Origin of the sequence: Bacillus sp. FJAT-47783, from assembly GCF_022808615.1 — a bacterium.
Lineage (GTDB): Bacteria > Bacillota > Bacilli > Bacillales > Aeribacillaceae > Bacillus_BZ.
The window spans coordinates 1-49,034 of record NZ_JAKZKS010000026.1 but is presented as its reverse complement, the minus strand read 5'-3'; the positions used below and the strand labels follow the sequence as shown (position 1 = coordinate 49,034).

At 36.9% G+C, this 49,034-nt stretch carries 43 protein-coding genes and 4 tRNA genes; 37 read left to right on the top strand and 10 right to left on the bottom strand.

Annotation, left to right across the window (positions count from 1 at the left end; all coding sequences use genetic code 11):
- Window positions 1-396 precede the first annotated feature (396 nt).
- The 8 genes from MLD65_RS15435 to dnaA form a co-directional block, all read right to left on the bottom strand.
- Window positions 397-1,464 (bottom strand): HD-GYP domain-containing protein, encoded by a 1,068-nt coding sequence (locus MLD65_RS15435; RefSeq protein WP_243292749.1) that lies wholly within the window; start codon window positions 1,462-1,464, stop codon window positions 397-399.
- A 506-nt stretch (window positions 1,465-1,970) separates the two neighbouring features.
- Entirely contained in the window at window positions 1,971-4,439 is a 2,469-nt protein-coding gene (gene gyrA, locus MLD65_RS15430; protein ID WP_243292748.1) for a DNA gyrase subunit A, read from the bottom strand.
- A gap of 109 nt (window positions 4,440-4,548) precedes the next feature.
- Complete coding sequence (gene gyrB, locus MLD65_RS15425; protein WP_243292747.1) at window positions 4,549-6,471, bottom strand: DNA topoisomerase (ATP-hydrolyzing) subunit B; 1,923 nt, start codon at window positions 6,469-6,471, stop codon at window positions 4,549-4,551.
- Between the two features lie 74 nt (window positions 6,472-6,545).
- The gene (gene remB / locus MLD65_RS15420; RefSeq protein ID WP_243292746.1) at window positions 6,546-6,782 is read right to left on the bottom strand and encodes an extracellular matrix regulator RemB; all 237 of its coding nucleotides are present in this window, start codon (window positions 6,780-6,782) and stop codon (window positions 6,546-6,548) included.
- A 15-nt stretch (window positions 6,783-6,797) separates the two neighbouring features.
- Window positions 6,798-7,907: a DNA replication/repair protein RecF gene (gene recF, locus MLD65_RS15415; RefSeq protein WP_243292745.1), complete on the bottom strand. Its 1,110-nt coding sequence runs from the start codon at window positions 7,905-7,907 to the stop codon at window positions 6,798-6,800.
- Window positions 7,908-7,921: 14 nt separating this feature from the next.
- Window positions 7,922-8,137 carry a S4 domain-containing protein YaaA gene (yaaA, locus tag MLD65_RS15410; protein WP_243292751.1) on the bottom strand — a complete coding sequence of 72 codons (216 nt, stop codon included), beginning with the start codon at window positions 8,135-8,137 and terminating at the stop codon, window positions 7,922-7,924.
- A 112-nt stretch (window positions 8,138-8,249) separates the two neighbouring features.
- Window positions 8,250-9,386, bottom strand: a complete 1,137-nt coding sequence (dnaN, locus tag MLD65_RS15405) for a DNA polymerase III subunit beta (protein WP_243292744.1) — start codon at window positions 9,384-9,386, stop codon at window positions 8,250-8,252.
- Between the two features lie 198 nt (window positions 9,387-9,584).
- Window positions 9,585-10,934, bottom strand: coding sequence for a chromosomal replication initiator protein DnaA (dnaA, locus tag MLD65_RS15400; RefSeq protein ID WP_243292743.1), 1,350 nt, complete (start codon window positions 10,932-10,934; stop codon window positions 9,585-9,587).
- A gap of 523 nt (window positions 10,935-11,457) precedes the next feature.
- On the opposite strand from dnaA, the gene rpmH reads away from it, so the two are divergent.
- The 10 genes from rpmH (at window position 11,458) to MLD65_RS15350 (ending at window position 21,536) form a co-directional block, all read left to right on the top strand.
- Complete coding sequence (gene rpmH, locus MLD65_RS15395) at window positions 11,458-11,592, top strand: 50S ribosomal protein L34 (protein ID WP_243292742.1); 135 nt, start codon at window positions 11,458-11,460, stop codon at window positions 11,590-11,592.
- Between the two features lie 346 nt (window positions 11,593-11,938).
- A complete protein-coding gene (rnpA, locus tag MLD65_RS15390; RefSeq protein WP_243292741.1) occupies window positions 11,939-12,301 on the top strand; it encodes a ribonuclease P protein component in 363 nt (120 codons plus the stop codon).
- A 116-nt stretch (window positions 12,302-12,417) separates the two neighbouring features.
- Window positions 12,418-13,194, top strand: a complete 777-nt coding sequence (spoIIIJ, locus tag MLD65_RS15385) for a YidC family membrane integrase SpoIIIJ (protein WP_243292740.1) — start codon at window positions 12,418-12,420, stop codon at window positions 13,192-13,194.
- Window positions 13,191-13,916 carry an RNA-binding cell elongation regulator Jag/EloR gene (jag, locus tag MLD65_RS15380; RefSeq protein WP_243292739.1) on the top strand — a complete coding sequence of 242 codons (726 nt, stop codon included), beginning with the start codon at window positions 13,191-13,193 and terminating at the stop codon, window positions 13,914-13,916. The genes spoIIIJ and jag overlap by 4 nt, the downstream gene beginning before the upstream one ends.
- Before the next feature lie 527 nt (window positions 13,917-14,443).
- A complete protein-coding gene (gene mnmE, locus MLD65_RS15375; RefSeq protein WP_347709312.1) occupies window positions 14,444-15,829 on the top strand; it encodes a tRNA uridine-5-carboxymethylaminomethyl(34) synthesis GTPase MnmE in 1,386 nt (461 codons plus the stop codon).
- A gap of 16 nt (window positions 15,830-15,845) precedes the next feature.
- The gene (mnmG, locus tag MLD65_RS15370; protein ID WP_243292738.1) at window positions 15,846-17,735 is read left to right on the top strand and encodes a tRNA uridine-5-carboxymethylaminomethyl(34) synthesis enzyme MnmG; all 1,890 of its coding nucleotides are present in this window, start codon (window positions 15,846-15,848) and stop codon (window positions 17,733-17,735) included.
- Between the two features lie 75 nt (window positions 17,736-17,810).
- Window positions 17,811-18,527 carry a 16S rRNA (guanine(527)-N(7))-methyltransferase RsmG gene (rsmG, locus tag MLD65_RS15365; protein ID WP_243292737.1) on the top strand — a complete coding sequence of 239 codons (717 nt, stop codon included), beginning with the start codon at window positions 17,811-17,813 and terminating at the stop codon, window positions 18,525-18,527.
- A gap of 260 nt (window positions 18,528-18,787) precedes the next feature.
- A complete protein-coding gene (gene noc, locus MLD65_RS15360; protein WP_243292736.1) occupies window positions 18,788-19,639 on the top strand; it encodes a nucleoid occlusion protein in 852 nt (283 codons plus the stop codon).
- A 285-nt stretch (window positions 19,640-19,924) separates the two neighbouring features.
- Window positions 19,925-20,689 carry a ParA family protein gene (locus MLD65_RS15355; RefSeq protein WP_243292735.1) on the top strand — a complete coding sequence of 255 codons (765 nt, stop codon included), beginning with the start codon at window positions 19,925-19,927 and terminating at the stop codon, window positions 20,687-20,689.
- Window positions 20,682-21,536 carry a ParB/RepB/Spo0J family partition protein gene (locus MLD65_RS15350; protein ID WP_243292734.1) on the top strand — a complete coding sequence of 285 codons (855 nt, stop codon included), beginning with the start codon at window positions 20,682-20,684 and terminating at the stop codon, window positions 21,534-21,536. Before MLD65_RS15355 ends, MLD65_RS15350 begins: the two co-directional genes overlap by 8 nt.
- A gap of 96 nt (window positions 21,537-21,632) precedes the next feature.
- Here the strand turns inward: MLD65_RS15350 and yyaC are convergent, their stop codons facing one another.
- The gene (yyaC, locus tag MLD65_RS15345) at window positions 21,633-22,253 is read right to left on the bottom strand and encodes a spore protease YyaC (RefSeq protein ID WP_243292733.1); all 621 of its coding nucleotides are present in this window, start codon (window positions 22,251-22,253) and stop codon (window positions 21,633-21,635) included.
- A gap of 86 nt (window positions 22,254-22,339) precedes the next feature.
- Here yyaC and MLD65_RS15340 point away from each other — a divergent pair, with 86 nt between their 5' ends.
- The 25 genes from MLD65_RS15340 to rlmH all read left to right on the top strand — a co-directional run bounded on the left by MLD65_RS15340 (window position 22,340) and on the right by rlmH (window position 45,460).
- The gene (locus MLD65_RS15340) at window positions 22,340-23,359 is read left to right on the top strand and encodes a YkvI family membrane protein (protein WP_243292732.1); all 1,020 of its coding nucleotides are present in this window, start codon (window positions 22,340-22,342) and stop codon (window positions 23,357-23,359) included.
- A 94-nt stretch (window positions 23,360-23,453) separates the two neighbouring features.
- Window positions 23,454-23,651, top strand: a complete 198-nt coding sequence (locus tag MLD65_RS15335) for a DUF951 domain-containing protein (protein WP_243292731.1) — start codon at window positions 23,454-23,456, stop codon at window positions 23,649-23,651.
- A gap of 230 nt (window positions 23,652-23,881) precedes the next feature.
- The gene (gene ychF / locus MLD65_RS15330; protein WP_243292730.1) at window positions 23,882-24,982 is read left to right on the top strand and encodes a redox-regulated ATPase YchF; all 1,101 of its coding nucleotides are present in this window, start codon (window positions 23,882-23,884) and stop codon (window positions 24,980-24,982) included.
- A gap of 150 nt (window positions 24,983-25,132) precedes the next feature.
- On the top strand, window positions 25,133-25,420 hold the full coding sequence (gene rpsF, locus MLD65_RS15325; RefSeq protein WP_243292729.1) for a 30S ribosomal protein S6: 288 nt from the start codon (window positions 25,133-25,135) through the stop codon (window positions 25,418-25,420).
- A gap of 69 nt (window positions 25,421-25,489) precedes the next feature.
- Entirely contained in the window at window positions 25,490-26,008 is a 519-nt protein-coding gene (ssb, locus tag MLD65_RS15320; RefSeq protein WP_243292728.1) for a single-stranded DNA-binding protein, read from the top strand.
- Between the two features lie 42 nt (window positions 26,009-26,050).
- The gene (rpsR, locus tag MLD65_RS15315) at window positions 26,051-26,290 is read left to right on the top strand and encodes a 30S ribosomal protein S18 (protein ID WP_243292727.1); all 240 of its coding nucleotides are present in this window, start codon (window positions 26,051-26,053) and stop codon (window positions 26,288-26,290) included.
- 258 nt (window positions 26,291-26,548) lie between these two features.
- A complete protein-coding gene (locus tag MLD65_RS15310; protein WP_243292726.1) occupies window positions 26,549-27,478 on the top strand; it encodes a YybS family protein in 930 nt (309 codons plus the stop codon).
- 33 nt (window positions 27,479-27,511) lie between these two features.
- The gene (locus MLD65_RS15305; RefSeq protein ID WP_243292725.1) at window positions 27,512-29,491 is read left to right on the top strand and encodes a DHH family phosphoesterase; all 1,980 of its coding nucleotides are present in this window, start codon (window positions 27,512-27,514) and stop codon (window positions 29,489-29,491) included.
- Window positions 29,488-29,934, top strand: coding sequence for a 50S ribosomal protein L9 (rplI, locus tag MLD65_RS15300; RefSeq protein ID WP_243292724.1), 447 nt, complete (start codon window positions 29,488-29,490; stop codon window positions 29,932-29,934). Before MLD65_RS15305 ends, rplI begins: the two co-directional genes overlap by 4 nt.
- 194 nt (window positions 29,935-30,128) lie before the next feature.
- On the top strand, window positions 30,129-31,493 hold the full coding sequence (dnaB, locus tag MLD65_RS15295; RefSeq protein ID WP_243292723.1) for a replicative DNA helicase: 1,365 nt from the start codon (window positions 30,129-30,131) through the stop codon (window positions 31,491-31,493).
- Window positions 31,494-31,883: 390 nt separating this feature from the next.
- Complete coding sequence (locus MLD65_RS15290) at window positions 31,884-33,176, top strand: adenylosuccinate synthase (protein WP_243292722.1); 1,293 nt, start codon at window positions 31,884-31,886, stop codon at window positions 33,174-33,176.
- Between the two features lie 740 nt (window positions 33,177-33,916).
- Window positions 33,917-33,992: transfer RNA gene (locus MLD65_RS15285), tRNA-Lys, on the top strand.
- Window positions 33,993-33,996: 4 nt separating this feature from the next.
- Window positions 33,997-34,068: transfer RNA gene (locus MLD65_RS15280), tRNA-Glu, on the top strand.
- A 45-nt stretch (window positions 34,069-34,113) separates the two neighbouring features.
- Window positions 34,114-34,189 (top strand) — tRNA-Asp (locus MLD65_RS15275).
- 168 nt (window positions 34,190-34,357) lie between these two features.
- Window positions 34,358-34,430: transfer RNA gene (locus tag MLD65_RS15270), tRNA-Phe, on the top strand.
- Between the two features lie 297 nt (window positions 34,431-34,727).
- Window positions 34,728-36,155: a peptidoglycan DD-metalloendopeptidase family protein gene (locus tag MLD65_RS15265; RefSeq protein ID WP_243292721.1), complete on the top strand. Its 1,428-nt coding sequence runs from the start codon at window positions 34,728-34,730 to the stop codon at window positions 36,153-36,155.
- A 179-nt stretch (window positions 36,156-36,334) separates the two neighbouring features.
- On the top strand, window positions 36,335-37,045 hold the full coding sequence (yycF, locus tag MLD65_RS15260; RefSeq protein ID WP_243292720.1) for a response regulator YycF: 711 nt from the start codon (window positions 36,335-36,337) through the stop codon (window positions 37,043-37,045).
- A 5-nt stretch (window positions 37,046-37,050) separates the two neighbouring features.
- Window positions 37,051-38,883 (top strand): cell wall metabolism sensor histidine kinase WalK, encoded by a 1,833-nt coding sequence (gene walK, locus MLD65_RS15255; protein WP_243292719.1) that lies wholly within the window; start codon window positions 37,051-37,053, stop codon window positions 38,881-38,883.
- The gene (locus MLD65_RS15250) at window positions 38,880-40,226 is read left to right on the top strand and encodes a YycH family regulatory protein (RefSeq protein ID WP_243292718.1); all 1,347 of its coding nucleotides are present in this window, start codon (window positions 38,880-38,882) and stop codon (window positions 40,224-40,226) included. Before walK ends, MLD65_RS15250 begins: the two co-directional genes overlap by 4 nt.
- A complete protein-coding gene (locus MLD65_RS15245; protein WP_243292717.1) occupies window positions 40,213-41,031 on the top strand; it encodes a two-component system regulatory protein YycI in 819 nt (272 codons plus the stop codon). Before MLD65_RS15250 ends, MLD65_RS15245 begins: the two co-directional genes overlap by 14 nt.
- A 5-nt stretch (window positions 41,032-41,036) precedes the next feature.
- Entirely contained in the window at window positions 41,037-41,831 is a 795-nt protein-coding gene (locus tag MLD65_RS15240; RefSeq protein WP_243292716.1) for an MBL fold metallo-hydrolase, read from the top strand.
- A 213-nt stretch (window positions 41,832-42,044) separates the two neighbouring features.
- On the top strand, window positions 42,045-43,274 hold the full coding sequence (locus MLD65_RS15235) for a S1C family serine protease (protein ID WP_243292715.1): 1,230 nt from the start codon (window positions 42,045-42,047) through the stop codon (window positions 43,272-43,274).
- A 374-nt stretch (window positions 43,275-43,648) separates the two neighbouring features.
- Window positions 43,649-43,804 carry a CxxH/CxxC protein gene (locus MLD65_RS15230; RefSeq protein WP_243292714.1) on the top strand — a complete coding sequence of 52 codons (156 nt, stop codon included), beginning with the start codon at window positions 43,649-43,651 and terminating at the stop codon, window positions 43,802-43,804.
- A 135-nt stretch (window positions 43,805-43,939) separates the two neighbouring features.
- Window positions 43,940-44,947 (top strand): TIGR00341 family protein, encoded by a 1,008-nt coding sequence (locus MLD65_RS15225; protein WP_243292713.1) that lies wholly within the window; start codon window positions 43,940-43,942, stop codon window positions 44,945-44,947.
- A gap of 33 nt (window positions 44,948-44,980) precedes the next feature.
- Window positions 44,981-45,460 (top strand): 23S rRNA (pseudouridine(1915)-N(3))-methyltransferase RlmH, encoded by a 480-nt coding sequence (gene rlmH / locus MLD65_RS15220; protein ID WP_243292712.1) that lies wholly within the window; start codon window positions 44,981-44,983, stop codon window positions 45,458-45,460.
- 439 nt (window positions 45,461-45,899) lie between these two features.
- Here rlmH and MLD65_RS15215 read toward each other — a convergent pair whose 3' ends face one another.
- On the bottom strand, window positions 45,900-46,661 hold the full coding sequence (locus MLD65_RS15215; RefSeq protein ID WP_243292711.1) for a DUF3800 domain-containing protein: 762 nt from the start codon (window positions 46,659-46,661) through the stop codon (window positions 45,900-45,902).
- Window positions 46,662-46,888: 227 nt separating this feature from the next.
- On the opposite strand from MLD65_RS15215, the gene MLD65_RS15210 reads away from it, so the two are divergent.
- Entirely contained in the window at window positions 46,889-47,656 is a 768-nt protein-coding gene (locus MLD65_RS15210) for a DUF5986 family protein (protein ID WP_243292710.1), read from the top strand.
- A 27-nt stretch (window positions 47,657-47,683) separates the two neighbouring features.
- Window positions 47,684-48,865 (top strand): helix-turn-helix domain-containing protein, encoded by a 1,182-nt coding sequence (locus MLD65_RS15205; RefSeq protein WP_243292709.1) that lies wholly within the window; start codon window positions 47,684-47,686, stop codon window positions 48,863-48,865.
- Window positions 48,866-49,034: the final 169 nt, after the last annotated feature.

The window sequence follows — 49,034 nt, the reverse complement described above, 5'->3', positions numbered from 1 at the left end:
TGTATTAGGCACGCCGCCAGCGTTCGTCCTGAGCCAGGATCAAACTCTCCAATAAAAGTTTGACTTGCTCATAAAATAAATAGAATTAACAGAAACGCTTGGTTTTGTTTAGTTTTCAAAGATCATTCATCGTTACCGACAAGTACATATTATATCTTACTAACAATATCACGTCAACACTTTTTTAAAATGTTTTTTGCCAGTACTTTTTTATCGCTATTTAACAGCGACTTTTACATTCTAACAAAACTACTTTTAAATGTCAACATATATTAAAATAAAACTACTTTTTGTCGTTGACTTTTAAAAGTATAGCATCGTTCATCTTTTCGTGCAAGAACTTTTTTTATAGACAAATGCATATAATAATTCACCCTTTTCAGTTATGTCAGGAAGCTAAAATACTTCACTAACTTTTACTTTTTCATCTTTTAACAAAAAGATGACTTCATTTGAGTTTAATAGTTTAATTAATGGTTTAGTAGGGTTATGTTCATCGATAAAAACGATTTCCCCTACTCGTCCATCTGATAACCCAACTTTTCGACCTTTGACATAGCTAATGAATAACCGTTTTAAAGCTTTTAATACTGTTAAATCAAATTTTCCAAACTGATCTTTTTCGATATTCTCTAAAGTATAGAAAGGGGATAAGCTAGGACGATAGGGTCTTGCTGACACCATTGCATAGTATGTATCAGCGACTGAAAGGATCTTCCCTATTGAATGAAGCTGATCTCCTTTAATTCCAAGTGGATAACCACTTCCTTCTAATCTTTCATGATGTTGAAGAACACTAACCTTGACACCTTCTTTTAATGAGTGAAGGTCTTTTAGCATCTTATAGCTGTAAATAGGATGTTGTTTTATTTCTAAATATTCTTCTTTAGTTAAAACACTGTTTTTAAAAAGGATCGAGTTATTTATTTTTGACATTCCACAATCACATAATAGTCCAGCTAAAGCAATTTGATTCATTTCACCTTGTAAATAATTTAGTTGTTTTGCTATTAACGCACTTAAAAGGGCTACACCAATTGAATGATGAAAAATATATTCTGTGCTTTGGCACTTTTTATATAAATCCATCACTTCGTTCCAGTTTTCCATTGCTTTATCTACTAATGGGAGAATTAATTCCCGAACATGAGAAATATTTACTGCCGCACCTGCTTGCCATGATGTAAACATTTTTTTATAGTTTTGTACCGATTGGTAATAATGGTCAAGAAAAGAGGAAGACTCCTCATGAATGGTTTCTTCCAAAATGTTATTACAAATTAACTCTTCTACAGAACTAGCGCCTTTCTTAATGTCTACTTCTTTTATAAAAAAAGCTTTGATCACTTCTATATGTCTTTCTTCCAAAATCGTGTTTTTCCGTAAGATTGGCTTATTCGAAACCGCATATATATCTTCTGATAGGACATAACCTTGACGAAGTAAACTGACTTTAATTTTCAAATGTCTCCCTCCCTAATACAAATAGTATAAAAGATCATCTAGGAAAAAAGAATGATAAATGGCATTTTTCTACATAAATAAAAAAGTTCATGAACCTTTTTTGTGACAAAATACCCTTTTGTATTAGAACTCAAATTTTATTAAATACGTAAGGTTAGCTTCTAATTTTCCGAATCTAATCCAATAGACACCGAGTGCATGATGCTGCCCTTCAAGAAATGTCCAAGGCTCCCATTCATTATGACAAGTCGAATAAAAGGTTGTGCTTTCCTTTCTGAGAATCCCCTTTACGTTTAATTCGATTGCACCTAGAACTGGAGATCGAAGACTCCTTTAAACCTTGAAAACTTTATCAAACAAGAGATAGGGAGCAGTCTAAAAAGTCTATAATAGGATAAAATACTGCAAAATTAAGACCCAAAGAATGCTGTAAAATCAACATTCTTTGGGTCTATATTTTTAGATTTCGGGGCGTAAATACTACTTTTCGGACAGCCCCTCCTTAATTAGTCATCTTGTTCTACCTCTTCAATTTCTTCGGAATCTTCTTCTTTATCTACGAGAGCTACAGTTGATACAAATTCTTCTTCACCAAGCTTAATTAATTTAACACCTACAGTGTTACGGCCCATTGTCGATATATCGTTAACATCCATTCGAATAATTACACCTGATGCTGTCACAAGCATTAAATCTTCTTCACCTGTTACTGCTTTCACAGCCACAAGTCCACCGTTTTTGTCAGTTACATTACACGTTTTTAGTCCTTTACCGCCACGACTTTGAATTCGATACTCTTTTTCGTTTGTTCGTTTACCATATCCCTTTTCTGTTACGATAAGGATATCGACATTCTCTTCTATAACTTCCATTCCGACAACTTTGTCTTCACTATCGAGGTTTATTCCCTTCACACCAGTTGCCGTACGCCCCATTGTCCGAACATCAGTTTCTGGAAAACGGATCAGCATCCCTTTCTTCGTTCCAATAATGATATCTTTTTGACCGTCCGTTAATCGAACAGAAATAAGTTCATCTTCATCGCGTAACGTAAGGGCGATTAAGCCACTCGTACGAATGTTGACAAATTGGGATAATGGTGATCTTTTACAAATTCCATCTTTTGTTGCAAAGAATAAGAACCAATCATCGGCAAATTCGGATACCGGAATAATCGCATTCACCCACTCGCCTCGATCGATTTCAAGTAAATTGACAATTGGAATCCCTTTTGCGGTACGGCCGTATTCAGGAATCTCATACCCTTTTGCACGATAAACTTTTCCTTTATTCGTAAAGAATAAAATAGTATCATGTGTACTCGTCGTTAATAAATGCTCGACAAAATCATCTTCATTTGTTCCCATTCCTTGAATACCTCTGCCTCCACGCTTTTGACTTCTATACGTAGAAACAGGTAATCGTTTAATATAACCATTATGCGTTAATGTAATGACGATATTTTCTTGTGGAATTAAGTCTTCATCCTCAATTGACTCCACACCTGTCACGATGATTTCAGTACGCCTCTCATCGTTAAATCGTTCTTTTATATCAATGAGCTCTTCACGAATAATATTTAACACTTTTTCTTCACTTGCTAAAATCTCTTTTAACTCGCGAATTAATTTAACTAAATCTTGATATTCTCCTTCAATTTTTTCGCGTTCTAACCCTGTTAGACGTTGGAGACGCATATCTAAGATGGCTTGTGCTTGTTTTTCCGTTAACGAAAATTTTTCCATCAAACCTTGTCGAGCAATATCTGTCGTTTGTGAGCTTCGAATTAAATTAATGACTTCATCCAAATGATCTAAAGCGATCCGTAATCCTTCTAAAATGTGTGCACGCGCTTCCGCTTTTTTAAGTTCGTATTCTGTCCGGCGACGAATAACTACTTTTTGGTGATCTAAGTAATGGACTAACGTTTGTTTTAAATTTAAAACTTTCGGCTCTCCATTGACAAGCGCAAGCATATTAATACCGAAAGATGTTTGTAAAGCTGTTTGTTTGTATAAATTATTGAGTAATACGTTCGCATTAGCATCTTTTCTCACTTCAATCACAATACGCATTCCATTGCGATCCGATTCGTCACGTAAATCGGTAATACCTTCAATTTTTTTATCACGAACGAGCTCAGCAATTTTTTCGATTAGTTTCGCTTTGTTAACTTGGAATGGGAGTTCCGTAACGATTAAGGCCTGTTTACCGCTTTGTCTTTCTTCAATTTCAACCTTTGCACGAACGGTAATACTCCCGCGCCCAGTCTCATAAGCTTTCCGAATACCACTTCTGCCTATAATTTGGCCAGCTGTTGGGAAATCGGGGCCTGGGATAATTTCCATCAGCTCAGGGATCGTTATGTCAGGATCTTTACTTACAGCTAATACTCCATCAATCACTTCCCCTAATTGATGAGGAGGTATATTCGTGGCCATTCCAACTGCGATACCGGCCGCACCATTAACGAGAAGGTTTGGGAAACGCGACGGAAGTACAACAGGTTCTTTTTCAGAACCATCGTAATTATCTTGGTAGTCAATTGTGTCTTTATTAATATCACGTAAAAGTTCCATCGAAATTTTGGACATACGCGCTTCTGTATAACGCATAGCTGCCGCTGCATCTCCATCAACAGAACCGAAGTTTCCGTGTCCATCAACAAGCATGTAACGATAGTTAAAATCTTGAGCCATACGAACCATTGAGTCATAAACAGCCGAATCACCGTGTGGATGATATTTACCAATTACATCGCCGACAATACGAGCAGATTTTTTATACGGTTTATCACTTGTCATCCCTAAATCATGCATGGCATATAAAATTCTTCTATGAACTGGTTTTAAGCCATCTCGAACATCTGGTAAGGCACGAGACACGATGACACTCATCGCATAATCTAAGAAAGATGAGCGCATCTCCTGGCTAATATTTACTTCACGAATTTGAGGCTTCTTATTTTCAGACATGTCGTAAAACCTCCCAAAACATTTCATTCGATCTCTCTCCATAGGGAGGGCATCGTTTAAATTTATATAGAGGCAGAAGACTCTGCCCCTAAACTTTCACTTTTCTAAATTATATATCTAAGTTTTTAACATAACGGGCATTTTCTTCGATAAAGTGACGGCGCGGTTCAACTTTATCCCCCATTAAGATTTCAAACGTCTCATCTGCCTCAATGGCATCTTCTAACGTTACTTGAAGAAGTGTACGTGTCTCAGGATCCATTGTCGTCTCCCACAGTTGTTCTGGATTCATCTCTCCTAGACCTTTGTAACGCTGGATGCCTGGCTTAGGCTGTTGAGGGAGCTCCGCTAAAACTTCATCTAATTGACGATCGTTATAAGCATACTCAATTCGTTTACCTTGTTGAATTTTATATAAAGGTGGTTGAGCAATGTAAACATATCCTTTTTCAATAATCTCACGCATATAACGATAGAAGAACGTTAACAGTAATGTACGAATATGTGCACCGTCAACATCAGCATCTGTCATAATGACGATTTTATGGTATCTAGCTTTTGAAATATCAAAATCCTCACCAATACCAGTCCCAAGCGCCGTAATAATTGTACGCACTTCATTATTTGATAAAATTTTATCAAGGCGAGCTTTTTCAACGTTTATAATTTTACCTCTTAACGGTAATATCGCTTGGAAATGCCGGTCACGTCCTTGCTTTGCAGAACCACCTGCTGAATCCCCCTCAACGACATACAGTTCAGAAATGGAAGGGTCTTTAGAAGAACAATCAGCTAATTTTCCTGGTAAATTCGAGACTTCTAATGCGCTTTTTCTTCGCGTTAATTCACGCGCTTTTTTCGCAGCAAGGCGTGCACGTGCAGCCATTAATCCTTTCTCGACAATTTTCTTTGCTTCTTGAGGATTCTCCAGCAAGAATGTTTCAAATGCCTCAGAAAATAGCGAATCTGTAATTTGACGAGCTTCCGAATTACCTAGTTTCGTTTTTGTTTGCCCTTCAAACTGTGGATCTGGATGCTTAATAGAGATGATCGCCGTTAATCCCTCGCGAACATCTTCCCCCGTTAAGTTTTGATCACTTTCCTTGAAAATCCCGTTCTTTCTTGCATAATCATTAATGACACGTGTGAGGCCCGTCTTAAAACCAGACTCATGCGTTCCACCCTCATACGTGTGAATATTATTAGCAAAAGAGTAAATATTACTAGTATATCCATCGTTATATTGGAGAGAGACTTCTACTGTGATTCCGTCCTTTTCTCCCTCAATATAAATGGGCTCATCGTGAAGTACTTCCTTCGTTCGATTCAAATGCTCAACGTATGATTTAATTCCACCTTCATAGTAATATTCATTTCTACGTTCATTTCCTTCGCGTTTATCTTCAACCGTAATTTTAATTCCACGATTTAAAAAGGCCAATTCCCGCAAACGGTTTGCTAACGTATCATAATCGTACTCAGTCGTTTCTTGGAAAATGTCAGGATCCGGCTTGAAGTGTACGATTGTTCCGGTTTTATCCGACTCACCAATCACTTTTAAATCTTCGTATGGTACGCCTCGGTTAAACTTTTGATAATGAATTTTCCCTTCTCGGTGGACCGTAACCTCAAGCTCTGTCGATAACGCATTTACAACAGATGCGCCAACACCATGCAATCCACCAGATACTTTATAACCGCCTCCTCCAAATTTTCCACCTGCATGAAGAACAGTCATAATGACTTCAACGGCAGGGCGCCCCATTTTCTCATGAGTTCCTACCGGTATTCCGCGGCCATTATCTCTAACCGTAATACTATTGTCTTTCTCAATTATCACGTCAATATCTGTACAGTAGCCCGCTAACGCTTCATCGATACTATTATCAACAATTTCCCATACAAGATGATGAAGTCCTTTCGCAGCCGTTGAACCGATATACATACCAGGTCTTTTTCGAACAGCTTCAAGTCCTTCTAACACTTGTATTTGATTTTCATCATACGTTGTTTGTCCTTGATTTTGCTCCATCGTCACAATGATCACCTACACTTTTCTTTCCATCAGATTTCTACTATCTTGTTGTAATCGTTGCTTCTCTCAATTTATATATAAAAAGACTCCGCTCTTTTCTTTAACGTACTAGTAGCTAACGGTGAGAAAAAAATATCATGATCGGTAATAATGACTGACTTCACTTCACCGTTAGCTAACTGAACAATTTTTTCTTTTTGTTTCCCCAAAAATTCCTCCATTATTGTAGAAGCTGCTCCTTTATAGTCAAAGATCATTACGATTTGATGTGAAGGAACAACTGGATTATCCCCAATATGAATATACAACGAACCACCTCATCGTTATATAAATTGTCCAGCCTTTACTTGAAAAAGCGTAGCTTCTTTTAATGTATGATGGTCGATTCCATCAACACTTGTTGTCGTAACAAACGTTTGGACTTTTCCTTGTATCGTGTTTAGCAAATGCGACTGTCGGTAATCATCTAACTCAGATAAAACATCATCTAAAAGTAAAATGGGATATTCTCCAATTTCCTCGTGAATCAGTTCAATTTCAGCTAATTTTATAGATAATGCCGTTGTTCGTTGTTGTCCTTGTGATCCATATGTTTGAACATCCCGGTCATTCACATAAAAAAGTAAATCATCACGATGGGGACCTGCTAATGTCGTACCACGTTCAATTTCTTTCTCTTTTATTTTAGCAAACTTTTCATTGAATACTTCTATTATTTTCGACAATTCCGCTCCATCTGATACATCAACAGACGGTTTATACGTAATATTTAACTGTTCTAGTCCTCTACTAATCCCAGAATGAATCGGTTGGGCCCATTTTTCAAGCTGCTTAATAAACAATTGCCGTTTTAAAACAATATTGGCAGCAGCCTCACTTAATTGCATACTTAACACTTCAAGCATCCCTGTATCTTTTTGCTTTCGGCTTTGTAGTTGCTTTAATAAATGGTTTCGCTGCTGCATAATTTTTTGATATTTACTTAATTCGTGCAAATAAACTGGAGACACTTGGCCAATTTCCATATCAATAAATCGTCTGCGTATTTGAGGACTCCCTTTTACTAAGTTCAAATCCTCAGGAGCAAACATAATCACATTCATATTTCCTACATATTGACTCAATTTTTGTTGCTCCAAATAATTTAACTTCGCCTTTTTTCCTTTTTTTGACAGAACTAATTGCAAATGAGTAGCGCGATTATGTTTTTCGATTATACCTTCTATTTTAGCATAATCCTCATCCCACTGGATGAGCTCTTTATCATTTGATGTGCGATGAGATTTTGCCATGGCTAACACATAAATGGCTTCCATCACATTTGTTTTCCCTTGAGCATTTTCACCAATAATGACATTTACTTTATTCTCAAAAGACGCTTCTAAATTTTCGTAATTTCGATAATGTTTAATATTTAACTCTTTGATAAACAAGTCGTTCACCAACTTTATTGTTTCACAATTAATTTAGCTACATCCGGAATATAAACAACATCTCCGTCTCTTAGCTTTCGACCACGACGGCTTTCTATTTCATCGTTTACATAGACTTCATACTCTTGTAGAAACCACTTTGCCATTCCGCCCGTTTGAATCACGTCCGCTAATTTTAAAAATTGACCTAATGTAATATGTTCCGTTTCAATTTTAATCACTTTTTCCATCATCAAGCCCGCCTTCTTTTTTGTCTCTAACTTTTAATTTTACTAGAAAATATCCGAATAGAAAAGAAAGCTACTAGTAATATTTTGTACTAGTAGCTTTAAACACTGGTTATTAGTATGTTCGAACCGGTAAAATTAATTGTAAAATTGTATCATCTTCTGGTATGCGAATCAAAAATGGTCTCATTGCCCCCGTAAAACTTATGTCAATCTCGGACCCTTCAAGCGCTTTTAATGCATCCATCATGTATTTAGCACTAAAGGAAATTTTCAAGTCCTCTCCCTCGATTCCTCCTGTTCGAATTTCTTCGATTACTTTTCCGATTTCCGGTGAGTTGGAGGAAATTTCAACGGTATTTTCACCCAATGTAGCAAATTTCACGACATTGTTTCGCCCCTCACGAGCTAGTAGTGAAGCACGATCAATTGCTTGTAATAATTCTTTTGTATTAACAGTAAGGTTCGTCATACTTTCTGATGGAATAAGACGACTTGTGTCTGGGTAATTTCCTTCTAGTAAACGTGAGAAAAACAGCAAGTTTTTTGTTTTAAATAAAATTTGGTTTTCCATAATGACGATTTCAACGAGCTCATCATGATCATCAAGAATCTTACTAAGCTCATTTAAGCTTTTCCCTGGAATGACAACATTGTACGAATCGCTTGTATCTGTTTCTACGTTTGCCTTTCGAAGAGCAAGACGGTGACTATCTGTTGCAATACAAGTGAGCTGGGAGTTTTCCAAGCGCCAATTCACACCTGTTAAAATCGGTCTCGTTTCAGAAGTTGACACAGCGAAAACTGTTTGTCGAATCATTGCCTTTAATAAATCTGTCGGGATCTTAAAAACATTTTGCTGCTTGATTTCAGGTAAGCGAGGATACTCTTCTGCATCGATTCCGTTTAAATTAAATTCCGCATTTCCTGAACGAATAATTGTTAAATAATGATGATTTACTTCCATCTCAACTTGATCTTTTGGTAGCTTTTTTACAATCTCACTAAAAAATCGAGCTTGTAAAACAATACTACCTGGTTGAATGATTTCAGCATATTGTTTGTCATCTTCCTCAACGGGAATAAATGATTCGATTGATATATCAGAGTCACTTCCTGTTAAAGTAATGCCTTCTTCTGTCGCTACAATTTTGATACCTGTAAGAATTGGTATCGTTGTTCGAGAGGAAACTGCCTTCATGACATCTTGGACTGCTTGGACAAGTTTATCTTTTTGAATGACAAATTTCATAATGATCCTCCTTTTTTTTATTTTACAGGCATAATTCCGGTCGTAATGAAATATATTTATTATTTATAAAAAAATAGTAATAGTAATAGTAGGGGTTGTGAATATGTGGATAACTGTGTGAATGAAAGGAAACACAGTCTATCCACATGTGGACAGACTGTGTAAATGGTATTCTAAGTTATTCACAGTTTTCAACAGTTACCCCTTTAGTAATTCTTCAATTTCTTTAATTTGACGCTGCAATACATCGTCCTTTTGTAACATTTTTGAAATCTTTTCATGTGCATGAATGACAGTCGTGTGGTCACGGCCACCAAATTCTTCACCTATCTTCGGTAAAGACGAATCCGTTAGTTCCCGTGACAAGTACATGGCAATTTGTCGCGGAAAAGCGACTGATTTCGTTCTCTTTTTCGCTTTAAAATCCTCTAACTTCACATTAAAATGTTGCCCGACCATACGCTGTATATCTTGAATTGTTATCACTTTTGGCTTCGAGCTCGGAATGATATCCTTTAGTGCTTCTGCAGCTAAATCTGCATTTATATCTTTATTGATTAAAGAAGAATAGGCAACAACACGAATAAGTGCCCCCTCTAGTTCTCGAATGTTCGAATCAATTTGATTGGCAATATAAAGCATAACCTCATTTGGAATATCTAATCCGTCAGCTTTTGCTTTTTTTCTTAAAATCGCAATTCGCGTTTCTAAATCTGGAGGGGTAATATCTGTAATTAATCCCCATTCAAAACGTGAGCGGAGCCGATCTTCCAATGTAGGGATTTCTTTTGGCGGTCTATCACTTGAAATCACAATTTGTTTACTTTCTTCATGCAACGTATTAAATGTATGGAAAAATTCTTCTTGTGTTTGTTCTTTTCCAGCTAAAAATTGAATATCATCTATCAGTAAAACGTCGACATTTCGATACTTATTTCGAAAATCAACGGCTTTATTGTCACGAATCGAATTAATAAATTCATTAGTAAATTTTTCTGATGATAAATAAACAACTTTGGCAGAAGGGTTATGATCGATAACATAATGACCAATTGCATGCATTAAATGGGTTTTTCCAAGTCCAACCCCTCCATAAATAAACAATGGGTTATATGCTTTAGCTGGTGCTTCTGCAACAGCTAAAGATGCTGCATGAGCAAAGCGATTTCCAGAACCGATAACAAATGTGTCGAACGTGTATTTAGGGTTGAGCATGTTTTGTGGAAGTTCTACAGAATCTTCACCTTTATTAGGAGTAGCCTTAATCGGGGGTTTTGGTACCAAATCTTCATCATTTTGATTTTGTGGAATGATGAATTTTACACCGATTGCTTCTCCAGTTAATTCGTACAGTGTGTCTGCAATAAGATGGAGATAGCGTGATTCTAGCCAGTCTCGTGCAAACTCATTGGGAGCGATAATTGTTAATATATCACCTTGTAGTGTGTGTGCTTTAGTAGATTTTAGCCAAGTTTCAAAACTCGGCTTGCTTAATTTTTTCTCAATTTCCCCAAGCGCTCGATTCCATAAATCTGCGATGTTTTCCATTTTACTTTGTTGCCCCTCCTTTACCGCATGAATCTCTAAAAATGGGCAAAATGAACCTTTTCAACCAATTGAATAATTATACAATCCACGACAAATGTGAAAAAATATATAATATAGTAGAAAAATGACTTTTCGACAGAGTCCACGTATTGTGGACAACTTCATTCACGGCATGTTTATAATCTTTCCACACATTATCCACAAATTGTGGATAACAGATAACTTACGAACTAGATATGCAGAGTTAAAACACAAATATCATATCAGAATAACCTTAATGTTGCAATGGTAAATCCGAGGTTATCCACATTACACGAAAAGTGTTAGAAAAAATTGTCCACAAGGGGTGAAGATGTGAAAAACCTGTCGATAACGTGTGTGGATAATGAAATTTATGTCGAAAATTCATCCACAAGGTACTGGCTAAATTTAACTCGGTATGATCAGTTGACAATATTCATACCTATTCTCTATAATTAGAAAGACTGTCTTTAACAGCTATTCCTCAGGGAGGTGTCATAAAGTGAAAAGAACGTTTCAACCAAACAAACGTAAGCGCAGTAAAGTTCATGGTTTCCGTAGCCGTATGAGTTCTGCTAACGGACGTAAAGTTATTGCTCGTCGTCGTCGTAAAGGAAGAAAAGTATTATCAGCATAGGCCACTGAACAAGTCAGTGGTCTTTTTATGCTTTCATACAATAAAAGTGATGTTCCTTTTTATTAACCACACGGTCACGAAGCGGCTTAGAATAGAAGATGCTCTTTCTTCCTCCTTTCTTGAGCCGCTAGGTGGTGGCACTAGATTTAACCAACCGTTCATTATGTTGTCTCTCAAAGGATGCGAATTGTCCATTTGCTATAAAATTAAGGAAGATTAAGTAGGAAATAAAACATGCTCCAAAATAAAAATTAATTTAAAACCTGTTTAAATAAAGGGAGAATTTGAAACAATGAAGGTGGAACTGTTGAACGAATAAGATCCATCTTTTTTCGGAGTGAAGGATATGAAGAAAAGAAACCGTATAAAAAAAAATGATGAATTTCAAAAAGTATTTAAAAACGGGAAATCGATGGCAAATCGGCAGTTTGTCATTTATATGCTGGATCAGCCAGAAGAAGTCGAGTTTCGTCTCGGTCTTTCAGTGAGTAAAAAAATTGGTAAAGCGGTTGTCCGCAACCAAATTAAACGATATATTCGTCAAGTTTTTCTTGAAGAAAAAGAAAATATTATTAAAGGGAAAGATTATATTATAATAGCTCGAAAGCCAGCTGCTGAAATGAATTACCATGAAGTCCATAAAAGTTTACTCCATCTCTTTCGTAAAACGAATATATATCGAAAACCTTCCACAAAGATTCAAAAATAAAGGTTACATTTGTGAAAAATTAAATTTCTGATTCAAGAAAAAAGATGGTACAATACTTTTGTAGATTGAGTGTAAGCGTATATACAAGAGAATTTTTTCGTTGTTAGGAGGAAATATTGTTGAAAAGGCGAATATTATTACTGATAGGACTTATCGGTCTTGTCTCGATCTTAGCAGGATGTACAGAGATTAATGAACCGATAACAAAAGAAAGCGAAGGATTTTGGAACCAATATATTGTATATCCTCTTTCATGGTTAATTACATATTTTGCTGAATTATTAGGAAATGATTATGGTTTATCGATTATTATTGTTACGCTCTTAATTCGATTAGTTATTTTACCGCTAATGATTAAACAAACGCAAAACTCAAAGGCGATGCAAGCACTGCAACCTGAGATCTTGAAGCTTCGGGAAAAATATAGTTCAAAGGATCAGCAAACACAGCAGAAGCTACAACAAGAGACGATGGCTCTTTTCCAAAAACACGGTGTAAACCCACTTGCTGGCTGCTTTCCACTTTTAATTCAAATGCCAATTTTAATTGGATTTTACCATGCTATTATGCGTACACAGGAAATTGCGAATCATAATTTCCTTTGGTTTGATTTAGGGGAAAAAGATCCATTCTTCATTTTACCAATTTTAGCTGGCGCATTAACATTTGTTCAACAAAAGCTAATGATGGCTGGAACGGAAAGTGTTAACCCGCAAATGCAAACGATGCTATACCTTATGCCGATCATGATTGTTATCTTTGCTATTAGCTTCCCGGCTGCGTTATCACTTTACTGGGTTGTAGGTAATATATTTATGATTGTACAAACACTTATTGTGAAAGGCCCTGACATTCGAAATGCCTCTGAAAAGGCGGGAGGAGCGCAAAAGTGAGAGAAATAACATCTACCGGTTCAACTGTAGATGAAGCAGTTAACTCTGCTTTAGAGAAGTTAAAAGTTACGAAGGATGAAGTGGAAGTTCGTGTTATTGATGAAGGAAAAAAAGGGTTTTTAGGCATTTTTGGTCAAAAGCCTGCTATTGTCAATGTGAAGTTAGTGAAAGAGGATGTTGCTGCAGAGGAGTTTAATCCGTTAAAAGAAACGGTGTCAGAATTATTCCCAAAATCCTCTGAAACAGCTGCTATCCAGGAGGAAATTGAGGTAGACCCAGTCGATGAAGCGAAGATCTTCTTGAAAAAAGTTTTGAAAAATATGGGGGTAGAAGCCTTCATACATGTGAAACGAGATAAAAAAACGATTCATTTTAATATGGAGGGCGAAAAGCTAGCGATTTTAATTGGCAAGCGCGGACAAACATTAAATTCACTACAATTACTGACGCAATTAGTTGTGAATAGATATTCAAAGGAATACGTCCAAGTTGTTTTGGATGCTGAGAATTACCGGAAACGAAGAGAAGAAACGTTGATCCAATTAGCCAAAAAATTAGCGAACAAAGCCGTTAAAATGAATCAAGAAGTTTCCTTAGAACCGATGCCTTCTTTTGAAAGGAAAATTATCCACTCTGCTCTTGTTAACGACAACCGTGTTGAAACATATTCAGAAGGCACGGATCCACATCGATATATCGTTATAGCACCTATTCGTTCATAGCCTTTCAAAGCCGGAAAGACATAGTCTTTCCGGCTTTTTTTAGTATGAGCAAAACTTAATATCAGTTTGGTATAGTTTTCAAGGGTTAATGGAGTCTTGCTTGTCTATATAGCCAGCGTCTAGTCCCTCAGGAAAAGAAGGGAAAGAACGCCTTCTCTTCTTGAGCGTTTTATTTGCCCAAGGTTGAGCAAGGCCTTGGCTTTTCTTTTGCTGTAAAAGTATTATTGGGGAAAAATGTGTAAAGAGATACGGTTTTGATTAAACTTAACATAACGAGAGCGTTTTCGAAAGGTTGAAAATATTGTTATTAACATGTGGATAAGTTAAAATGAGAATGGTGTTTTCCGTCATTGTGGATATTTTTAGGGGATTTTTTGTCATGTTATCGTAGATTGTTATATCATGCCGTTTTCTATCTTTTCTAGTTGATTACATTATGATATCTTAAAGTTTTGGTTATACTTTTTTGAATTCACTCAAATCCATTTTTTATATAGATACATATTGAGTAAGTGAGGTGATTAAAAGTGGAATTTGATACGATTGCTGCTATTTCAACACCGATGGGTGAAGGGGCGATTGCCATTGTTCGTTTAACTGGTGATGAAGCCATCCAAATTGCCGATAAAATTTTTAGAAGTCCTACCAATAAGTCGTTAGCTGATGTGCCGACACATACGATCCATTATGGAAATATCGTCGATCCAGAAAGTGAACAAGTTGTTGAAGAAGTTATGGTGTCCGTTATGCGGGCTCCAAAAACTTTTACGCGTGAAGATGTTGTAGAAATTAACTGTCACGGCGGATTAGTAACCGTAAATCGTGTTTTGCAGCTTGTTTTAACTCATGGGGCGCGTCTTGCGGATCCAGGAGAATTTACAAAACGTGCCTTTTTAAACGGACGGATCGATTTATCACAAGCTGAAGCGGTTATGGATTTAATTCGCGCAAAAACAGACCGTGCGATGAATGTTGCGCTTGGTCAAATGGAAGGACGTCTTTCAAAATTAATTAAGCGTCTTCGTCAAGAACTATTAGAAACGTTAGCTCATGTGGAAGTGAATATTGATTACCCAGAATATGATGATGTGGAAGAAATGACGCATCAACTTTTAATTGAAAAAGCTCAATATGTAAAAAGAGAAATTGAGAAGCTCCTTCAAACGTCGGAGCAAGGAAAAATTTTGCGAGAAGGCTTGTCAACGGTTATTATCGGGCGTCCGAATGTAGGGAAATCGTCTTTACTTAACGGTTTAGTGCATGAAAATAAAGCGATTGTAACAGATATACCTGGTACAACACGTGATGTTATTGAAGAATACGTAAATGTTCGAGGCGTGCCGCTTCGACTCGTAGATACAGCAGGTATCCGTGAGACTGAAGACATTGTAGAGCGAATTGGTGTTGAACGCTCAAGACAAGTGTTAAAAGAGGCGGATTTAATTTTGCTAGTTTTAAACTATAATGAGACGTTATCCCATGAAGATAGACAGCTATTTGAAGCGGTTAAAGGAATGGATTATATCGTTATTGTCAATAAAACGGACTTACCTAAGCAAATTGACTTAAATGAAGTAAGCAAACTGGCAAATGGTCGTTCCGTTGTCACGACTTCTTTAAAAGAAGAAGAAGGAATTGACAAATTAGAAGAAGCCATTAGTTCTTTATTCTTTGCCGGAAATATTCAATCAGGTGACTTAACATATGTTTCTAATACACGACACATATCACTATTGACACAGGCAAAAAAAGCGATTGACGATGCATTGAACGGTATTGAACAAGGAATCCCGATAGATATTGTACAAATTGATTTAACTCGCTCATGGGAATTGCTAGGTGAAATCATTGGTGATGCTGTACACGAAAGTTTAATCGATCAACTCTTTTCCCAATTTTGCTTAGGAAAATAATAAAGGAGGGTTTGAAGTGGGATACGAAGCAGGTTCTTTTGATGTAATCGTTGTTGGAGCAGGTCATGCTGGGTGTGAGGCCGGTCTTGCGGCAGCGAGAATAGGAGCCAAAACGTTAGTCATTACCATTAATCTCGATATGGTCGCTTTCATGCCATGTAATCCGTCAGTTGGTGGGCCAGCAAAAGGTATTGTTGTTCGAGAAATTGATGCATTAGGTGGAGAAATGGGGAAAAATATCGACAAAACCCATATCCAAATGCGCATGTTAAATACCGGTAAAGGTCCTGCTGTTCGCGCATTACGTGCACAAGCTGATAAATTTTTATATCAGCATGAAATGAAGAAAACGTTAGAAAGTGAACCAAACGTAACACTTTTACAAGGAATGGTCGATTCATTAATTGTTGAGGACGGCGAATGTAAAGGTGTAATCACACAGACGGGGGCGGAATATCGTGCCAAAACGGTTGTATTAACAACAGGGACATTTTTAAGAGGAAAAATTATTCTCGGAGACTTAGCTTATTCTAGCGGTCCGAATAACCAGCAGCCGTCCATTAAACTATCTGAGCATTTACAAGAGCTCGGCTTTGATCTTGTTCGGTTTAAAACAGGAACACCGCCCCGTGTGAATAGCCAAACAATTGATTACAGCAAAACAGAAATTCAACCTGGTGATGAAACGCCGCGTGCTTTCTCTTATGAAACGACAAAATATATTACCGATCAACTACCATGCTGGTTAACCTATACAAGTGAAGAAACACATCAAATTATTGATGACAACTTACATCGTTCGCCAATGTTTTCAGGTATGATTAAAGGAACTGGACCACGTTATTGTCCTTCTATTGAAGATAAGGTCGTTCGTTTCCATGATAAACCGAGACACCAAATTTTCCTTGAGCCTGAAGGGCGTAATACAGAGGAAGTGTACGTTCAAGGTCTTTCAACGAGTTTACCAGAAGATGTTCAGCGAAGAATGCTTGCAACGATTCCAGGATTAGAAAAAGCTCAATTAATGCGCGCTGGCTATGCGATTGAATACGATGCGATCGTTCCGACACAATTATGGCCAACATTAGAAACAAAGAAAGTGAAAAATCTGTATACTGCTGGCCAAATTAATGGAACGTCAGGTTATGAAGAAGCGGCTGGCCAAGGAATTATGGCTGGAATTAATGCGGCAAGAAAAGCATTAAACAAAGAAGAAGTGATATTAAGTCGTTCGGATGCTTATATCGGTGTTTTAATTGATGATCTCGTGACGAAGGGAACGAATGAGCCATATCGTTTATTAACGTCTCGCGCCGAGTATCGTCTCCTATTACGTCACGATAATGCTGATTTACGATTAACGGAGATCGGGCATGAAATTGGTCTCATATCAGAAGAGCGTTACAAGAAGTTTGTAGCCAAAAAAGAAGCGATCGAAAAAAAGAAAAAACGACTTTATTCGATTATCATTAAGCCAACAGCTCAAGTGCAGGAACTAATTAAAAATTCAGGCGGAAGTGAGTTAAAAGACGGAATTCGCGCATTTGACTTACTAAAACGTCCAGAAATGAATTATGAACATATTAAAATTTTAGCACCTGCTGAAGCAGCTCTTAGTCATGATGTTGAAGAACAAGTTGAAATTCAAATTAAATATGAAGGATACATTGAAAAATCCCTTCAACAAGTCGAGAAGCTAAAGCGAATGGAAAACAAAAAAATCCCAGAAAATATTGATTATGATGCCATTACAGGGATTGCGACGGAAGCGCGTCATAAGCTAAAAGAAGTGCGTCCGCTTTCTGTCGCTCAAGCCTCTCGTATTTCTGGTGTAAATCCAGCAGATATTTCGATTTTACTCGTATATCTTGAACAAGGCCGTATTGCTCGTGTATCAAATGAGTAATGCAGTAATCAACGGGTAGTTTGTTAACTGACAGCTACCCGTTTAATCAAAAATAAATGATGGAAGTGTTGATAAATGGAAATAGCACAATTTCAGCAACAACTTGAGGATAAAGGGATTCAGCTTAACTCTCAGCAGCTTCAGCAATTTGAACGTTACTATGAGGTGCTTGTAGAATGGAATGAAAAAATTAATTTAACATCCATTACAGAAAAAAAAGAAGTGTATTTAAAGCATTTTTATGATTCTATTTCGGCTGCCTTTTATTATGATTTTTCAAAACCGCTGTCTCTTTGTGATGTTGGGGCAGGAGCAGGATTTCCGAGTATTCCGTTAAAAATTTGCTTCCCGCATTTACATATTTCGATTGTGGACTCGTTAAAAAAGCGAATTACTTTTTTAGACCATTTAGCACAAGAACTGAATTTGAAGCATGTATCGTTTTATCACGACCGGGCTGAAACTTTTGGACAAAATAAACAGTTCCGTGAGTCGTTTGACCTTGTTACGGCAAGAGCAGTTGCAAGATTATCTGTTTTAAGTGAGCTTTGCCTGCCACTTGTAAAAGTAAATGGAGACTTTGTAGCTTTAAAAGCATCGTCTGCTCAAGAAGAACTAGAAAAAGCGAATAAGGCGATTTCCCTACTTGGTGGTACAGTTCAACATGTTTCAAACTTTAAATTGCCATTGGAAGAAAGTGAGCGGAATATTATTGTAATCCGAAAAGAACGCGCTACTCCGAAAAAATATCCTCGTAAACCTGGCACACCGAACAAAATGCCGATTGAATAAAGTGAAATATCATTCCGTGGGGGCTTACTGTCCGTTAAGAGTAGGATAAAACAATGAATAATGGTTCATTTACGTGTCCGTACAATGGAAAAATAGTATTGTTTTAACCACCTCAATTAATCGTATTGATAGGAACATAGACTTGTCCTGTTCAAGTAACGCTTCGTTTTTTTATGACAGATTGTTTGTGCTTAGCAGGAAAATAGTCTAGGAAACAAGAATTAATTTAAGGTGGTAGTTTCTAAAGGTGGTGTCAGCATATGAAACATCCTTTTTCTCGTTTATTTGGTTTAGGGGAAAAAGATGTGGCGGAACGAGTTAAAGAACAAGTTGATGAACTTAGGAAAGATGAAGTGTTAAAGATTCCTGTTCATAAAATTGTACCGAACCGATATCAACCTCGCACAATTTTTGTAGATGAAAAAATTAAAGAATTAGCCCAAACTATTCATACTCATGGTATTATTCAGCCGATTGTTGTACGGAAAATGGACGATCAATACGAAATTATTGCCGGGGAAAGAAGATGGAGAGCAGTCCAATCACTTGGTTGGGAAGAAATACCAGCTATTATAAAAGATCTTAATGATACAGAAACCGCCTCAGTAGCGTTAATCGAAAATTTACAGCGGGAAGAGTTATCTGCAATTGAAGAAGCTGTTGCTTATGCGAAATTACTTGAGCTGCACCAATTAACACAAGAAGCGCTCGCCCAACGTTTAGGGAAAGGGCAATCTACCATTGCCAATAAATTACGCTTATTAAAGCTTCCTCAAGAAGTACAGGATTCACTATTAAAAAAAGAAATAACTGAAAGACATGCTCGTGCCTTAATTCCATTGAAAAATCAAGAATTACAAATAAAATTACTTCATGAAATTATTGAGAAAAAATTAAATGTTAAACAAACGGAAGACCGTGTTGTTAAAATGCTTGAAAAAGATGTACGAAAGCCGAAACCAAAACGTAAAGCCTTTAGCCGTGACACACGTATTGCGATGAATACGATTCGGCAATCATTAAATATGGTGCAAGAAACAGGCGTCAAAATCGATTCAGAAGAAGAAGAATTTGATGATTATATTCAATTTACCATTAAAATTCCGAAGTAACTCTTCACATTACGTGAAGAGTTTTTAATTTTAGTATAAAATTTTTATCATTTTGATAAAGTTTTCAAGGGTTAATGGAGTCTTTGCTGTCTAGTGAAAGCCACCTATCTCCTCGAGTCCAATCACCTCACGCTTTTCTAAGATTCACTTTCTTAATTTTTTGTAAAATCAGTAAAAGTGAGGAATCTTCGTATTTCAGTTTGAGAAAATAAACAACATTCTTCACTTTTCATGATAAAATATACATTATGAAACATTTTGAAGTAGTGGAAAGCAGGTGACACCGTGGGGAGAATAATTTCCATAGCGAACCAAAAAGGAGGGGTCGGGAAAACGACAACTTCTGTTAATCTTGGTGCGTGTTTAGCCCATATTGGAAAAAGGGTTCTTTTAGTTGATATTGACCCACAAGGGAACGCTACAAGCGGTGTAGGGATTGATAAAGCGGATGTCGACCACTGTATATACGACATAATCGTTGAGGATACAGCAGTAGGTCAAGTCATTAAGGCGACACAAATTGAACAGCTTGATGTCATTCCAGCTACGATTCAATTAGCCGGGGCAGAAATAGAGCTTGTCCCAACGATTTCCCGTGAGGTACGGTTGAAACGTGCATTAGAAACGGTCAAGCACAATTATGATTATATAATCATTGACTGTCCTCCCTCTCTCGGTTTACTAACAATCAATGCCTTAACCGCTTCTGATTCAGTATTAATTCCTGTTCAATGTGAATACTACGCCCTTGAGGGACTTAGTCAATTATTAAATACAATTCGTTTAGTGCAAAAGCATTTAAATTCAGATTTAATGATTGAAGGAGTATTACTCACGATGCTAGATGCCCGAACAAATTTAGGCATTCAAGTCATTGACGAGGTGAAAAAATATTTCCAAGACAAAGTGTATCAAACAATAATCCCACGTAATATTCGATTAAGCGAAGCTCCAAGCCATGGACAACCTATAATTCTCTATGATATGAAGTCACGAGGTGCTGAAGTGTATTTAGAATTAGCGAAGGAAGTGGTGACGATGAATGGCTAGAGGGTTGGGAAAAGGCATAAATGCATTATTTTCAAGTGTGGAAGTTGCCAAAGAAGAAATTGTCCAAGAAATTAAGTTGAAAGAATTGCGGCCAAATCCTTATCAACCTCGGAAGACATTTGAACAAAGTACGATTGACGAACTAAAAGAATCAATTTTACAGCACGGTGTTTTACAACCTATTATTGTTCGAAAAAGTATTAAAGGGTATGAAATTGTTGTTGGTGAACGGAGGTTTCGAGCTGCTAAAGAAGCAGGACTTGATAGTGTGCCAGCCGTTGTTCGAGACTTGAATGATCAACAGATGATGGAGCTTGCTTTGCTTGAAAACTTGCAACGTGAGGACTTAACACCAATAGAAGAAGCGAAGGCCTATCAATCGTTGATTGAACATCTACACATAACGCAGGAAGAGTTAGCTAAACGCCTTGGAAAAAGTCGCCCTCATATCGCCAATCATTTACGGTTGCTTGCACTACCTCCATATGTACAACAGTTAATCTCTGAACATAAACTTTCAATGGGACATGGAAGAGCGTTACTTGGCCTAAAAAAGAAAGAAAAGATCAAACCTTTAGCAGAAAAAATAATGAAGGAACAACTAAATGTTCGGCAAGTAGAAAAGTTTGTTCAACAACTAAACGAACCTGTTTCACGTGAAACAAAAAATCAAAAAATAGAGAAGGATGTATTTATTCGAGAAAGAGAATCCTTTTTAAGAGAAAAGTTAGGTACATCTGTTCATATAAAACAACAAAAGAAAAAAGGAAAAATCGAGATTGAGTTTTTTTCAAAAGATGATTTAGAGAGAATTTTAGAGTTACTCGATACCAATATTTCCTCATGAGCCATCCGTTACGTGATGGCTCTTTTTTTCTGAAAAAATAGGAATTATTGAAGAAATGGATGAAAAAAAGACTTGAAATTAGCAGAATAGTATGAATTATAAATTAATATTTGATTCATACATTTGAGTTTTTCTTATTCGTTTATTCGCTTCAATCGCTTGAGATGCAGTAAATAAACTTTCCGCAATGACATCTGCCATACTCATGACTAAATGTAAGCGAGTATTTTGTAAAACGAAAAACTCCATAAACCCACTCACGTTGACGATTCCGGTTATGTGGATATCTCCAACCTCTGGTAGTACTTTATTTACACCTGCACCTGGTTTGACAGGTCCAGATCCTACTTGAACGGTTCCAACATTTTTAAATCTTCCAAGGCAAGCATCAACAGCTATAATAAATGGATTACGATGAATGTTTGTAAGGTGTATAATTTTCTCCTCTAAATTAACCGCGTGAACAGGGTCTTTTAATGTTCCGTAAACATAAAAGTTCTCTACTTTTTTTTGTTGAAGTTTGGAACCCACTAACGGCCCAAGTGAATCACCAGTTGAACGATCTGTCCCAATACATAAGACAACAATGGAATTTATGTTTAACTTAGGAAGTAAGTGAACGATTTGGTTGCTTATTTCGTAAACTGCATCTTTACTATCATGGAATACACGTTGAGAGCCTTGTTCTGACGAAAAAAAGCTAAGGTTTCGATTCATAGAATTCACTCCCTCGTCATAGTAGTAACAGTATACGGAAGAATTATTTTTTCTATACATGCGAATGTCTAATTGGGGTGAAAAGTATGTGGAGAGCAGGCTTTAAATGGATGTATTTAATACTTGGAACGGTTATTGGTGCTGGGTATGCATCAGGACGGGAGTTATGGCAATTTTTTGGCTTTGAAAGTGGACTTGCTATTATTTTATTTACCATATTCTTTATTATCTCTTGTTATGTCATTATGAAAATAAGCTATGAAGAGCAGTCTGAGCATTTTTTTCCGGTGCTAGAGCGTTTAATCGGAGCGAAGCTGTCTCATGTTTATGATGTTTTAATTGTTTTATATTTATTTACGACGACAGTTGTTATGATTGCAGGTGGGGGAGCGACTTTACAAGCATTAACCGTTCCATATTGGTTAGGGATTGGTTTCTTTTGTTTTTTACTCGTCTTGTTATTTCTTTGGGACGTGAAAGGATTATTGTCGTTGAATAGTGTTTTAATTCCGATCTTATTAATTGGTCTATTATATGTGTTGTTCCACTTTCATACGGAACATGCAAATGTATGGACGTTTAATTGGCAAGAGCAATACAATTGGCCTGCTGCCTTTACATTCACCTCCTTAAATATTTTGTCCATTGTCGCTGTATTATCGGCAATTGGAAAGGAAATAAAAGGGTTACCAGAAGCGAAAGTTGCTAGTATTGGCAGCGGTGTTATATTAGGGGGAATATCTTATTTATACAATGAAACGTTAACCCAAATAGCGGACAAGGTTAGTCATATAGAGATACCATTATTTGCTATTTTGGACGATTCACCTTATGTTATGTTTTTAATTATGTCTTTTATGCTCTGGATGGCCATTTATACGACAGCGGCAGCAGGAATCTTTGGACTAGCAACTCGTTTTAAGAAAATTTTAAACATACCATTATGGGTGTTGGCTTTTCTTTTTATTGTGTTAATGGTTCCTTTTACAAAGTATGGCTTTGCTACATTAGTATCTATTTTGTATCCTATCTATGCTTTAATTAACTTGTATTTAGTTGTTGCGATTCTTTTATTTCCGATTACGAACCGCTACAAATGGGATTGAAATGTTGGTAAAATGTTATTATAAAGCAAGGGAAATAGGAAGAGACGTTGTTCCTGAAATATAGAACATCGATGAAAGGAGGAACATTCTTTCAATGATTGATAAAGATTATGAATTAAATGATATTGTCGAAATGAAAAAGCCTCACCCTTGTGGGGAGAACCGTTGGAAAATTATTCGTATGGGAATGGACATCCGGATAAAATGTGAAGGTTGTGGGCATAGTGTACTCATGCCAAGAAGAGAGTTTACAAGAAAATTAAAAAAGATCTTAGAAAAATGTGCGGAATAAAACTGTTAGGAATTTCCTAGCAGTTTTATTATGTGAAAAATGATAATAGGGACAAAAACGGAATACATCTGATTAGTGCCACAATCTCATTGTCACAGCTTGTCATTTTTGTTGTTCAACTCTATAATTGGTGGAGATTGATTGCCATAATTATTTTTATATGAACAATTCGTATGTTTATCGAATGATTCAATAAATCCGGATTTTGATAAAAAAGAGGAGTGGAAAAGATGGCATTAACAGCAGGTATCGTTGGTCTTCCGAACGTTGGGAAATCAACATTATTTAACGCAATTACACAAGCAGGTGCAGAGTCTGCAAACTATCCGTTCTGTACAATTGACCCAAATGTAGGAATTGTAGAAGTACCGGATGAGCGCCTTCAAAAGCTAACAGAGCTTGTAAAGCCGAAGAAAACAGTTCCAACAACATTTGAATTCACTGACATTGCTGGCATTGTAAAAGGAGCAAGTAAAGGGGAAGGTCTTGGAAATAAGTTTTTATCGCATATTCGTCAAGTAGATGCGATTTGCCAAGTTGTTCGTTGCTTCCGTGATGATAATATTACGCACGTTGCTGGAAGAGTTGATCCTATTTCAGACATTGAAACGATTAACTTAGAGCTTATATTAGCTGACTTAGAAACAGTTGATAAGCGAATTGATCGTGTGGCGAAAATGGCGAAACAAAAAGACAAACAGGCGATGTTTGAACATGAAATATTAGTAAAATTAAAAGAAGCGTTTGAACATGAAAAACCTGCTCGAACGCTCGAGTTTACTGAGGAACAAATGAAATATGTCAAACAGCTTCATTTATTAACCATTAAGCCAGTACTGTATGTAGCAAATGTTGGAGAAGAAGATGTTGCGGATCCTTCTGAAAATCCGTACGTTGAACAAGTGAGAGAATATGCGAAAAATGAGGGAGCAGAAGTAATTGTCGTATGTGCAAAAATTGAATCTGAAATTGTCGAGCTAGAGGGCGAAGAGAAAGCCATGTTCTTAGAGGAGCTTGGCATTGAAGAGTCTGGTCTTGATCAGTTAATTAAAGCTTCTTATAGCTTGCTCGGATTAGCGACGTATTTTACAGCAGGTGAACAAGAAGTTCGTGCATGGACGTTCCGTAGAGGGATGAAAGCACCTCAATGTGCGGGGATTATCCATACTGACTTTGAACGCGGCTTTATTCGTGCCGAAACCGTTGCTTACGACGATTTAGTAGCTGCTGGATCAATGTCTGCTGCAAAAGAAGCTGGGAAGGTACGCCTTGAAGGAAAAGATTACGATGTAAAAGACGGCGATGTTATCCATTTCCGCTTTAATGTATAATCCAAAAATGGACGTCTAAACTTAGCAACTCCTCATGAAGAGAGAGTTGCAACATCTATTTCATTTTGTTATAATCTTTACTTGTGAGTAATTGTATAAAATTACTCCTTGCCCAATAGGGCCGTTTAGACCAAAAGGAGGTGCAGAAGGATGAGAAAATACGAAATTATGTACATCATCCGCCCAAACATTGAAGAAGAGGCGAAAAAAGCGTTAGTTGAACGTTTTAACGGCATCTTAACGGAAAATGGTGCGGAGATTACGGAAGTAAAAGAGTGGGGTAAGCGTCGTCTTGCTTACGAAATCAACGATTTCCGTGAAGGTTTCTACATGATTTTAAACGTTACTTCTAATAATGAAGCGATTGATGAGTTCAGCCGCTTAGCAAGAATTAACGAAGACATTTTACGTCATCTAGTAATTAAAGAAGAAGAGTAATTCGTTTTGATATAAATGTATTTTTGATGGTAAAATCATCTCAAAAGTGTTTTTAGGAGTGGTTCTGATATGATGAATCGTGTCGTACTAGTAGGTCGGCTAACGAAGGATCCTGAGCTTCGCTATACGCCAAGTGGTGTAGCTGTTGCGACATTTACGCTTGCTGTAAATCGTACATTTACGAATCAGCAAGGGGAACGTGAAGCAGACTTCATTAACTGTGTCGTATGGAGACGACCAGCAGAAAACGTAGCAAACTTCTTGAAAAAGGGTAGCCTTGCTGGTGTTGATGGTCGCTTGCAATCACGCAGCTATGAAGATCAAACAGGAAGACGTGTATATGTGACCGAAGTAGTTGCTGATAGTGTTCAGTTTTTAGAACCTAGAAATGCTTCTGGTGGTTCAGGAGGAAATAATCCAAACTACTACGGTGGTAACCAAGGCAATCCTAGTGGAAATGCGAACCCATTTGGTGGCGGTGCTCCAGATCAAAATCGTAACAATAAGGGCCACACAAGCTTTGATGATGATCCGTTTGCCAATGATGGACAAACAATTGACATATCAGATGATGATTTGCCATTTTAAACAAAGTGTTCGGTTTATTGATTGAAAAAGGAGGGAATTGAAATGGCAGGAGGACGTAGAGGTCGTGGTAAGCGTCGTAAAGTGTGTTTCTTTACGGCTAACGGTATCACACATATTGACTACAAAGATGTAGATTTATTAAAGAAATTTATCTCTGAGCGTGGTAAAATTTTACCTCGTCGTGTGACAGGTACAAACGCAAAATATCAACGTAAATTAACGATAGCCATTAAACGTGCACGTCAAATGGCTTTACTTCCTTACGTATCAGAAGAAAAATAAGATCATAAAAGGCAGTGAGGTTACAGATCCTTACTGCTTTTTTGTATTATCAGAATTTATATCATTTTGATAAAGGATTTAAAGATTAATGAAGGCTTCGGTATCTAGCTTCAAGTGCTAGCCGACTTTTCTTATATTATCAATACATAAGCAATGATTAATCTCCACACTGAAATGAAGACTACATTATTCGTCTAAGCGATTGCGTGAATAAGATGAACAATTTAAAATAGGAATAAGAAATAAGGTGGTGTAGTTTTGAAACAGACACGTTTAATAACAGATGCAGCTATTCTTCTCGCAATTTACACTGTTTTATTGGCTATTACGATATACGTTCCAATCATTGAAGTTGTGGCGTTTTTCTTTTTGTCCACGCCTTTTATTCTTTTTGTCTACCGGCATAATATAAAAACTGCATGGTTTATGTTAGCGGGCGCGTTAATTGCATCCTTCCTGCTTAATCCGGTTTTAGCACTTCCAGCTACAATAATGTGTGGACTCGCAGGTACTTCAATGGGGTATTTTTATAAAAAACAACAACCGTTAATGGCTCTTTCGTTTGGGACACTTTCATTTTTAGTAGGCACCCTTCTGACGTATATTGGGTCTATTGTATTGTTTGATTTAAATTTATTTACTGTTATAGCAGATGAAATGAAGCGTTCATTACAAGAACAGGTAAATATACTATCTTCTTTCGGGCAAGGAGTTCCTAAAGAAGCAATCGATCAAATGCTGAATCAATTTGACTTACTAAGTATGGTACTTCCTACTGTTATTGTCATTTTTTCTTTTATCCTTGCTATATTGACACATATTGCAAATCGACCTATATTAACGCGGTTAAAGCTAGAATATAAACCATTAAAACCGTTTAGAGAGTGGCAATTACCAAAAAGTATTATTTGGTATTACTTAGTTGTTATCTTGGTGCAATTTATGAATATAGAGAAAGGCTCTTTTTTATTTGTTGCAGTCATTAATGTTGCAATTGTTTTGCAGCTGCTATTATTAGTTCAAGGTTTATCGTTTATCTTTTACTACAGCTATTTGAAAAATCAGTCGAAATGGCTTCCAACGATTGCGGTCGTTATTGCCATAATTGCATATCCTGTGCAAGAATTCATTCGAATTTTAGGTATAATAGATTTAGGGTTTGATTTGCGTGGCAAGCTTAAAAGGTGATGCAGTGTGAATGTTTTTTAGGAGCTGAACATTATGCCGAATTTTTTTGAAAAACCGATATTTAGGATGCCAGTCTATGCCATCATTGCCGTAACGGTCTTAGCTGTACTGCTGCTTTGGATTTATCACTGGGTAATTGGACTCGTCTTTACCGTATTATTCGGTGTTGTTTTATTTTTTCTTATTAGAGCAGATCATCAAGCTAAAAAAGAGTTCGAAACCTATATTTCTACATTGTCGTATCGTGTCAAGAAGGTTGGCGAAGAGGCATTAATGGAAATGCCAATTGGAATCATGTTAGTCAACGACCAATATTACATAGAATGGTCGAACCCTTATTTGGCATCATGTTTTGCTGAAGATACACTTGTTGGCCGCTCCTTATACGATTTAGCGGAATCCCTTATCCCGCTCTTTAAACAAGAGATCGATTCAGAATATATAACATTACAAGATCAAATGTTTAAAGTCATTATTAAAAGGGAAGAACGGCTTTTGTACTTTTTTGATGTGACAAAGCAAAAAGAGATTGAGAAACAGTATAAAAATGAACGAACGGTATTAGCGTTTATCTTTCTGGATAATTATGATGAAATTACACAAGGGATGGATGATCAAACAAGAAGTAACTTAAACAGTGAAGTCACTTCCTTACTTAATCAATGGGCAATGGAACACAGTATTTTTCTCAAGCGAATTTCATCTGAACGTTTTTTGGCTGTATTAAATGAACATATTTTAGCTCAACTTGAAAAGACAAAGTTTTCTATATTAGATGAGGTTCGTGAAAAAGCAACCGTCCAAAATGTTTCGTTAACATTAAGTATAGGGATTGGTACGAGTGTATCTGAGTTACCTGAGCTTGGGGACTTAGCACAATCGAGCTTGGATTTAGCTTTAGGTAGAGGTGGAGATCAAGTTGCCATTAAACAACCGAACGGAAAGGTTAAATTTTACGGAGGGAAGACAAACCCCGTTGAAAAACGGACACGTGTACGTGCGCGCGTCATTTCTCATGCTTTAAAGGAAATCATTCTTGAAAGCGATAAAGTGATCATTATGGGGCATAAATATCCTGATATGGATGCAATAGGTTCCTCAATCGGTGTGTTAAAGGTTGCACAAGTAAATGGAAAAGAAGGCTTTATCGTTTTAAATCAGGATGAACTAGATACAGGTGTGAAACGCCTCATGGCAGAAGTGAAGAAACACTCGGAATTATCTTCGCGTTTTATTACACCAGAAGAAGCGCTAGAAATTGCAACAGATGATACACTTCTAGTAGTATTAGATACACATAAACCTTCACTTGTCATTGAAGAGCGGTTGCTAAGCAAAATTGATAATGTAGTCGTTATTGATCATCATCGCAGAGGAGAGGAATTTATTAAAGATCCTCTACTTGTTTATATGGAGCCGTATGCTTCCTCGACAGCAGAGTTAGTGACAGAGCTTCTAGAATATCAGCCAAAACGTTTATCAATGGATATGATTGAGGCAACGGCCCTACTTGCTGGAATTATTGTAGACACGAAAAGCTTTACGTTTCGAACAGGTTCGAGAACATTTGATGCAGCATCTTACCTTCGGGCGAAGGGAGCAGATACGATTCTTGTACAGAAGTTTTTAAAAGAGGATATCGATTTGTATGTCAAGCGTTCTAAGCTTATCCAAACAACCAACATCTTTGAAAATGGAATTGCCATTGCAAAGGCAGATTCGGCTGAAGAGGAATGGTTTGATCAAGTCATTATTGCTCAAGCTGCAGACACGTTACTAACGATGCGTAACGTATTAGCATCGTTTGTGATCGCTAAGCGTGATGAAGAGACTGTTGCCATTAGTGCTCGCTCACTTGGAGATATTAATGTTCAATTAATTATGGAGGCTCTCGATGGCGGCGGGCATTTAACGAATGCTGCCACACAACTAATCGATATTACCCTTAATGAAGCAGAAGAACGGTTAATGCAAGCCATCAATGAATATTTAGAAGGGGGAAATGAAGAATGAAGGTTATTTTTTTAAAAGATGTAAAAGGAAAAGGGAAAAAAGGCGAAGTTAAAAATGTTGCAGACGGATATGCTCAAAACTTTTTAATTAAACAAGGATTAGCCATTGAAGCGAACAATGCGAATATGAAGAAACTAGAAGCGCAGAAAAAGAAAGAGGAAAAAGAAGCGGCAGAAGAATTAGCTCAAGCAAAGCAATTAAAGGAAACACTTGAGTCCATTACAGTTGAATTAAAAGCAAAAGCTGGTGATGGCGGTCGTTTATTCGGTTCTGTAACAAGTAAACAAATTGCTGAAGAACTCAAGAAATCCCATCAAATTAAATTAGACAAACGGAAAATCGAATTGCCAGATGCGATTCGAGCACTTGGTTATACAAACGTTCCAGTTAAATTACATTCAGACGTATCAGCTACATTAAAAGTACATGTATCCGAACAGTAATCGAGCATAGATTTACCATAAAAAGACAGTGTGGAAAGAAATACTTGTTGAAATCAAATGACAATCCTTTATACTCAAAACAGACGGAGCTTATTTTTAGCTCCGCTTTTTTCAATTTTTTATTGTTCAAATCGTATATAATAGTCATAGGATATGATTTTAATAGATAAGGATAAATGAAGGTGGTGATCTTCATGAATGATCTTGTAACCGATCGAATTCCACCCCAAAATATCGAAGCGGAACAAGCGGTGTTAGGTGCAATATTTATTGAACCTCAAGCGTTAACCCTAGCTTCTGAAGTGTTAATTCCAGACGATTTTTATCGAGCAGCCCACCAAAGAATTTTTAACACGATGCTCAAATTAGCAGACAAAGGTGAACCGGTAGACTTAGTGACGGTCACAAAGGATTTAGCGGATGCTAAAATACTTGAAGAAATTGGTGGAGTTTCCTATTTAAGTGATTTGGCAAATTCCGTACCGACGGCAGCAAATATTGAATATTATGCTAAAATCGTTGAAGAAAAATCGATATTACGTAGATTGATTCGAACAGCCTCAAACATTGCCCAAGAAGGGTACAATCGTGAAGATGAGGTTGATAGTTTACTAGATGAAGCAGAGAAGCACATTATGGAAGTGGCACAGCGAAAAAATACAGGTGCCTTCCAAAATATTAAAGATGTTTTAGTAAAAACGTATGACAATATTGAGTTACTCCATCATCGAAAAGGTGAAATTACCGGAATTCCAACAGGTTTTTCGGATTTGGATCGAATGACGGCTGGATTTCAACGAAATGACTTGATTATTGTAGCCGCTCGTCCTTCGGTTGGTAAGACTGCTTTCGCTTTAAATATTGCCCAAAATGTCGCGACAAAAACAGATGAAAATGTCGCCATTTTTAGTTTGGAGATGGGTGCAGATCAATTAGTGATGCGTATGCTTTGTTCAGAAGGTAATATTAATGCCCAAAACTTACGTACCGGTAATTTAACACCTGAAGACTGGGGAAAATTAACGATGGCAATGGGGAGTCTATCAAACGCCGGGATTTTTATCGATGATACACCGGGTATTAAAGTAAGTGAGATACGAGCGAAATGCCGTCGTTTAAAGCAGGAAAGCGGACTTGGGATGATATTGATTGACTACTTACAGCTTATTCAAGGTAGTGGGCGAAATAAAGAAAATCGACAACAAGAAGTATCAGAAATTTCTCGTTCCTTAAAAGCGTTGGCTCGTGAGCTAGAAGTACCGGTTATTGCACTATCCCAGCTTTCTCGTGGTGTTGAACAACGTCAAGATAAGCGCCCGATGATGTCAGATATTCGTGAATCAGGAAGTATTGAACAGGATGCCGATATTGTCGCCTTTTTATACCGTGATGATTACTACGATAAGGAATCGGAAAATAAAAACATTATTGAGATCATTATTGCGAAACAGCGTAACGGACCAGTGGGAACGGTTCAACTTGCTTTTGTAAAAGAATATAATAAGTTTGTAAACTTAGAAAGACGATTTGATGATGCTGAAGTTCCACCAGGGGCTTAAGAACGGCCTTAACATTTGTTAGGGCCGTTCTTTTTTTATATGGAATATTTTTATTTTCTATCCAAAAAATAAAGGGAAAGACCATGTTAGTATGTTTTTTAAAGATAAGAAAGCATAAAACTTTGCACAGCGTTTTTTGTGTCTAGTGCAAGCCGCCTCGCCCCTCGAGTTAAAAACGTGACGCCTTAATGGTAAAAAGCGCCTTTTTGTCGTAAGAACATTTTTTTCTGAGGCTGATCAGGCGCTTGTGCTTTTCTTGTGTAACACGAACAAAAAATATATGAAATATTATTAACGTTCGTATTTGATTGACTTTCTTTCTTACAATTGGTAAAATGATTTTGTTTGTGGATAAAACGGATTTATGATGTTTAGCGGAGGTGCACATCGATGTCATCAGTAGTTGTTGTAGGTACGCAATGGGGAGATGAAGGAAAAGGAAAAATTACCGACTTTTTGTCTCAACATGCGGAAGTTATTGCACGTTATCAAGGTGGAAATAATGCTGGTCATACGATTAAATTTAATGGCGAAACATATAAACTACACTTAATTCCATCTGGAATCTTTTTTAATGAAAAAATAAGTGTAATTGGTAACGGAATGGTTGTTGACCCGAAGGCTTTAGTAAAAGAATTAAACGGATTACATGAACGTGGAATTAAAACAGACAATCTTCGCATTAGTAACCGTGCCCATGTTATCTTACCGTACCATTTAAAATTAGACGCTGTTGAAGAAGAGCGTAAAGGTGATAACAAAATCGGTACAACGAAAAAAGGAATCGGACCTGCTTATATGGATAAAGCGGCTCGGATCGGAATTCGTATCGCGGACCTTCTTGACCGCGAAGTGTTTGAAGAAAAATTAAAACGAAATCTTGAAGAGAAAAACCGCCTATTCGAAAAAATGTACGAAGTAGAAGGTTTCAAATTAGAAGACATTTTAGACGAATATTATGAGTACGGACAACAAATTAAACAATATGTTTGCGATACATCTGTTGTATTAAATGATGCGTTAGACGAAGGACGTCGTGTATTATTTGAAGGTGCTCAAGGTGTTATGCTAGACATCGACCAAGGAACATACCCGTTCGTTACGTCATCAAACCCGGTAGCAGGGGGCGTAACAATTGGTTCTGGTGTTGGTCCTTCAAAGATTAATCATGTAGTCGGTGTATCAAAAGCATACACAACACGTGTTGGTGATGGACCGTTCCCAACAGAACTTCATGATGAAATTGGTGATCAAATTCGTGAAGTTGGTCGTGAATATGGAACGACAACAGGACGTCCACGTCGCGTCGGCTGGTTTGATAGTGTTGTTGTGCGTCATGCTCGCCGCGTAAGTGGAATTACCGATTTATCGTTAAATTCCATCGATGTTTTAACAGGGATTGAAACATTAAAAATTTGTGTAGCATACAAATACAAAGGCGAAATTATGAACGAGTTCCCAGCAAGTTTAAAAGTGCTAGCTGAATGTGAGCCTGTTTATGAAGAAATGCCAGGATGGACAGAAGATATTACAGGTGTTAAAAGCTTAGATGAGCTTCCTGAAAATGCCCGTCACTATGTTGAACGAATTTCCCAACTGACAGGAATTCCATTATCTATTTTCTCAGTTGGACCAGATCGTTCCCAAACAAATGTCGTTCGCAACGTATATCGTGCGAAGTAGTGGAACAGAAGAGGGAAGGGGGATATCCCTTCCTTCTTTATTTAAAGTTTGTTGTTTTTAATGATGGCGAGCTACCGTTGTTTGTTTCATATACCGTAAATTTCGTAAATAGTTGTAAGGAGAAAATGCGTAATAGATAGAGTTGTGCAATAACGCTATTTGAGGTGCAAAAAGAGACAAAGTGATGCAATTAAGGGTTTTGTCATGCAATAATCGTGATTGATGTGCAATTATTTCTAAATTCGTGCAATTATATCACTGATTCGTGCAATTAATATGAAAACTCGTGCAAAAAGCTCTTAAACAGGTGCAATTATCCTATATGATTAAAGTGTTTTCCTCTAAAGTTTATAAAAAATGAATGGCCAATATCAATTTTAAAAGAAAAATAGGAATTTTTACTGTAAATTACGAAATAATAAGCGATCATTCATCAGAAAAGTTTCTAATTTAACAAATTCATTTCGAACCTTTTAATCGTTAATCTTTTTCGATAAAAACAAAAAAATATTTTTTATAAAAAAACACTTGCTTTCATAGTCTGATGATGATAATATAAAAAACGTCCTGTTTGAAAGAATAAAATATGAGCCATTAGCTCATTTGGTAGAGAACGATCCAGTAAGCTACAGAGCGATACATCAGCGCACAAATCGAGCTGCTTCTTGAGTAAACTTTCTGAGATTTGGGTGTCTAAAACAAGTAAGAAAACAAAGTGACTATTACTCACGAAAAATTATGAGCCATTAGCTCAGTTGGTAGAGCATCTGACTTTTAATCAGAGGGTCGGAGGTTCGAGTCCTCCATGGCTCACCATTATGGCCCGTTGGTCAAGTGGTTAAGACACCGCCCTTTCACGGCGGTAACACGGGTTCGAATCCCGTACGGGTCATTTATTTACATACATAGTCCCTTTCGTGAACGTCTTTATCCAGGAGGTCCCGTGGTGTAGCGGTTAACATGCCTGCCTGTCACGCAGGAGATCGCGGGTTCGATTCCCGTCGGGACCGCCATTATAGTTTTAAGATGGATCCGTAGTTCAGTCGGTAGAGTACACGATCGAATAAGCTACGAAGGGATACATCAGCGCACAAATCGAGCTGCTGCTTGAATAAGCTTCCTGAGATTGGGGCGAAGGATTGCAAGAAGTAAAACATGTACTATTGTTAATTTTATAATATGGCTCGGTAGCTCAGTCGGTAGAGCAAAGGACTGAAAATCCTTGTGTCGGCGGTTCGATTCCGTCCCGAGCCACTTTTTTCATACATGGTCTATAACGACCATGTATTTTTATTTCCGTTATCCTATCTACTACAAGCTTCATCTCCTTATCTTTTCTTAAATGAGCTTTAATGACCCCGTTATAGCTGTATGAGTGCTTACGTGAAAAAAATACAAAATCCCCCTTAAAATGACATCAATTATACAATCATGTTACAAAATACAATTTAACTATGAAACTATTCTGTAAATATGATAAATTATTAAAGTGTCATAAAAAGTTTGTCGAAAATAGAACTTTTTTCTTAACCAGTATAGGAGGAACTTGTCGTGTTTCGGAGGAAAAAGAGATTCGTTAATAATAGGTGGAAGAAAACACTAGTAGGTATGGCGTTTGCTGCAATGTGTATTGTAGGGGCAAATAGTGCATCTGCTAATGATAAACAAATAGGTAAGATTTATCATATTTATTTAGATGGTCAATACATAGGTGCTGTAGACAATAAAAATGTGATTGAAGAAATATCAGAAGAGAAAATTAAACATGAACAAAAAAATTATAAAGATATGCCATTAGCAGTTGAAGATCTTGTTATTGTACCAGAGAAAACATTTCGCCCGACAGCGAATAACGAGAAAACATCAAATATGTTAAAGCAAGAACTTCAAGTGGTAGTGGCTTCAACAGCTATCGTTATTGATGATGAGTCTGTTGCTCATTTTGCCAATAAAGAGGATGCAGAAAAGGCTCTTGCACTTTATAAACAAAAATTTGTTTCGGAGGAAGCATTAGCTCAAATAGAGAGCCAAAAGAAAAGCGAAGAACCTTTACCTGCTATCCAAAAAGGTGAGTCCCGTATAATAGACGTTTCTTTATCGAAAGAAGTTTCATTTTCTGAAGAAAAAATTTCACCAGAAAATATATTAACAGTCGAAGAGGGTGTGAAACTTTTAGAAAAAGGTTCACTAGTAGAAAAAACGTATAAAGTAAAAGAAAATGATGTTTTAGGCGGAATTGCTTCAAGTCACAATATGAAGGTAGATCAACTATTAGCTCTTAATCCCGGAATGGATGAAGAATCGATCATTCGTCCCGGAGATGAATTAAAAGTTGAAGCCCCTCAACCGTTTTTTAAAGTGATCGTGCAAGAAGAATCGCTAATCGAAGAAAGGATCCCCTATAAAACCGAAATAGTAAAAGACGATTCATTACCTAAAGGGGAAACGAGAATTAAACAAGAAGGCCAAGAGGGCATGAAGCTTCGTCATTTTGTTGTCTTGAAAGAGAATGGGAAGCAAGTGAAAGTTGAAACAAAAAGTGATGAAGTGGTGAAAGAACCAACTTCAAAAATTGTTGTAAAAGGAACAAAGGTTATTCCTTCACGTGGTACAGGTAGCTTAGCATGGCCTACCGTAGGCGGTTATGTATCAAGCAAAATGGGAACACGTTGGGGAAAAATGCATAAAGGGATTGATATTGCTCGCCCATCTAACAAGACGATAAAAGCAGCGGATAACGGAAAAGTTGTTTCTGCTGGGTTTAGCGGCGGATATGGAAATAAAGTCGTTATTGATCATAATAATGGAATGAGAACAGTATACGCCCACTTAAGCTCGATTTCTGTCTCTGTCGGACAAACGGTGTCACGTGGACAGAAAATTGGTGTAATGGGCTCTACTGGTAACTCAACGGGCGTTCACTTACACTTTGAAGTATACGTGAACGGAAGCCTCCGCAATCCTCTAGACTATTTTTAATAGGGAATAAAACCTCTAGCGAAAAAGCTGGAGGTTTTTGTATAGGAATTACTTTATAATTTTACCGATTTTATTACAATAAAACATGAATAAACATTTTCATTTGTTAGGAAAAGATGATGAAATGGTAGTAAACGTGGTAAAGTAAAAATAATAGACAAAAAAAGGAGAGAAGGTCTATGGAAAATCGAAAAGTATTGGTTGTAGATGATGAAAAACCAATTGCAGATATATTAGAGTTTAATTTAAAAAAAGAAGGTTACGAAGTCGTATGCGTCTATGATGGAAATGATGCGATTCAGATAGTAGAGGAATTTCACCCAGATTTAGTATTACTCGATATTATGTTACCAGGAAAAGATGGAATGGAAGTTTGTCGCGAAATTCGAAAAAAGTATGAAATGCCGATTATTATGCTTACAGCAAAAGATTCGGAAATCGATAAAGTTCTTGGACTTGAACTAGGTGCTGATGATTATGTCACGAAACCTTTTAGTACGAGAGAGTTGTTAGCAAGGGTTAAAGCAAACCTACGTAGACAACAAGCAATCGCTTCTCAAGATGCGATTTCGGAGCAAACGGAGATTCAAATTGGTTCACTTACGATCCATCCAGATGCGTACGTTGTGTCCAAACGAGGTGAAACCATTGAGCTCACTCACCGTGAATTCGAACTATTACATTATTTAGCTAAACATATCGGTCAAGTGATGACACGAGAGCATTTGCTCCAAACCGTTTGGGGATATGATTATTTTGGAGATGTACGAACAGTTGATGTGACCGTTAGGAGACTGCGTGAAAAAATAGAAGACAATCCGAGCCACCCGACTTGGATTGTAACAAGAAGAGGAGTCGGTTACTACTTACGCAATCCTGAACAGGAGTAGTTTATATGAATAATCAAAAAGTAACATTTTTTCGTTCCATTCATTTTAAGCTCGTTATCATTTACGTTTTACTGATTATTCTCGGTATGCAAATTATTGGTGTCTATTTTGGTCGGGCATTAGAAACGCGGTTAATTGAGAATTTCACATCGTCTCTTTCGCAAAGAATTGACTTAATGGCCTATAACATTGAACAGGCGATCGTAAAGGCGGAAGAAGACGCGTCTATTAAAGTAAGCGATGAAATTTCATCTGTTTTAAAAGATTACAAGGGAGATGAAATTAGGGAAATTCTCGTCGTTGATAAAGAGGCAAGAATTATTGGAACATCAGACTTTAACGAAGATATTATTGGAAAAAGAACAACTGAAAACATGATTACACGAGCGCTCGTTGTCGGGTCAACGAATGAAAATATTAAAATTGACCGGGAAACGAACCACCGAATGTACGTTATTTCAACACCGATCGTGACCGATTTTAAAGGGGAAACGATCGGTGCTATATACGTTATTGCTTCAATGGAGGAAGTGTTTTCTTTAGTTCGAACCATCAATACGATTCTTGCAACGGGTACAGGTATATCTCTCCTCATTACGGTTATTCTAGGAATCTTTTTGGCGAGGACGATTACACGTCCACTTTCCGATATGAGAAAACAAGCAGCAGAGCTAGCGAAGGGGAACTTCTCTCGTACGGTTAAAATATACGGAGAAGATGAAATTGGTCAGCTAGCAACAGCGTTTAACCACTTAACGAAAGAAATTGAAGAAGCACAGGAAACAACAGAAGGTGAACGAAGAAAGCTTGCCTCTGTTATTGCACATATGACCGAGGGAGTTATTGCAACAGATGCGAAAGGTCAAGTGATCCTTGTAAATACACCAGCAACCAAAATGTTTAACGTTTCACGTGAAACAGCATTAAAAACAAACTTAGTACAATTGCTGCAAATTGAAGAAGAATTTACGTTCGAGGAGCTGCTCGACCAACAAGAACCATTAATTTTAGAGGTTCGTACGAAGGAAAGACCGTATATTTTACGTGTTAACTTTTCCCCGATTCAAAAAGAAGAAGGGGTGACAAATGGTTTAATTGCTGTTGTTTATGATATTACAGAACAAGAACGTATTGAACAAGAGCGTCGCGAATTTGTAGCTAATGTATCACACGAATTAAGAACACCGTTAACGACGATGCGAAGTTATTTAGAAGCATTAGCTGATGGAGCTTGGAAAGATGAAGAAATTGCTCCTAAGTTTTTACAGGTCACACAAAATGAAACGGAACGAATGATACGACTTGTGAATGATTTATTAAAGCTTTCAAAATTAGATGCCAAAGACTATCAATTAAATAAAGAGTGGGTGCATTTCATCGACTTTTTCGAAAATATTATTGACCGGTTTGAAATGTCAAAAGAGCAACATGTAACATTTGTTCGTAACTTACCTAAAAAGGATCTTTATGTCGACATTGATTCAGATAAAATTACCCAAGTGTTAGACAATATTATATCCAATGCTCTTAAGTACTCACCTGAAGGCGGCCGAGTGACATTTACCGTTAAAGAACAAGAAGGATATTTGCAAATTAGTGTGAAGGATGAAGGAATGGGAGTTCCCGAAAAAAGTGTTTCAAAAATCTTTGAACGATTTTATCGTGTCGATAAAGCACGATCACGACAAATGGGGGGAACTGGTTTAGGACTAGCCATTGCGAAAGAAGTGGTGGAGGCACATCAAGGTAAAATATGGGCTGAAAGTAAAGAAGGAAAAGGAACGACAATTTATTTTACGCTGCCGTATGATCCGAATCAAGAGGATGAGTGGGAATGAAACTGGAAGGAATTAAATCAATTGTATTAACGATATTAGTTTGTATTAGTATATTTTTCACGTGGAACATTTGGACGTACCAACCACACTTCAGTGAAATTCCGAGTAAACAATTTGTTGAAAACAACCCGTTAAGCAATGTGACGAAAAAAATATATGAGGTTATCTTTCCTGAACAGTTACTTGTTCAGCATAATGGTGAATATTACGGAACGTATGATGAAGAACTGTTATCAAAGCTTTGGAAAGAAATGAGAAAATGGGAGCTAACAGAATTTCGAAATATTTCTAATCGAATCGAAAAAAACCACGGATTTGATCATTGGCTCAACGGTCGTCATGACAATGATTCATTTATGACCTTCGCATTTAGTGATACGATTCCCATAACGGCCTTAGCAACGGTTACAGATTGGGCGGAAAAGGATTCGATTAGTATGGAATTTGATCGAATTATTATCCCGTTTTCCAACAACGCTTCGACTCAATCCATATATTTTGTAGATGTGCAGTCACAATATGTTGTTCAAGCGGAAGTTGCAACAGCATTAAGTGAAACGTGGAAAGTCGTTTTTGAATCAGCAAAAAATGATTTTAACCGATTTGTCGTATGGGAAGATCGCTTTTATTTACCAGAAGAATCATTAAAAATGGTCGGTGAGCAATATATAACTAAATTATTAAGAGGTGAACAGTTTAAAAACGCTCTATTTAGTAACCCTAGCTATGTAAAAAAAGATGTCAGTGGATCTGAATTTGTCTATACAGACAGTGCTCGTCAGCTAGTTATTGATCAAGCACAAGCAAAAGTGTTATACGTCAATCCGACGATTGATCAGTCTTTAACTTCGGAAAAGGGAAAATTATTGTTACAAAGTATTGATTTTGTTAACAGTCACGGTGGTTGGATATCCGGTTATAACGACTATAAGTATTTTTCAACAGATCAAGAACAAAAGGTATACTTTCGATTAACCGTTAACAACTTCCCTGTCTTTGCTTTTACCGATAGCCATTATACAATTACGTCCATCATCCAAAGCTGGGGAAATTCAGACATCGCCTTATATCAGCGACCACTGTTTTATTTAGATGACTTTATTCGAGAAGAAAAAGTAAACCTCCCTAAAGCGAGTGAAGTCATTGCGGCCATTGAAAGGGACGCAAGCTTAAAAGTGGAGGAAATTGAACGAATTTTTCCTGCATACGACATCCAAGTTTCAACAAGACAAGACATTATTTACTTACAGCCTGTTTGGGCACTAGAACTGACAAATGGCAAGTATCACATGTTAAATATGGATCAATCAAAATTAGGAGGGGAAGCGGATGGATTGGAGTAAGACGAAGACCATATTCATTATCGCCTTCCTCATTCTTGATGTGTTTTTAGCATTTCAATATATGGAGAAGATGAAAAGCAATAAATATGATATGATCACGCAAACAACGATTGAAGAGCAATTGAAAGCCGAGGACATTCAATACGACGAAGACAAATTGCCAAGCGAGACGATTAAAGGTTCATACATTACAGCAAAGAGCAAGCAATTTACAGAGGAAGAAATTAATAAGCTACAAAATCAAGAAGTGATGTTGCCAGATGAAGATCAGATAAAGCCAGTTACAAAGCTGCGGATGAGCTTTATTCATCCTATTTCATTACCTGAATCGAATATTGATAATAAGCTCAATCAAATTGTAACAACACAAATCATTGAAGGATCACAATATCGCTTTTGGCGATATGATGAAAAAGCAAAACAGGTCATTTATTTACAGGAATACGATGGACGTGTTATTTTTCAGGATGAAAATGATGGAATTGGAATGATTGTTTTTTATTTAAATGATGAACGGGAAGTTATCTCATATCGTCAGACGCTCCTAGAGGAAATAAAAGAATTAGAAAATAAAGAAGAAGTGTATACAGCTATTCAAGCATTAAAAGTGTTGTATGATAAAAATGATTTAAAATCAAAAAGTACGGTTACGGACGTAGAATATGGTTATTATACGCAAATTCCATTATCCGAGCAGCAAATATTAGCACCAACTTGGCATATTATTGTGAACGAAAAAGAGCATTATTACGTCAATGCGTTGGAAGGACAAGTCATTAAACCAGAAAAAACGAATTTGGAGTGAAGGATATGAGCTTGCAATTTAGTGTACTCGCAAGCGGTAGTACAGGTAATGCAGTTTATGTAGAAGGAAATGACCATTCTTTTTTAGTAGATGCAGGTTTAAGCGGCAAGCAGATGGAAAAGCTTTTTGCTGAAATCAATCGCGATATCAAATCACTTAGTGCCATTTTTGTCACCCATGAACATAGTGATCATATAAAAGGACTTGGCGTCTTAGCTAGAAAATATAAAATACCTGTGTTTGCCAATGAAAAAACGTGGCACGCAATGGAAGGCTCGATCGGTGAAGTTAATCTCGAGCAAAAGTTTTCATTTGAAACAGGAACGGTGAAATCGTTTGGGAGCATCGATGTTGAATCGTTTGGTGTCTCCCATGATGCGGCTGAGCCGATGTTTTTTGTTTTTCATCATGAAGGAAAGAAGCTGACCCTTATTACGGATACTGGTTATGTAAGTGATCGGATGAAAGGGGTTATTCGTGGATCGGATGCGTTTATTTTTGAAAGCAACCATGATGTTGACATGCTGCGAATGGGCCGATACCCATGGAATGTTAAACGCCGCATATTAAGTGATGTCGGTCATGTTTCAAATGAAGATGCAGCACTGGCGATGGCGGATGTTATTACCGATGAGACGAAGCAAATATATTTGGCCCATTTAAGTCTAGACAACAATATGAAAGACTTAGCGAGAATGTCTGTTCAGCAAACGTTATTAAAAAAAGGATTCGTTGCAGGAGAACAATTTGAATTATATGATACAGACCCGAAAAGTCCGACGCCGCTTGTTGCTGTGTAAAGATGGTTTGAATCTTGATTTCATGGGGAAAATTAAATTTGTCACATATTTTTCCCACAATTGTTCCTTATACTATGTGATAGATGATTCAATCGAAACCTGTTGAAAGGTTTGGTCTCATTTTTCTTCTTAAAGGTGAGGTTTCGAACGAAAAGGAAGCATATTGAATGGAAATATCATATACCATCGTTTTTGGAAAGGAATGGTGAAGTCATGGGATATTATGATCAAGATTATGAAAACCAACGTCGAACGGAAAAAGGGAACCGGGGCGGCTCTATCATTGCCGGAGTTGTTGGGGCGATTTTAGGGGCGTTAATTATCGTATTTTCATTACCGGTCTTATCAAGCTTTGATCTTCTGCCGTATGACATTAACATTGGTGCGAAAGATGTGGATAAGGGAGCTGAACCTGGAGGTGAACCAGAAACGAGCGGTGATATTACAACGGTTAATGTTGACGTCAATACGGCTGTAACGAAAGCAGTTAACGAAGTATCAGATGCTGTTGTAAGTGTCATTAACATTCAACAAGCTGGATTTTGGAATCAATCAGAAACGAGTGAAGCAGGTACAGGCTCAGGTGTTATTTACAAAAAAGCAAACGGGCGGGCATATATTGTTACGAACCACCATGTCGTTGAAGGATCAAGTGAACTAGAGGTCGTATTAAGTGATGGAACAAGGGTCCCGGCAGAGCTTGTCGGTACGGATGTTTGGACAGATTTAGCTGTTTTAACGATTGATGATTCGAAAGTGAAAAAGGTGGCCGAGTTTGGGAACTCTGACAAAGTAAAAGCAGGCGAACCCGTATTAGCGATCGGTAACCCGTTAGGTCTCTTCGCTGGATCTGTTACACAAGGCATCATTTCTGGAACAGAACGAGCGGTTCCAGTAGATTTAGACCAAGACGGAAGAGCAGACTGGCAAACAGAAGTATTACAAACAGATGCAGCTATCAACCCTGGTAATAGCGGCGGTGCCTTAGTAAACTTAGAAGGTAAAGTGATTGGGATAAACTCGATGAAAATCGCTCAAAGTGCCGTTGAAGGAATTGGCCTCGCCATTCCAATTAACGACGCGATTCCTATTATTGAAAGCTTAGAAAAGTATCGAGAAGTAAAGCGACCATACATGGGAACTGGATTACAATCATTAAGTGATATACCAAGCTACTATTGGTCAGAGGCGTTAAACTTACCGAAAGACGTCGAAAATGGTGTTGTCGTCATGGAAGTTTATCCTGGCTCCCCAGGCAGCCTTGCAGGTTTAAGAGAAAAAGATGTAATCGTTGAACTAGCCGGTGAAAAAGTAACAAACATCCTCGAGCTTCGAAAAGAGCTCTACTCCCATAAAGTTGGCGATACAATTGAAGTAAAGTATTACCGAAACGGAAAACTGAAAACAACAAAACTAAGACTCGTTGAACAAGATACATTTTAATGAGCTTAGGACAGAGAGGCACTTTGCTTCTCTGTTTTTTATTTGACTAAAGGAAGCAATGAAGGGAGTGCAAAAAAAGGATATTGGTGCAATTGTTGAACATCAGGTGCAATAAGGGACTTAAATAGGCAAAAACGTTATAAGCGGCGCAATTATTTTACGATTCGTGCAATTTTTTCGTAAAGTGGTGCAAAAACGCATTCTAAAGCTTTTCGATAAAGCGATAACGTTCTATTTTTAAAATTATTAGCGATGGTTTTATGTGAAATTATGACCTCAAATAAGAAATACTTTAGTATATTTGACAAATACAATTTTAAGCTCGTAGCATAAAAGAGCGATAAACAATAAAAACTAAGTGGAGGGTGAAAAAAATGAAATCATGTGTAGAACATATTGAAGTGGTCATTGATATGTTTGTGGATGAAAACGAAATAGCCCCAAACATTCAAAAAATTGAGGATATTCACAGATTATCCACAACGTGTGATTTATGCCAAGAACCCGCAGTATATATAGTAAGTGAGTAGTTGTGAATACATAAATATAGGTGCACTATCCACACCTGTGGATAACTTATGTGTATAACTTGTTCTTAATCTGGGGATGGCATGTGAATAGACATTGTGGATGATTTCGCTGTGGATTATAGTGGGTGAGATGATTTGTCTTTACAGCTCATTGAAGCGTACATACCAAAAAAGCATTTTGAAAAAGTGGAGGAGAAGCTTCAGTCCTTCTCCCTTATTTCCTACTGGCGTGGTGATCAATCCGCTGACCGATATTTAGTCCGCCTTTTAGTGAAAACGGAGCAATCAGAGGAAATTTTAAATTATTTAGAACATGCTGCACACCTTGTTGAAGGTTTTGAAATTATGATGCTTCCGGTCTCTACCTATTTCAGGCGGGAAACCGAAGAAGATCAAAAAAAGCGAAAACAAGAAGAATCGGAAAAGAAAATGCGGATTGAACGGGCTTCCCGTCATGAGCTATTTATGCAAATGGCGTCCCAAAGTAAACTATCATGGACGTATATCATATTTGTCGTACTTTCAGCGATTGTTGTCACGATTGGTCTCATTAAAAATAGTTCAGCGATTGTCATTGGAGGAATGGTCATCGCTCCGTTACTCGGGCCGGTTATATCTTTAGCCTTTGCATCTATACTAGGAGATTTTCGTCTCGTAAGAAGAGCACTTATAACGGTTTTGTTCGGCATTATACTAGCACTCATCATTTCGATACCATTTGGCGTGTTTATCGACATTCCATTTGAAAGCCGAGAATTCATGTCGAGAACAGAAGTCGACATGATGGATGTTGTGCTTGCGCTTGCGTCAGGTGCTGCCGGTGCTTTATCGATATTAAAACGATTTCCGAGTGCACTCGTTGGGGTCATGGTCGCAGTAGCTCTATTGCCACCAACCATCGTGTTAGGCATGACGCTCGGTTCGTTTATGTGGGATGAAGCGTTTCATGCCTTTTTACTTTTAGCGATTAACGTAAACGCCGTTCTTTTGTCTGCTGTTACATTGTTTTCGTTAACAGGCATTCGCCCGGTAAAATATGAAGAAATTCAACGAGCAAACAACTCAAAAAAATTTGCTTTTATCTTTATTTCCATTATGGTCATCATTCTCTTATCCGCCATTCTTTACAGTAATCGCGTTTAACAAAGGGGAAACGTAAGATCGGAGGTTGATTACGTGAACATACAAATTATCACAATCGGAAAATTAAAAGAAAAATATTTAAAACAAGGCATAAACGAATTTTTAAAACGACTCTCACCATATGCAAAAGTCGACATCATCGAGCTCCCAGATGAAAAAGCTCCCGAAAATTTGAGCGAACAAGAAATGGAACAAGTAAAAGAAAAAGAAGGAGAACGCATCCTAGCCAAAATAAGCCCAGACACCCACGTCATCGCCCTTGCGATAGAAGGCAAAATGAAAACATCCGAAGAGCTAGCCGATTCCTTAGACAAACTCGCCACCTACGGAAAAAGCAAAATCGCCTTTGTCATCGGCGGATCACTAGGCTTAAGTAAGTCCGTAATGTCCAGGGCAAACGAAGCCCTTTCATTTAGCAAAATGACGTTCCCTCATCAGCTCATGCGGTTGATTTTACTTGAGCAGGTGTATCGGGCATTTCGGATTAATCGGGGGGAACCGTATCACAAATAGTGGTAAAACAGAGAGTGGAGATTGTAATTAATAAAAGATATTTAGATAAAATCTAATAATAGATTTGTATACAGTTTTGCTCTGGTATTACCGGAGTAAAACATACATAACAAAAAAAATGTTACAAATCAAGTAAATCTATTGACTTCCGAAGTGAAATTTATGATAATAGGGATACAAAGAAACTTGCTCGCACGTTGTGTACGACTAAGTTTTAAAATTTTAACTTGTGGATTTGCTCGCACGTTGTGTACGACTAAATCCCATACATACTAAAAGAGCATTGGTAACTAACTCACACGTTGTGTATGACTTAGGGGCTTATGCTCTTTAATAATTTATAGTCATATTTTTATAAATTCTGGGTATATTTATAATAGGTCGCACGTTGTGTACGACCTAAAAGGAGGGTTCGCACGTTGTGTGCGTTCCCTTCTTTTTATTTATACTCAAAGTATTTAATTTTACTTTGAAGAAATTGAGTATAAAACTGCACAATTTTTGCTTGATGTCTTTTTCTCGCTTGATGTCCATAGGCTTGTCTAAAATATACAGAGGTTATGAAATTAATTAGATCTGCTAATTGAATAAGATTGCAATTCGAATCATGTGATTCTTTGATTTGTAAGTCAGGGTACACCCGCTTATTGGAAGGGTTTTTTAGTGCATTATAAAAATTACTAATTTCAGCAGGCTTTCCGTCATCACATATTACAAAGGCAAAATCATCATTAGGCTTTAATTCTGTGTTAATTAGGTTTACTAATTCTTTATAGCCATTTATGTGCATTTTGTTATGATCGCTATTTCCAGTATTACTTTGATAGGTCTTCTTATCTGTTAAAGATGCAATTATCTTTATTTCTGGATCTTGAACCAAATTAAGTAAATCATCAACCACTTTAAACCTGTCAGAGTCCCCCAGATTATAATAGAAGTCCTCTCCATCAATGAATGCTTTGCCATGAATCTCGAAGTTTTTGAAGAAGGGAATGTTTTTAATCTGTTTTTCAGGAATTCCATGTACCTGTAATTTTATATCCTTCTTTAGATTATCAGAAATTTTTTGTACCTCATTATGCAGATAAATTTGTTTCTCAAGTGGAACTAGAATCCCAGCATAACATAGTACGGGTTGATTTCTTAAATCATTAAAACCATTATTGCCTGATTCATCAGTGTAAAAACCATATAGAGCCAAAGAGAATTCCCTTCTTTCATTAATAAATTATTTACTTTTATATTGATTGGTATGTAAAACCAAAAAAGGTCGTAGTAAAAATATCGTTTTTCTTATGTATCTATTCTACTATGAAAGAAGATAGAGTGGAAGGGAAAAAACAAATAAAAAATAACAAATGGTTTACTTTTTTTAAAAAAATGTAGTATTATTAAATAAAATTCATTGGTTAAATAAGGGGGAAAAGCGTGAGTATCATATCAGGTTTAAATAATAGAACTATTGAAAGTTTAGTTAAAGCCTTCACGGGAACGACAAACGATGTAGTAAATGAAATTAAACAAGAATATGGTATGGAAACAGGCAATTTTAAAAATGGAGGGGCTTGGGATATCAGATTTAGTCGTATTAAACAAGTTGCCCTTCAAAATGATTTGGTAGTGTTAACAAAAAGAAGAGGAATCTGGACGTTTATTTGTGTATTAGATACAGAAACAGGGATTTTATATGTATTTTCAAAAGAAAAAAACCTTGAAACAGTCATAAATAATCTCGGAAGAAAAACAATACACTACTTTCATGCTTTTGTCTCTCTCAATAGTGGACCAGTAGAATTAGAAAATCAACAAATGTCTCTGTTCTCAACTTTACCTGAAGAGTACGAAAATAGAAGATTGAGAGAGGTGCAAAAAATCCTTGGAGAAGATTACCCCTTAGTTAATGAAGTAGTGTTCGTAGTTGCAAAGGAAGAGGAAAAGAAAATAATAGGCGTTGAAGCAAAGTTATACAATCGATATTTTGAACCTTTAGATATTCAGGACTGGACTGCATTTGTTCCTGAAGATGAGTATGGTAATTTGTTAGTACTAGATGAAGAAATAATAGATAATACTGATACTGTAATGGTAATTCCTAAAATTAAGCAAGAAATTAAAGATAGGAAGCATCATTTTGATAAAGAAATACCTACAAAAAAAGAAGAGAAAGAAGATTTAAAAGAGGAAGACCACAGTTAATTAATCCTCATATAAGGAGGAATCTAAGTGTTAGAACGACAATTTAACGGTTATAGGTTAAGAGAAGGAAGAATATACAGAGGTTTAACAATTACTGACCTTGCGAATAAATTAGATATTAGCAAGCAAATGATTTCAAAATATGAAAATAATAAGGCTGTACCTACATTCGAAGCGCTTATACAAATAAGTAAAGCATTAAATTTTCCTAAAGAATATTTTTACGAAAACTCCATTGAGGTAATGACCGGAAATACGTACTTTCGCTCACTTCTGACCACAGGTAAAAAAGAAAGGGAAATGCAGTATGATCGTGTAAAGTACTTAACTATTATTAGGGCATTATTAGAAGAGTATGTTGATTTCCCGGAATTAGATGTTCCTGATTTCTCAGAGCGCGATACAGATAATGTGGAGGATATTGCAGAACGCTTAAGGAATTCATGGGGACTAAGTGATAAACCTATAAAGGATATAGTCTATTTGCTTGAAACAAAGGGTTTTGTTATTTCTTCACTTAATCTTGATAAAAAATCAATAGATGCCTTTGGTTCTCAACAAGAAGTAAATGGAAAACAATATTATTCAATTGTATTAGGAAATGATAAGAAATCATTCTATAGGCGTCAATTTGATGTTGCACATGAATTGGGACATAAAGTCTTGCATGATCCTTATCTGAACCTTGATGACTTAAGTAAAGAGGAATTTAAACAAATTGAACAAGAAGCCAACGACTTTGCAGCAGCGTTTCTTTTACCAAGGGAAAGTTTTTTTAGGGATGTATCAATTCACTCAAATGATTTGATGTATTATAAAACTTTAAAAAAGAAATGGTGTGTTTCAATTGGTGCAATGGTTATGCGTGCATATAAATTAGGGGCTATATCTGATGGGACATACCAATACATGCAAAGGTCTATAAGTCAGAAGGGGTGGAGAACAAAGGAACCACTTGATGATATTAAAGATATAAGAGAGCCAGTATCCATGAAGCAAGCAGTGGAATTATTAATCGAAAACAACTATATTACTGGCGATGAATTTATGTATAAACTATCTAAACATTATGGACTCAGTTTGTTTCGTGAGGAAATTGAAGAGTTGCTTGGATTAGAAAAAGGTTATCTTGAAACAGAGAGTGAACCTCAAAAGAGTAATATTGTAAGTATTAAAGACAGACTAAATTCAAAATCAAAGATAGATTAAGATTGGTTGAGAACAGGGTGGAAATTCCCTGTTCTTTTTTGTGTGCGATGGGCAGTCGTACTTAGTGTAAGCCAATTACACTGAGTGAGTTGTTAAAGGTTGGAGTACGTTACCTAAGGTAAAAACGGCTCCCGAATCCTGGAAGGCTCATTCTCTCGAAGGTGAGAGT

Excerpts from the sequence above, each read along its gene's own strand:
- noc (WP_243292736.1), top strand. The coding sequence starts at position 18,788 with ATGAAACATCCTTTTTCTCGTTTATTTGGTTTAGGGGAAAAAGATGTG.
- rsmG (WP_243292737.1), top strand. The coding sequence starts at position 17,811 with ATGGAAATAGCACAATTTCAGCAACAACTTGAGGATAAAGGGATTCAG.
- MLD65_RS15340 (WP_243292732.1), top strand. The coding sequence starts at position 22,340 with ATGTGGAGAGCAGGCTTTAAATGGATGTATTTAATACTTGGAACGGTT.
- ychF (WP_243292730.1), top strand. The coding sequence starts at position 23,882 with ATGGCATTAACAGCAGGTATCGTTGGTCTTCCGAACGTTGGGAAATCA.
- MLD65_RS15350 (WP_243292734.1), top strand. The coding sequence starts at position 20,682 with ATGGCTAGAGGGTTGGGAAAAGGCATAAATGCATTATTTTCAAGTGTG.
- rpsR (WP_243292727.1), top strand. The coding sequence starts at position 26,051 with ATGGCAGGAGGACGTAGAGGTCGTGGTAAGCGTCGTAAAGTGTGTTTC.
- gyrB (WP_243292747.1), bottom strand. The coding sequence starts at position 6,471 with ATGGAGCAAAATCAAGGACAAACAACGTATGATGAAAATCAAATACAA.
- MLD65_RS15245 (WP_243292717.1), top strand. The coding sequence starts at position 40,213 with ATGGATTGGAGTAAGACGAAGACCATATTCATTATCGCCTTCCTCATT.
- yaaA (WP_243292751.1), bottom strand. The coding sequence starts at position 8,137 with ATGGAAAAAGTGATTAAAATTGAAACGGAACATATTACATTAGGTCAA.
- rnpA (WP_243292741.1), top strand. The coding sequence starts at position 11,939 with ATGAAGAAAAGAAACCGTATAAAAAAAAATGATGAATTTCAAAAAGTA.
- yyaC (WP_243292733.1), bottom strand. The coding sequence starts at position 22,253 with ATGAATCGAAACCTTAGCTTTTTTTCGTCAGAACAAGGCTCTCAACGT.
- gyrA (WP_243292748.1), bottom strand. The coding sequence starts at position 4,439 with ATGTCTGAAAATAAGAAGCCTCAAATTCGTGAAGTAAATATTAGCCAG.
- MLD65_RS15230 (WP_243292714.1), top strand. The coding sequence starts at position 43,649 with ATGAAATCATGTGTAGAACATATTGAAGTGGTCATTGATATGTTTGTG.
- yycF (WP_243292720.1), top strand. The coding sequence starts at position 36,335 with ATGGAAAATCGAAAAGTATTGGTTGTAGATGATGAAAAACCAATTGCA.
- MLD65_RS15235 (WP_243292715.1), top strand. The coding sequence starts at position 42,045 with ATGGGATATTATGATCAAGATTATGAAAACCAACGTCGAACGGAAAAA.
- dnaB (WP_243292723.1), top strand. The coding sequence starts at position 30,129 with ATGAATGATCTTGTAACCGATCGAATTCCACCCCAAAATATCGAAGCG.
- rpsF (WP_243292729.1), top strand. The coding sequence starts at position 25,133 with ATGAGAAAATACGAAATTATGTACATCATCCGCCCAAACATTGAAGAA.
- rplI (WP_243292724.1), top strand. The coding sequence starts at position 29,488 with ATGAAGGTTATTTTTTTAAAAGATGTAAAAGGAAAAGGGAAAAAAGGC.
- walK (WP_243292719.1), top strand. The coding sequence starts at position 37,051 with ATGAATAATCAAAAAGTAACATTTTTTCGTTCCATTCATTTTAAGCTC.
- MLD65_RS15250 (WP_243292718.1), top strand. The coding sequence starts at position 38,880 with ATGAAACTGGAAGGAATTAAATCAATTGTATTAACGATATTAGTTTGT.
- dnaA (WP_243292743.1), bottom strand. The coding sequence starts at position 10,934 with ATGGAAAACATCGCAGATTTATGGAATCGAGCGCTTGGGGAAATTGAG.
- MLD65_RS15335 (WP_243292731.1), top strand. The coding sequence starts at position 23,454 with ATGATTGATAAAGATTATGAATTAAATGATATTGTCGAAATGAAAAAG.
- MLD65_RS15240 (WP_243292716.1), top strand. The coding sequence starts at position 41,037 with ATGAGCTTGCAATTTAGTGTACTCGCAAGCGGTAGTACAGGTAATGCA.
- MLD65_RS15290 (WP_243292722.1), top strand. The coding sequence starts at position 31,884 with ATGTCATCAGTAGTTGTTGTAGGTACGCAATGGGGAGATGAAGGAAAA.
- ssb (WP_243292728.1), top strand. The coding sequence starts at position 25,490 with ATGATGAATCGTGTCGTACTAGTAGGTCGGCTAACGAAGGATCCTGAG.
- MLD65_RS15305 (WP_243292725.1), top strand. The coding sequence starts at position 27,512 with ATGCCGAATTTTTTTGAAAAACCGATATTTAGGATGCCAGTCTATGCC.
- dnaN (WP_243292744.1), bottom strand. The coding sequence starts at position 9,386 with ATGAAATTTGTCATTCAAAAAGATAAACTTGTCCAAGCAGTCCAAGAT.